The 56,049-nt window shown below is 62.3% G+C and carries 55 protein-coding genes, 1 pseudogene and 1 riboswitch (2 of these 57 running past the window's edge); of the genes and pseudogenes, 32 read left to right on the top strand and 24 right to left on the bottom strand.

Translation table 11 applies throughout. The features are described 5' to 3' along the window. Positions 1 to 193 carry the beginning of a sigma-70 family RNA polymerase sigma factor gene (locus J7557_RS10130; RefSeq protein WP_291419931.1) on the bottom strand. 359 nt of this gene lie to the left of the window's left edge, so 193 of the gene's 552 nt are visible here — the first part of the coding sequence; the start codon lies at positions 191 to 193; the stop codon falls past the left edge of the window. 188 nt (positions 194 to 381) lie between these two features. Here J7557_RS10130 and argB point away from each other — a divergent pair, with 188 nt between their 5' ends. Next, complete coding sequence (argB, locus tag J7557_RS10125; protein ID WP_291419929.1) at positions 382 to 1,284, top strand: acetylglutamate kinase; 903 nt, start codon at positions 382 to 384, stop codon at positions 1,282 to 1,284. Between the two features lie 87 nt (positions 1,285 to 1,371). Continuing rightward, positions 1,372 to 2,157, top strand: coding sequence for a sulfite exporter TauE/SafE family protein (locus J7557_RS10120; RefSeq protein WP_291419927.1), 786 nt, complete (start codon positions 1,372 to 1,374; stop codon positions 2,155 to 2,157). A 31-nt stretch (positions 2,158 to 2,188) separates the two neighbouring features. On the opposite strand, the gene J7557_RS10115 is transcribed toward J7557_RS10120, so the two are convergent. Together J7557_RS10115 and J7557_RS10110 are read right to left on the bottom strand one after the other, a co-directional pair. After that, a complete protein-coding gene (locus tag J7557_RS10115) occupies positions 2,189 to 3,676 on the bottom strand; it encodes a DHA2 family efflux MFS transporter permease subunit (RefSeq protein ID WP_291419925.1) in 1,488 nt (495 codons plus the stop codon). Between the two features lie 5 nt (positions 3,677 to 3,681). Beyond that, entirely contained in the window at positions 3,682 to 4,293 is a 612-nt protein-coding gene (locus tag J7557_RS10110; protein ID WP_291419923.1) for a TetR/AcrR family transcriptional regulator, read from the bottom strand. Between the two features lie 174 nt (positions 4,294 to 4,467). Between J7557_RS10110 and ilvA the strand changes: the two genes are divergently transcribed. From ilvA to J7557_RS10095, 3 genes are all read left to right on the top strand, one after another. Further along, entirely contained in the window at positions 4,468 to 5,985 is a 1,518-nt protein-coding gene (gene ilvA / locus J7557_RS10105) for a threonine ammonia-lyase, biosynthetic (protein ID WP_291419921.1), read from the top strand. 179 nt (positions 5,986 to 6,164) lie between these two features. Then, a complete protein-coding gene (locus J7557_RS10100) occupies positions 6,165 to 7,397 on the top strand; it encodes a hypothetical protein (protein ID WP_291419919.1) in 1,233 nt (410 codons plus the stop codon). A gap of 75 nt (positions 7,398 to 7,472) precedes the next feature. Further along, entirely contained in the window at positions 7,473 to 8,168 is a 696-nt protein-coding gene (locus J7557_RS10095) for a pyrimidine 5'-nucleotidase (RefSeq protein WP_291419917.1), read from the top strand. Positions 8,169 to 8,174: 6 nt separating this feature from the next. On the opposite strand, the gene J7557_RS10090 is transcribed toward J7557_RS10095, so the two are convergent. Next, the gene (locus tag J7557_RS10090) at positions 8,175 to 8,543 is read right to left on the bottom strand and encodes a VOC family protein (RefSeq protein ID WP_291419915.1); all 369 of its coding nucleotides are present in this window, start codon (positions 8,541 to 8,543) and stop codon (positions 8,175 to 8,177) included. Between the two features lie 112 nt (positions 8,544 to 8,655). On the opposite strand from J7557_RS10090, the gene J7557_RS10085 reads away from it, so the two are divergent. Next, complete coding sequence (locus tag J7557_RS10085) at positions 8,656 to 9,039, top strand: nucleoside triphosphate pyrophosphohydrolase family protein (RefSeq protein ID WP_291419913.1); 384 nt, start codon at positions 8,656 to 8,658, stop codon at positions 9,037 to 9,039. A gap of 61 nt (positions 9,040 to 9,100) precedes the next feature. Next, positions 9,101 to 10,978, top strand: coding sequence for an ABC transporter ATP-binding protein (locus J7557_RS10080; protein ID WP_291419911.1), 1,878 nt, complete (start codon positions 9,101 to 9,103; stop codon positions 10,976 to 10,978). On the opposite strand, the gene J7557_RS10075 is transcribed toward J7557_RS10080, so the two are convergent. Next, entirely contained in the window at positions 10,969 to 12,177 is a 1,209-nt protein-coding gene (locus tag J7557_RS10075; RefSeq protein ID WP_291419909.1) for a TIGR03862 family flavoprotein, read from the bottom strand. The two genes, J7557_RS10080 and J7557_RS10075, sit on opposite strands and share 10 nt — an antisense overlap. Before the next feature lie 149 nt (positions 12,178 to 12,326). Here J7557_RS10075 and J7557_RS10070 point away from each other — a divergent pair, with 149 nt between their 5' ends. The 10 genes from J7557_RS10070 to J7557_RS10025 all read left to right on the top strand — a co-directional run bounded on the left by J7557_RS10070 (position 12,327) and on the right by J7557_RS10025 (position 23,264). Further along, positions 12,327 to 13,241 (top strand): ROK family protein, encoded by a 915-nt coding sequence (locus tag J7557_RS10070; protein ID WP_291419907.1) that lies wholly within the window; start codon positions 12,327 to 12,329, stop codon positions 13,239 to 13,241. Then, on the top strand, positions 13,238 to 13,978 hold the full coding sequence (locus tag J7557_RS10065) for a copper homeostasis protein CutC (RefSeq protein WP_291419905.1): 741 nt from the start codon (positions 13,238 to 13,240) through the stop codon (positions 13,976 to 13,978). The genes J7557_RS10070 and J7557_RS10065 overlap by 4 nt, the downstream gene beginning before the upstream one ends. Before the next feature lie 178 nt (positions 13,979 to 14,156). Then, positions 14,157 to 16,160, top strand: a complete 2,004-nt coding sequence (locus J7557_RS10060; protein ID WP_291419903.1) for a methyl-accepting chemotaxis protein — start codon at positions 14,157 to 14,159, stop codon at positions 16,158 to 16,160. Between the two features lie 246 nt (positions 16,161 to 16,406). Next, the gene (locus tag J7557_RS10055) at positions 16,407 to 17,435 is read left to right on the top strand and encodes a GDP-L-fucose synthase (protein ID WP_291419902.1); all 1,029 of its coding nucleotides are present in this window, start codon (positions 16,407 to 16,409) and stop codon (positions 17,433 to 17,435) included. Next, positions 17,432 to 18,688, top strand: a complete 1,257-nt coding sequence (locus J7557_RS10050) for a WcaI family glycosyltransferase (protein WP_291419900.1) — start codon at positions 17,432 to 17,434, stop codon at positions 18,686 to 18,688. Before J7557_RS10055 ends, J7557_RS10050 begins: the two co-directional genes overlap by 4 nt. Continuing rightward, a complete protein-coding gene (locus tag J7557_RS10045) occupies positions 18,685 to 19,890 on the top strand; it encodes a hypothetical protein (RefSeq protein WP_291419897.1) in 1,206 nt (401 codons plus the stop codon). The genes J7557_RS10050 and J7557_RS10045 overlap by 4 nt, the downstream gene beginning before the upstream one ends. After that, positions 19,887 to 20,453, top strand: coding sequence for an acyltransferase (locus J7557_RS10040; RefSeq protein WP_291419895.1), 567 nt, complete (start codon positions 19,887 to 19,889; stop codon positions 20,451 to 20,453). Before J7557_RS10045 ends, J7557_RS10040 begins: the two co-directional genes overlap by 4 nt. Then, the gene (locus tag J7557_RS10035) at positions 20,450 to 21,586 is read left to right on the top strand and encodes a hypothetical protein (protein ID WP_291419893.1); all 1,137 of its coding nucleotides are present in this window, start codon (positions 20,450 to 20,452) and stop codon (positions 21,584 to 21,586) included. Before J7557_RS10040 ends, J7557_RS10035 begins: the two co-directional genes overlap by 4 nt. After that, positions 21,583 to 22,668 (top strand): glycosyltransferase, encoded by a 1,086-nt coding sequence (locus J7557_RS10030; protein WP_291419891.1) that lies wholly within the window; start codon positions 21,583 to 21,585, stop codon positions 22,666 to 22,668. Before J7557_RS10035 ends, J7557_RS10030 begins: the two co-directional genes overlap by 4 nt. Beyond that, positions 22,665 to 23,264, top strand: a complete 600-nt coding sequence (locus J7557_RS10025; RefSeq protein ID WP_291419889.1) for a DapH/DapD/GlmU-related protein — start codon at positions 22,665 to 22,667, stop codon at positions 23,262 to 23,264. Before J7557_RS10030 ends, J7557_RS10025 begins: the two co-directional genes overlap by 4 nt. Here J7557_RS10025 and J7557_RS10020 read toward each other — a convergent pair. Next, the gene (locus tag J7557_RS10020; RefSeq protein WP_291419887.1) at positions 23,197 to 25,119 is read right to left on the bottom strand and encodes a hypothetical protein; all 1,923 of its coding nucleotides are present in this window, start codon (positions 25,117 to 25,119) and stop codon (positions 23,197 to 23,199) included. The two genes, J7557_RS10025 and J7557_RS10020, sit on opposite strands and share 68 nt — an antisense overlap. Further along, positions 25,119 to 25,379: a hypothetical protein gene (locus J7557_RS10015; protein ID WP_291419885.1), complete on the bottom strand. Its 261-nt coding sequence runs from the start codon at positions 25,377 to 25,379 to the stop codon at positions 25,119 to 25,121. Before J7557_RS10015 ends, J7557_RS10020 begins: the two co-directional genes overlap by 1 nt. 147 nt (positions 25,380 to 25,526) lie before the next feature. On the opposite strand from J7557_RS10015, the gene J7557_RS10010 reads away from it, so the two are divergent. Further along, complete coding sequence (locus J7557_RS10010) at positions 25,527 to 26,546, top strand: NAD-dependent epimerase/dehydratase family protein (protein WP_291419883.1); 1,020 nt, start codon at positions 25,527 to 25,529, stop codon at positions 26,544 to 26,546. Here the strand turns inward: J7557_RS10010 and J7557_RS10005 are convergent. Next, positions 26,543 to 28,294, bottom strand: a complete 1,752-nt coding sequence (locus tag J7557_RS10005) for a Wzz/FepE/Etk N-terminal domain-containing protein (protein WP_291419881.1) — start codon at positions 28,292 to 28,294, stop codon at positions 26,543 to 26,545. The genes J7557_RS10010 and J7557_RS10005 overlap by 4 nt on opposite strands. Positions 28,295 to 28,459: 165 nt before the next feature. On the opposite strand from J7557_RS10005, the gene J7557_RS10000 reads away from it, so the two are divergent. From J7557_RS10000 to J7557_RS09990, 3 genes are read left to right on the top strand one after another with little or no spacing between them, the layout of a single operon-like run. Next, positions 28,460 to 29,305 (top strand): sugar transferase, encoded by an 846-nt coding sequence (locus J7557_RS10000; protein ID WP_291419879.1) that lies wholly within the window; start codon positions 28,460 to 28,462, stop codon positions 29,303 to 29,305. A 36-nt stretch (positions 29,306 to 29,341) separates the two neighbouring features. Next, positions 29,342 to 30,409 (top strand): AbrB family transcriptional regulator, encoded by a 1,068-nt coding sequence (locus tag J7557_RS09995; RefSeq protein WP_291419878.1) that lies wholly within the window; start codon positions 29,342 to 29,344, stop codon positions 30,407 to 30,409. Positions 30,410 to 30,442: 33 nt separating this feature from the next. Further along, positions 30,443 to 30,742: a hypothetical protein gene (locus J7557_RS09990; protein WP_291419876.1), complete on the top strand. Its 300-nt coding sequence runs from the start codon at positions 30,443 to 30,445 to the stop codon at positions 30,740 to 30,742. Here the strand turns inward: J7557_RS09990 and J7557_RS09985 are convergent. Both J7557_RS09985 and J7557_RS09980 read right to left on the bottom strand, forming a co-directional pair. After that, on the bottom strand, positions 30,739 to 31,203 hold the full coding sequence (locus J7557_RS09985) for an SRPBCC family protein (RefSeq protein ID WP_291419874.1): 465 nt from the start codon (positions 31,201 to 31,203) through the stop codon (positions 30,739 to 30,741). The two genes, J7557_RS09990 and J7557_RS09985, sit on opposite strands and share 4 nt — an antisense overlap. Beyond that, complete coding sequence (locus J7557_RS09980) at positions 31,200 to 31,535, bottom strand: helix-turn-helix transcriptional regulator (protein ID WP_291420078.1); 336 nt, start codon at positions 31,533 to 31,535, stop codon at positions 31,200 to 31,202. Before J7557_RS09980 ends, J7557_RS09985 begins: the two co-directional genes overlap by 4 nt. Positions 31,536 to 31,941: 406 nt before the next feature. On the opposite strand from J7557_RS09980, the gene J7557_RS09975 reads away from it, so the two are divergent. Next, a complete protein-coding gene (locus tag J7557_RS09975) occupies positions 31,942 to 33,135 on the top strand; it encodes a multidrug effflux MFS transporter (RefSeq protein WP_291420077.1) in 1,194 nt (397 codons plus the stop codon). Between the two features lie 135 nt (positions 33,136 to 33,270). Here the strand turns inward: J7557_RS09975 and J7557_RS09970 are convergent, their stop codons facing one another. After that, on the bottom strand, positions 33,271 to 33,555 hold the full coding sequence (locus tag J7557_RS09970; protein WP_291419872.1) for a hypothetical protein: 285 nt from the start codon (positions 33,553 to 33,555) through the stop codon (positions 33,271 to 33,273). A 105-nt stretch (positions 33,556 to 33,660) separates the two neighbouring features. On the opposite strand from J7557_RS09970, the gene J7557_RS09965 reads away from it, so the two are divergent. After that, positions 33,661 to 34,779, top strand: coding sequence for an MFS transporter (locus J7557_RS09965; RefSeq protein WP_291419869.1), 1,119 nt, complete (start codon positions 33,661 to 33,663; stop codon positions 34,777 to 34,779). 14 nt (positions 34,780 to 34,793) lie between these two features. Here the strand turns inward: J7557_RS09965 and xth are convergent, their stop codons facing one another. The 6 genes from xth to J7557_RS09935 form a co-directional block, all read right to left on the bottom strand. Beyond that, complete coding sequence (xth, locus tag J7557_RS09960) at positions 34,794 to 35,561, bottom strand: exodeoxyribonuclease III (protein WP_291419867.1); 768 nt, start codon at positions 35,559 to 35,561, stop codon at positions 34,794 to 34,796. After that, positions 35,558 to 36,202, bottom strand: coding sequence for an alpha/beta family hydrolase (locus J7557_RS09955; RefSeq protein ID WP_291419865.1), 645 nt, complete (start codon positions 36,200 to 36,202; stop codon positions 35,558 to 35,560). Before J7557_RS09955 ends, xth begins: the two co-directional genes overlap by 4 nt. Then, entirely contained in the window at positions 36,199 to 37,275 is a 1,077-nt protein-coding gene (locus J7557_RS09950; protein WP_291419863.1) for a tetratricopeptide repeat protein, read from the bottom strand. The genes J7557_RS09955 and J7557_RS09950 overlap by 4 nt, the downstream gene beginning before the upstream one ends. A gap of 6 nt (positions 37,276 to 37,281) precedes the next feature. Continuing rightward, positions 37,282 to 38,187, bottom strand: coding sequence for a Ku protein (locus tag J7557_RS09945; protein WP_291419861.1), 906 nt, complete (start codon positions 38,185 to 38,187; stop codon positions 37,282 to 37,284). A 33-nt stretch (positions 38,188 to 38,220) separates the two neighbouring features. Then, complete coding sequence (ligD, locus tag J7557_RS09940; protein WP_291419859.1) at positions 38,221 to 40,656, bottom strand: DNA ligase D; 2,436 nt, start codon at positions 40,654 to 40,656, stop codon at positions 38,221 to 38,223. A 112-nt stretch (positions 40,657 to 40,768) separates the two neighbouring features. Further along, entirely contained in the window at positions 40,769 to 41,686 is a 918-nt protein-coding gene (locus J7557_RS09935) for a LysR family transcriptional regulator (RefSeq protein ID WP_291419857.1), read from the bottom strand. 177 nt (positions 41,687 to 41,863) lie between these two features. Here J7557_RS09935 and J7557_RS09930 point away from each other — a divergent pair, with 177 nt between their 5' ends. Genes J7557_RS09930 through J7557_RS09910 form a run of 5 tightly spaced genes read left to right on the top strand, consistent with a single transcriptional unit; the run spans position 41,864 to position 47,008 of the window. Then, positions 41,864 to 42,832, top strand: coding sequence for a nucleoside hydrolase (locus J7557_RS09930; RefSeq protein ID WP_291420076.1), 969 nt, complete (start codon positions 41,864 to 41,866; stop codon positions 42,830 to 42,832). A 12-nt stretch (positions 42,833 to 42,844) separates the two neighbouring features. After that, positions 42,845 to 44,158, top strand: coding sequence for an ABC transporter substrate-binding protein (locus J7557_RS09925; protein ID WP_291419856.1), 1,314 nt, complete (start codon positions 42,845 to 42,847; stop codon positions 44,156 to 44,158). Between the two features lie 47 nt (positions 44,159 to 44,205). Then, positions 44,206 to 45,075, top strand: a complete 870-nt coding sequence (locus J7557_RS09920) for a carbohydrate ABC transporter permease (RefSeq protein WP_291419854.1) — start codon at positions 44,206 to 44,208, stop codon at positions 45,073 to 45,075. Next, complete coding sequence (locus tag J7557_RS09915; protein WP_291419852.1) at positions 45,072 to 45,926, top strand: carbohydrate ABC transporter permease; 855 nt, start codon at positions 45,072 to 45,074, stop codon at positions 45,924 to 45,926. Before J7557_RS09920 ends, J7557_RS09915 begins: the two co-directional genes overlap by 4 nt. An 11-nt stretch (positions 45,927 to 45,937) precedes the next feature. After that, the gene (locus J7557_RS09910) at positions 45,938 to 47,008 is read left to right on the top strand and encodes an ABC transporter ATP-binding protein (protein ID WP_291419850.1); all 1,071 of its coding nucleotides are present in this window, start codon (positions 45,938 to 45,940) and stop codon (positions 47,006 to 47,008) included. A gap of 42 nt (positions 47,009 to 47,050) precedes the next feature. Here J7557_RS09910 and J7557_RS09905 read toward each other — a convergent pair whose 3' ends face one another. The 5 genes from J7557_RS09905 to J7557_RS09885 form a co-directional block, all read right to left on the bottom strand. Beyond that, entirely contained in the window at positions 47,051 to 48,052 is a 1,002-nt protein-coding gene (locus tag J7557_RS09905; protein ID WP_291419848.1) for a bile acid:sodium symporter family protein, read from the bottom strand. A 133-nt stretch (positions 48,053 to 48,185) separates the two neighbouring features. Further along, entirely contained in the window at positions 48,186 to 49,040 is an 855-nt protein-coding gene (locus tag J7557_RS09900) for a methylenetetrahydrofolate reductase (protein ID WP_291419846.1), read from the bottom strand. Positions 49,041 to 49,058: 18 nt separating this feature from the next. Continuing rightward, positions 49,059 to 49,559, bottom strand: a complete 501-nt coding sequence (locus J7557_RS09895; RefSeq protein ID WP_291419844.1) for a flavin reductase — start codon at positions 49,557 to 49,559, stop codon at positions 49,059 to 49,061. Between the two features lie 124 nt (positions 49,560 to 49,683). Next, entirely contained in the window at positions 49,684 to 50,712 is a 1,029-nt protein-coding gene (locus J7557_RS09890; RefSeq protein WP_035078035.1) for a methionine synthase, read from the bottom strand. A 28-nt stretch (positions 50,713 to 50,740) separates the two neighbouring features. Further along, on the bottom strand, positions 50,741 to 51,724 hold the full coding sequence (locus J7557_RS09885) for a DUF1852 domain-containing protein (protein ID WP_291419841.1): 984 nt from the start codon (positions 51,722 to 51,724) through the stop codon (positions 50,741 to 50,743). A gap of 225 nt (positions 51,725 to 51,949) precedes the next feature. Then, a riboswitch (cobalamin riboswitch) is annotated at positions 51,950 to 52,168 on the bottom strand. 139 nt (positions 52,169 to 52,307) lie between these two features. Between J7557_RS09885 and J7557_RS21450 the strand changes: the two are divergent. After that, positions 52,308 to 52,460 (top strand): annotated as a pseudogene (locus J7557_RS21450) (hypothetical protein); the annotation flags it as partial. A 61-nt stretch (positions 52,461 to 52,521) separates the two neighbouring features. Beyond that, a complete protein-coding gene (locus J7557_RS21445; protein ID WP_367272885.1) occupies positions 52,522 to 52,653 on the top strand; it encodes a GMC oxidoreductase in 132 nt (43 codons plus the stop codon). Between the two features lie 73 nt (positions 52,654 to 52,726). Here the strand turns inward: J7557_RS21445 and J7557_RS09875 are convergent, their stop codons facing one another. Further along, entirely contained in the window at positions 52,727 to 53,959 is a 1,233-nt protein-coding gene (locus J7557_RS09875; protein ID WP_291419839.1) for an epoxide hydrolase family protein, read from the bottom strand. Between the two features lie 97 nt (positions 53,960 to 54,056). Next, positions 54,057 to 54,944 carry a PhzF family phenazine biosynthesis protein gene (locus tag J7557_RS09870; protein ID WP_291419837.1) on the bottom strand — a complete coding sequence of 296 codons (888 nt, stop codon included), beginning with the start codon at positions 54,942 to 54,944 and terminating at the stop codon, positions 54,057 to 54,059. Positions 54,945 to 55,041: 97 nt separating this feature from the next. On the opposite strand from J7557_RS09870, the gene J7557_RS09865 reads away from it, so the two are divergent. After that, positions 55,042 to 55,896: a LysR substrate-binding domain-containing protein gene (locus J7557_RS09865; protein WP_291420074.1), complete on the top strand. Its 855-nt coding sequence runs from the start codon at positions 55,042 to 55,044 to the stop codon at positions 55,894 to 55,896. A gap of 117 nt (positions 55,897 to 56,013) precedes the next feature. Continuing rightward, positions 56,014 to 56,049 carry the start of a hypothetical protein gene (locus J7557_RS09860; RefSeq protein ID WP_291419835.1) on the top strand. The gene runs 606 nt beyond the window's last position, so 36 of the gene's 642 nt are visible here — the first part of the coding sequence; it begins with the start codon at positions 56,014 to 56,016; its stop codon lies off the right edge, out of view.

The following is a 56,049-nucleotide window of genomic DNA, read 5'->3' as shown; positions in this document are numbered from 1 at the left end:
CCTTTTGCCAGATCTTGACGTAGATTTCCTGTATCGCTTCCTCGGTTTCGGCTCTGTCCTTCAAGATACGCAGGGCCACGCCGAAAAGTTTCGCGCTGGTGCGCTCGTAAAGCTGCCGAAATGCGGCCCTGTCTCGCAGGGCGCAACGGGCGATCAGGTCCGCAATGGCGCCGACATCAGCTTGCGTTGACATGTGTTTGGATATGCCTCCCGGCCCCCTCAGGCATGCATACTTGAACTTGCCTGCCACTCTTGCAACGCAAATCGGGGAGAAATGGATCAATGGCCATGATTTTGTCGTTCAGGATGATTTAAACCCAGTCCAAAATGCACTAGACCCTTGGCCCGTTCGCAGGTCTTCTTGAGGAAACCACACCGCCCATGTCTGACCAAGAAACGACGACCGACCGCTTCAGCCACGATGCCGGCATCCTCGCCCAGGCCCTGCCCTATATGCAGCGCTACGAAGGCAAGACCGTCGTCGTGAAATACGGCGGCCATGCCATGGGCGATCTCAAGCTCGGCCAGGCCTTTGCCCGCGATATCGCGCTTCTGAAGCAATCCAAGGTCAACCCGATCGTCGTGCATGGCGGCGGGCCACAGATTGCCTCGATGCTGAAAAACCTCGGCATCGAATCCAAGTTCGAAGGCGGCCTTCGCGTTACCGACGCGCGGACCATGGAAGTGGTCGAGATGGTCCTCGCCGGCTCGATCAACAAGGAAATCGTCGCGCTGATCAATGCCGAAGGCGAATGGGCCATCGGTCTTTGCGGCAAGGACGGCAACATGGTCTTTGCCAAGAAGGCAGAGAAGAAGGTCAAGGATCCCGGCTCGAACATCGAACGCGTGCTCGATCTCGGCTTTGTCGGCGAACCCGTCGAAGTCGACCGGACCCTCCTCGACCTCCTCGCCCGTTCGGAAATGATTCCGGTCATCGCTCCGGTCGCCCCGGGCCGCGACGGCAATACGTACAATATCAATGCCGATACCTTTGCCGGCGCCATTGCCGGCTCGCTCGGCGCCAAGCGCCTGCTGTTCCTCACCGACGTGCCGGGCGTGCTCGACAAGAACGGCAAGCTTATTCCCGAGCTGAGCGTCTCCGATGCCAAGGCACTGATTGCCGATGGCACGATTTCGGGCGGCATGATCCCCAAGGTCGAAACCTGCCTCGAAGCTCTCGACAGCGGCGTCGAAGGCGTCGTCATTCTCAACGGCAAGCAGCCGCATGTGGTGCTGGTGGAACTCTTCACCGAATTCGGTGCCGGCACACTGATCGTCCGCTGACCCCGGCGCACTACTCTGTCTCAGGGCCGGAACCCGTTCACGACGAACGGTGTTTCGGCCCTTTGTGTTCTAGACTGTGGAGGCGTCTTGGGCTCTGAGTTCTTCATTTTCCTCGTGGTGGGCTTTCTCGCCCAGATCGTCGACGGCGCCCTGGGCATGGCCTATGGCGTTGTCAGCTCGACGATGCTGCTCTCCTTCGGCGTGCCGCCGGCTGCCGCCTCGGCCAGCGTTCACGCGGCCGAAATGTTCACCACCGCAGCTTCGGCCACGAGCCATGTCCGCAACCACAACGTCAATTGGCGCCTGTTCTGGCGTCTGGCGCCGGCCGGGATCGTCGGCGGCGTGCTCGGCACCTATGTGCTGACCGCCATAGACGGCGCCATGCTCCGCCCCTTTGTCACGGTCTATCTGGGGCTTTTGGGTGTCTACATTCTCTATCGGGCGTTTCGGGCCCGCGGGCCCTATCATGAGCCCAAGACGCAGATCGTGCTGCCGCTTGGCGTCGCAGGCGGCTTTGTCGACGCGGCCGGTGGCGGCGGCTGGGGGCCGATCGTGACCTCGAGCCTCATCGGTTCGGGCGGCGCGCCGCGCTACGTGGTTGGCACGGTCAATACGGTGGAATTCTTTGTGACGACGGCCGTCTCAGTCGCCTTCATCACGGCGCTGCTGACCGGGCACTGGGCGGACGCCGAGGGGATCGACCAGCACCTGTGGTCCGTCGCCGGGCTCGTGGCCGGCGGCATATTGGCGGCGCCCCTCGCCGGTTTCGTCGTGCGCATCCTGCCGGCAAAGCGGCTGATGCTGCTGGTGGGCACCCTGGTGATTGCCCTTGCCGGCTACCAAACCTGGGAACTGCTGTTCAAGGCAGCATAAAAAAGGGCCGCGCATTGCGCGGCCCTTCCTGTTAGGCTTCCACCAGCACCGGCTGCGGTGCGCCGCCCGGCTTCTGTCCGCCCGAAGGCTTGAAGGCGAAGGCGAGGAAGAAGATAAGGCCGAAACTCACCACCTGGTACCAGAGTGCCAGCGAGGCAGACTCGGCAAAGGCTGCCGTGGCCGCGCTGCCACCGGTAAAGGCGCCGCTGAGATGGGTGAAGAAGATTTCGCCGATCAGCGCCACGCCGAGCGCGCCGCCCACCTGCTGGAAGGCCTGGAGGGCGCCCGAACCCGCACCGGCATCGCGCGGCGGCACATTGCGCAGGACGAGCTGGAAAAGCGAGGAGAACCCGGTGCCAAGGCCGATACCGGCGATCAGCAGCGGCACGAAGAAGCTCCAGCTATTGATGGTATCGCCGGCTGCGCCGATGATGAGATGCAGCGAGCCGATACCGCCGGCCAGCATCAGGCCGGCAGCGCCGAGGCGGGCCCGCAGATAGTTGGAACCGAAGCGACCGGCGATCAGCGAAGCGATCAGCACGCCCACCGAGAAGGGCGTATTGGTGAGCCCCGATTGCAGCGGCGTCATGCCGAAGCCGCTCTGCAGCAGCAACGAGATGATCATGAACATGCCCGGAATGCCCGAGGCATAGATGGTGACCACAAAGGCGCCGAACATGAAGTCGCGGTTCTTCAAGAGGTCATAGTTGAGGAGCTGCGGCAGACCCGCATCGGCGCGGCGCTTGGTCCAGAGGACGAAGAGACCGATCAGCACGAGACCCGCAGCAATGAGCCCAAAGGCCCAGAGTGGCCAGCCATAGGCGCGGCCTTCGACGATGGGGAAGACCACTGCGACAATGCCGAGGCCGAAAAGGCCGATGCCGATAAAATCGTTCTTGAGGTCCGGATGGCCCGGCAGGCGCGGAATGAGGAACCAGCCGGCGACCACGGCAGCAATGCCGACCGGCACGTTGACGAGGAAGATCGGCTCCCAATCCAAGCCGAAGATGTGGGCTTCGATGAGAAGGCCGCCAAGAATCGGGCCGCAGACCGAGGCAAGGCCGGCGGTGAGGCCGAAGAGCGAGAAGGCCTGGCCGCGCTCATGTGGCGGGAAGGTAACCGTGGCGATAGCGAGGACCTGCGGGGTCATCATGGCGCCGGCGAGACCCTGGATGATGCGGGCGACGATCAGCATTTCGATCGAAGAGGACATGCCGCAAAGCGCCGAGGCGGCGGTGAAGGCAGCAACGCCCCAGAGAAAGAGGCGGGTGCGGCCCAAAATGTCTCCGAGGCGGCCGAAGGGCAGCAAACCAAGTGCGAAGGCAAGGACATAGGCGGCGACGACCCATTCGATCTGGTTGTCGGTGGCGCCGAGGTTTTCGCGCATGGAAGGGAGAGCGACGTTGACGATGGTGACGTCGATCAGATTCATGAAATTGGCGATCAGCAGCACGAAAAGGCCGATCCAGCGGCGCGGATCGGGTGGTGCGTCAGCCGCATGGGCGTGAGGAGAAGACATGGGTTCTAGCCTTGATTGGAAACGGGGAGGAAAAAGGCGCGCTCGAGCTCGGCAATGACCGGTTCGAGCGAAGGGCGGCGATGGGGACGCCAGCAATCGGATAGAGCGGCGGTGACGATGATAGCAGCGCCGGCCGGATCGATGTCGGGCCGGAAGGAGCCATCCTCGATGCCGGTGCGGAAGATTTTGGTGAACTGGCCGGTCCAATATGCCTGCATGGGCAGGATGATTTCGGCGATGGTGGGATCGCGGCGGGAGAGATCGACCAGTTCGCTGAGAACCCCGATCAGCTCCGGCATTTCAGCGACGATTTCGCGGAATTCGTTGAACTCCTGGCGGAGCTGTGCGCCGGCATCAAGGCCTTCCTTGGGATGGCGCAGGGCCTGAGCCTTGAAATCGTCGCGGAGGGACGCGGCGACGAGCGCCACCAGCGCTTCCTTGCTCGGCACATGATAGTGGAGCGTGGCGATATTGATGCCGACGCGCTCGGCAATATCGCGCGTGCGCAGCCCTTCAAGGCCCTTTTCAATGATGAGGGCACGGGCGGCATGCGCAATGGCAATGCGCCGCTCATCACCGCTTTCGCGCCTAGGTATATGGGCCTGTTCGGGACACATGGGAGGTTCGGGATTTGATTGGACGGCGCTTCAATACACCCGGCAAAATCATCAATCAATCATTTGATTGAGAAAATGTGCCATGCCGGAAATGCATGCAGCATTGCTATGACCGGCCGTTGACATTTGCTGTCAGCAGGCGTCCATCACCCCCATATTCTGGAAGGCCGTGCCATGACCGACTATGTGCGAAAAATCCTGACTTCAGCGGTTTACGAGGTTGCAGAGGAGACCGCGCTCGATCCGATGCGCCTGCTCTCGACCAAGTTGGGCCAGGAGATTTTGCTCAAGCGCGAGGACCTGCAGCCGGTCTTTTCATTCAAGATCCGCGGCGCGCATAATCGCATGAGCCAGCTGACGGCGGAAGAGCGGGCGCGCGGCGTGATCTGTGCCTCGGCCGGCAATCACGCACAGGGCGTGGCGCTGTCAGCAACGCGGCTCGGGGTACGCTCGATCATCGTCATGCCGACGACGACACCGGGGATCAAGGTCGATGCGGTGCGCCGTCTCGGTGGCGAGGTCGTGCTGTTCGGCGATGGTTTTGACGCGGCGCGGGCCCATGCTTCGGGTCTGGCGGAGCGGCATGGCTATGTGTTCGTGCATCCCTTCGATGATCCCGATGTCATTGCCGGCCAGGGCACGATCGGCATGGAACTGCTGCGCCAGCATCCGGGCGAAATCGGCGCCATCTATGTGCCCATCGGCGGAGGTGGCCTCGCGGCGGGTATTGCCGCCTTCGTCAAATTCCTGCGGCCCGAGATCAAGGTGATCGGCGTCGAGCCCGAAGAAGCGGCCAGCATGAAGGCGGCGATCGCGGCTGGTGGGCCGGTGACGCTCAACGAAGTCGGACTCTTTGCCGATGGCGTCGCCGTGCGTCAGGTGGGCGACGAGACGTTCCGGCTCTGCCGCGACCTGCTCGATGATATCATCACCGTCAGCAATGACGAGATCTGCGCTGCCATCAAGGATATCTTCGACGACATGCGCGCCATTGCCGAACCGGCCGGCGCATTGGCCCTCGCGGGCCTCCGCCGTCATATCGAGATGGGTGCGGCACCCAAGGGCGCGCTGATCGCCATCAATTCCGGCGCCAATGTCAATTTTGACCGGCTGCGCTATGTCTCCGAACGCGCCGAAATCGGCGAACGGGCTGAGGCACTGTTGGCAGTGACCATCCCCGAAGCGCCGGGCAGCTATCGCGCCTTCATGCGCCTCCTCGGCCGCCGCGCCATCACCGAATTCAACTATCGCTATGCCCATGCCAGCGCCGCCCACATCTTTGTCGGCGTCAAACTCTCGCAGGGCGACAAGGAAAAGCGCGAGATCATCGATCTCCTCACCGCCAATGGTCTCGGCGTCACCGACATGACCGACAACGAGGTCGCAAAGCTGCATGTGCGCTACATGGTGGGTGGGCGCGTCGCGGGCCTAACTGATGAAATGTTGTTCCGCTTCCAGTTCCCCGAACGGCCCGGCGCTCTCCTGACCTTCCTCGAAGGGCTCAATGACGCCTGGAATATTTCCCTTTTCCACTACCGCAATCATGGTTCGGATTATGGCAGGGTGCTCGTTGGTGTAGAGGTGCCCATCGACACGCGCGCTGACTTTTACGCCCATATCGACGCCATCGGCTTTCCCTATTGGAACGAAACGGAAAATCCGGCCTATCGGCAATTTCTTGAAACAAATTGAACCGTTTTCCTTAGGCTGAGTTCGACATGCAGGCGAAATAAAGCGTCACTATAAGCGTTGACGCAATTCTGCCGCACATCGACTGCAATTCACTGCCCAAGGGGCAATCAAACCGGGGGACAGCGCGGGGGTTGGACAGTACAACCGCGCCCTTCACAACATCGAGGAAGACGCAGACCATGATGAGAATCAACAAGATCCAGGGCCTGATGCTGGCATCTGGCATGGCCACGCTCGCGCTGATGCAGCCGGCCATGGCGCTCGACGCACAGACGTTCGTCGATCGTATCGCTGCGGTCTACAAGATTGGCGGCTATGACATACAGTTTGGCGCTGCGACGCTTGATGGCGACACCATCACCGTCGATGGTGCGACCGTTGGTGTGACCGGTGTTGAAGAACCCTGGACCGTGGACACCACGCTGACCTTTACCGGCGTTGCCGAAGGCGATGATGGCAGCTTCACTGCCGACGCCCTGACCATTCCTGATATCGACACCGAATTCGCCCAGGATCCGGTCGGCCACGTCTCGCTGATCGATATTTCGGCGACCAACATCTACCTGCCGCCCGAAGACAAGGTGAATGTCACCGCGCTCCTCGAATCCGTCGGTAGCCTGACCACCGGCCCGCTGTCGGTGACCCGCGATGGCACCGAGGTGATTTCCTACGAGTCCATCGAGGCCGTGAACGAATTTTCCTATGACGATGCCAATGCGCTGACCGACATTGCCTCGACCTTCTCCGTCAACGGCATCTGGGCAGACCTCTCCACCGTCTCCGAAGAAGATGCGGAAGCCGGTGCGGTCATCCAGGCCCTCGGCCTGACCGAGATCAACGGCAATATCAGCCAGACCATGACCTGGGGCATGACCGATGGCCATCTGGTGATCGAAGACTTCCTCTTCGATTTCGCCGATATCGGCGCCATCAACTTCAAGGCCGACATTTCCGGCCTGACCCCGGCCGTGCTCGAAAAGATCTATGCCATGGACGCCGCCTCGACCGGTTCGACGCCGGAAGAGCAGCAGGCCCAGCAGATGATGGTGGGTATGGAACTGCTTCAGGCTCTGACCCTGACCGGTTCGAGCCTGCGCTATGACGATGCCGGCCTTGCGCCAAAACTGCTCGACATGTTCGCCGCCCAGTCGGGTGCCGACCGCGCCACCTTCGTTGAAGGTCTCAAGGCCATGGTGCCCGCGCTCGTCGGCCAGGCCGGCATTCCGGCCCTGACGGATCTCGTCACTCCGGCTGCCAATGCCTTCCTCGACGATCCCAAGAGCATCGAAGTCGCCGTGCGTCCGGCAACCCCGACCACGCTCCTCGTGCTCAGCGCCGCTGCCGCCAACCCGGCCGGCCTGATCTCGGCCCTGGGCCTGGCTGTGACGGCCAACCAGCCTTCTGCCGAATAACACTTCCTGCGAGCCTCCCACGGGAGGCTCGCATCCCCGGATGCAGTTTCAATCTCTCTGTGGCACACTGCAGCTATGACCACTGCTGCCCCAAAAAGCCTCAACCACATCACCGACTGGGTCTTTGACCTCGACAACACACTCTATCCGCGCGAGTGCAATCTCTTCGCGCAGATCGATGTGCGCATTACCCATTATGTGATGGACGTCACCCAGCTCGATTTCGACGCGGCCCGCACGCTGCAGAAGAGCTATTATCGCGATTTCGGCACGACGCTGAACGGACTGATGAACCGCCACGCGATCGACCCCGACCACTTTCTCAATACCGTCCATGCCATCGACTATACGCCGGTCGATCCGCATCCGCTGCTGATTGAAGCCATTCGCGCCCTGCCCGGCCGAAAATTCATCCTGACCAATGGCGATACCGGCCACGCCAGATCGGTGCTCGGCCGGCTTGGTGATCCCGACCTTTTCGAAGATGTCTATGACATCCGGGCCATGACCTATGTGCCAAAGCCGCATCGCGAGGCCTATGACGGGTTTCTCAATCGCCACGGGATCGATCCCGCCAAGGCGGCGATGTTCGACGATCTCGAAAAGAACCTCGTCGTGCCGCACGAGATCGGCATGTCGACGGTGCAGGTCGTTGCCGGAGAAGGCTTCGCCCATGAACAGGTGGAAGCCTGGGAACTGGGGCAATCGACGGGACCGCATGTGCATCACGTCACTGGCGACCTGGCCGGATTCCTCCGCAGTCTGCGCTAGAGCCTGTCACATATTGTTCAGGTGCAGGATATTGCCGTCGGGGTCCTTGAACCAGACCATGGCGTATTCGCCGTCGCGGTGAATGCCGTTGGCATAGTCCATGCCTTCGTATTGCTCGAAGCTGACACCTTTCTCGGCCAATCTGGCCGTTATCGCTTCGATCTCCGTGCCGACGCCCCAGACCACCGCATTGGCCTTGTTGGTGCCGGCAAAGTCGGAGAGATAAACGATGAGCGAGGTCGTGCCGGTCCGGAATTCAAGAACCTGCTCGTTTTCCTGAGTCAGTTCGAGTTCGAGCACATCCTCGTAAAACGCCCGCGCCCGTTGCAGATCCGCGACCGCGACGATGGCCGAACTGTCCTTATTCTTGAGCATCGCTCTCTCCCTTTCCCGATGGACGGAAACGCCGCACCGCTCACTCGGTTGCGAGCAATTTCCTTGTCGCTGAGAACGCACTAGAAGAGCGGAACATTCTTGGAGAACCGCCTTGAAGACCCTTTTGGACGACGTCGCCGGCTTCCACCGCGCCTGTGATCTTCCCGTGCTCGCAAAACCGCAATTCGTGCGCGAGCGCGCGGCGCTACGGTCGGCGCTGCTTGCCGAAGAATGCCAGGAAACCGTGGAAGCGCTTGAGCGAGGCGACATGGAGAAAATCGCGGATGGCCTCGCCGACGTGATCTATGTCGCTATAGGCGCGGCGCTCGAATTCGGCATTCCGCTCGACCGCGTCTGGGCCGAGGTGCATCGCTCGAACATGGCCAAGGTCGATCCGGCAACGGGCAAGGTGATCAAGCGGGCTGACGGCAAGGTGCTGAAACCCGAGGGCTGGACGCCGCCCGATGTGGCAGGCGTGCTCGCCCGCGAGGCTTGAGAGCCAAAACATTACCAAGTCTTATATTTGCGCGGCGCTTTGGCGGCGCTATCATCACACCATGACCGACCTTCCCGGGCGGCGGCCCCCGCCCATCTCCGAACAGACCCCGACCCTAAAACAGCGCCTCGACAATCTCCGCCATCTCGGACGGCTGATTGCGCAGATCTGGCGCACCAGCCGTCCCATGACCGCGGCCAGCATTGGCCTCAGGCTCATCGCGGCACTGCAGCCGATTGCCGTGCTTTATGCCGCAAAGCTGATCGTCGACGAGGTTGTCCACCTCACCTCCGTCGCCTCGCCGGGCCCGAGCCCCCTCGACTGGTGGAATGCGGGCCTGTTGACGCCGGTTCTGACCTATCTGGCGCTGGAAATGGCGCTGGTGCTGGCCAATGACGCGATCGGCCGCGCCACCGGTCTTGTCGATTCCATCCTGTCCGAGCTGCACTCTAATCAGGTCAGCACCGAACTGATGGCGCATGCCGCCCGGCTGGACCTGATGCATTTTGAATCGGCCGAATATCAGGATCGGTTGGAGCGCGCCCGGCGCCAGGCGGCGGGGCGCAATGCGCTCTTAAGCCAGCTTTTTGGCCAGGCGCAGGACATCATTACAGTGCTGACGTTGGCTGCAGGCCTCTTCGTCTTTGCTCCCTGGCTGATCCTGCTGCTGCCGCTCAGTTTCATCCCCTCGATCTGGGGCGAAACGCGCTTCAACACCATGGCCTATATGGTGAGCCGCTGGCGCACGCCGGAGCGGCGGGAGCTGGAATATCTGCGCTATGTCGGGGCCAGCGCCGAGACGGCCAAGGAGATCAAACTTTTTGGGCTCGGCGGCTTTCTGATCGAGCGGTTCAAGCTGCTGGCGCACGGCATTTTCCTCGAGAACCGCCGCATTTCGATCCTGCGGGCGGGCTGGGGCACGGTTTTTGCCACCATCTCAACCCTCGCCTACTATGCCGCCTATGCCTTCATCGTCTGGCGCACCATTACCGGCGAATTCTCTATCGGCGATCTCGCCTTTCTCTCGGGCTCGTTCCTGCGGCTCAATGGCCTGTTCCAGAAAATTCTGCTCGGCTTTACGCAGATCGCCGGGCAGTCCATGTTCCTCGACGATCTCTTTTCCTTCTTCGAGATCGAGCCGACCGTGCTGCCGCCGGCCCATCCAAAAGCCTTTCCGGTGCCGATCAGGGAAGGCATTCGCTTCGAGAATGTCGGCTTCCGCTATCCCGAAACCGAGAACTGGGTAATCCGGAACCTGTCGTTCACGCTACGGGCTGGCGAAACGCTGGCGTTGGTCGGCGAGAACGGGGCGGGCAAGACCACCATCGTCAAGCTTTTAGCGCGGCTTTATGACCCGAGCGAAGGCCGCATCAGCGTCGATGGCGTCGACCTCAAGGACATGGCGCCGGCTGAAATCCACGCGCATCTCGGGGTCATTTTCCAGGATTTCATCCGCTACAGTTTTACGGCGCGCGACAATATCGGGGTTGGCCGCGTGGAGGAGAAGAGCAACCAGCTCCGCATCGATCAGGCGGCCGAACAGAGCCTGGCCGATGCCGTCATTGCGAAACTTCCCAAAGGGTATGACCAGCAGCTTGGGCGGCTGTTCAAGCAGGGGCGCGACCTGTCGGGGGGCGAATGGCAGAAAGTCGCCATTGCGCGTTCCTATATGCGCGATGCCGAGCTGATCATTCTCGACGAACCGACCGCGGCGCTCGACGCCAAGGCGGAGGCCGAGGTGTTTGCGCGCTTCAAGGGGCTTGCGAGCGGCAAGACGGCGGTCATCATCTCGCACCGCTTTTCCACCGTACGCATGGCCGACCGCATTCTGGTGCTCGAGCACGGCGCCATTCTCGAAGCCGGCGCGCATGAGGAATTGCTGGCCAAGGGCGGGCGCTATGCCGAACTCTTTGAGCTGCAGGCTGCCGGCTATCGCTGAACTTTGAGGTAGTCCAGCAGCCCCTCGGCAGCGGCGCGACCGGTGGCGAAACAGGCCGTGAGCAGATAGCCGCCGGTGGGTGCTTCCCAATCGAGCATTTCGCCGGCGACGAAGACGCTCGGCAGGGTTTTGAGCATGAAGTTTTCGTCCATGCCGGAAAAGGCGATGCCGCCGGCCGAGGAGATGGCTTCGGCAATGGGCCGGGGGCGCTGCGGGCGGATCGGCACGGATTTGATGGCGGCTGCCAGCGCGTCGGGATCGAGCGTATTTGCATCGGGGCGACATTCGCGCAGCAGCGCGGCTTTGACCGGATCGAGCCCCGCGCCCTTTCGGAGGCGATTGGAAAGGCTCAATTTTGCGGGCTGGCGCGCGAGGTCTTTGGCAAGGCGTTCGCGCGAGCGGCCTGGCATCAGGTCCACCTCCAGCACGGCGGGCTCTCCGGCGAGGAGCGCATCGCGCAGGGCAGCGGAATGGGCATAGACGAGGCTGCCTTCGATACCCCAGCGGTTGACGACGAACTCGCCGGGAATTGTGCCCGCGGCGCTGGTGGCCGTCACCGATTTCAAAGGCGTTCCGGCAAAGCGTTCGACAAAACTCTCGCTCCAGTCGATCTCAAAACCGCAATTGGCAGGTTGGAATTGTTCGACGGCGACACTCTTCTCAACCAGCCAAGGGATCCACGCCGCGTCCGAGCCAAGCTTGGGCCAACTGGCCCCACCAAGGGCCAGGAGGACAGCGTCGAAAGCCAAGACCTTTTCGCCATCGAGGGTTTCGAAGCGCAGTTTTGTGCCGTCGAAACCAGTCCAGCGATGGCGGGTGTGGATGAGAACACCCTTCTCGTTGAGCCGGCCGAGCCAGGCGCGGAGCAGAGGCGAGGCCTTCATGGCTTTGGGAAAGACGCGGCCGGAGGAGCCGACGAAGGTTTCGATGCCGAGGCCGGCGCACCAGTTGCGCAGGTCTTCAGCCGCAAAGGCATCGAGCGCCTTTTGCAGGCGCGGGCGCGCCGCGCCATAGCGCGTGAGGAGCGCAGCGTGGTCTTCGGAATGGGTGATGTTGAGACCGGATTTGCCGGCCATAAGAAACTTCCGGCCTACCGTTGGCATGGCTTCGAACAGCGTCACGGCAAGACCGGCATCGGCCAGCACTTCTGCTGCCATGAGGCCAGCCGGGCCGCCGCCAATGATCGCCACCTGGCTCACGCTTTGTCCTTCCATACGGGGAAGGCGATCCTTAGCCAGTTTCCCTGCGGCCGCGCAAGGTGAGCGCATGTGGGAAAGCCGCCGCCCACCGCTGGCCCCGCCTGCGGCTAGCCGCTAGTGTCGAACCAATAGAGAGAACAAGACTTTCCATGATCACCTGCTTCGATATTGGCGGCACAACGATCAAGGGCGCCACCGCCACGGCCCCCGACAACCTGATTGCCCTCGGCCGCGTGCCGACGCCGCGCGATGATTTTCCCGCCTTCGTCGCCGCCGTTTCCGGCCTCATCGCGCAAGGCGCGGCGCCGGCCGGTGCGCCCATCGCCATTTCGGTGACGGGCGTGGTCGATCCGGCGAGCGGCCATGTCACCTGCGCCAATATTCCCTGCATCGATGGACGGCATCTGGCGCAGGAACTGGAAGGGCTGCTGGGCCGAAAGGTTTTCGTCGCCAATGATGCCGACTGCTTCGTGCTGGCCGAAGCGACGGCCGGCGCCGGGCGCGAGCACCGCGTAGTCTTTGGGGCCATCATGGGCACGGGCGTCGGTGGCGGTATCGTGGTGGACAAGCGCCTCCATCCCGGCGCTGCCGGCCTCGGCGGCGAATGGGGCCATGGCACCATCGTTGCGACCAAGGTCAGCGTGCCGCCCTACGATCTCCCGCATTTCCCCTGCGGCTGCGGGCTTTCGGGCTGCCTCGACACGGTTGGCGGCGCACGCGGAATTGAAAGGTTGCACCGGCATCTGCACGGTACAGATCTGGCGAGCACCGCAATCGTCTCCGAATGGCTGGCCGGTGATACCAAGGCGGCAGGCACCGTGGAACTCTTCATCGAGCTCGTGGCCCAGCCCCTGGCGCTGGTGGTCAATATCGTCGGCCCCGATATCATCGCCGTGGGCGGCGGCCTCGGAAACAGTCACGAACTGATCGCCCGGCTCGATGCAGCGGTGCGCCCGCGTATTCTCAGAAAACTCGACCGTCCGCTCGTGGTGCCGGCGCAATTGACGGCCGACGCCGGACTGATCGGCGCGGCGGCGCTCGGCCTGGCCGGAGGCGCGGCATGACTCTCCTCGAAATCTGCGTCGATACCGCTGCCGGATTGCGCGCCGCTCATGCGGGCGGGGCCGACCGCATCGAGCTTTGCGCAGCCCTGGAACTGGGTGGAACCACGCCGACTTCCGGCCTGATGGCGCTGGCGGCCGAGATGGGCGTCACCGCCCGCGTCATGATCCGCCCGCGCGCCGGCGATTTCGTTTTCACCTCGGACGATCTCGACATGATGCGCGCCGACATCGCAGCGGTGCGCCGCCTTGGGCTTGAGGGCGTCGTGCTCGGTGCCAATCGTCCCGATGGTAGCCTCGATGTCGAGATGCTCAAAACCCTGGTTGCCGAAAGCCAGGGGCTCCGGAAAACCCTGCACCGCGCCTTCGATCTCGTGCCCGATATTGCCCAGGCCGTCGAAGAGGCCGTGGCGCTGGGCTTTGACACGATCCTGACCTCGGGCCGCGCCACTTCGGCGCCGGCGGGTCTCGATGACCTGATCCTGGCCCAGCGCATTGCGGCGGGCCGCATCACCATCATGGCCGGCGCGGGGATCAGCGCAGACAATGTCGGCGCCATCCTTGCCGCGGCGCCGCTGGGCGCCATCCACGGCTCCTGCTCGGCCCCGATCGAGGGCGACAGCGCCCCCGCGCAACGCCTCGGCTTTGTCAGCCCCGGCCGACGCCGGACCGACGGCACGCGCGTTGCTGCTCTCAAAACTGCCATTGGCCAAGCAAAGGCCGCTTCTGCAAGTGTTTGACCTGCCTATGATTTAGGCAAGTTCATAAGTGCTTCACCATACATTAAGAGGAAAACAGCTACATTACTTGGACAGGCCGCCCACTTCGAGATCAGAACGTGCATTGTCACACAACTGAAATAAAGCGGCAGCACATCCAGGCCGTGCGCGCACGGCGTAGACTGAAAGGTATTGTCGCATGCGCATTCGCGGCAAGGTATTGTCTATCGTCGGCATCATGGGCGTGGTCGCCGCGCTGATCACCGGCATCGGCCTCTATGTCGTGGCCGAATATGATCATCAGATTCAGCGGCTCGACAATTCGTCTAAACGCGCGCTCTACGGTGAAACCATGAACCGGCTCGTCACGGCCGTTGTCATGGAATCGCGCGGCATCTATGCCGCGGCGAACACCGAAAAGGCAGCTCCCTTCGCGGAGGGCATCATCACCCAGCTCGGCCGCATCGACGAGGTCATCGCCACCTGGCGTCCGCTCGTCGAGCAGAGCGAGATCGCAACATTCGAGAACATGATCGCCCGCTCCGCCGAGTTCAAAGAATTCCGCACGGAAATCGCCCGCCTTGGTCGCGATGTCGATCCCGCCGAAGCCAACGTGCAGGGCAATAACGAAACCAACCGCGCCAACCGCAAAGCCTTCCAAGCCGAAATCGACACCATCGTCGCGGCAGACCTTGAGACCTACAAGGTCATCCAGGGCGAAATCGCCGGCTTCCAGGGCACCATGCGCACGCTGCTGCTGGTCACCGCCGGCCTCGGCATTCTCGCTGGCACCGCCGCGGCGCTCTACCTCGGCACCGCCCAGCTCGGCCGCCCCATCGGCAACCTGACTCTTGCCATGCGCGACCTCTCCGCAGGCAAGTTCGAGACCGAAGTTCCGGGCCTCAATCGCGCCGACGAAATCGGCGAAATGGCCGAAGCCGTACAGGTCTTCAAGGACAACGGCATCAAGATGGCGTCCATGACGGCCGAGGAACAGGCCGCTGCCCTGCGCGCCGCGGCCCGCACCAAGACCATGGAGACCTTCCAGGGCGAATTCGACGACGTGGTGGAAGCCGCCATGGCCGGCGACTTCAGCCGCGCGATCACAACCAAGTTTGATGACGACGACATCACCCGTATCGCCCATAATTTCAACGCCATGGTGTCGAGCGTCCGCGTTGGCCTTGCTGATGCCGGTTCCGTGCTGGCCGCCCTTGCCGATACCGACCTGACGCAGCGCATGACCGGCTCGCACCAGGGCGCATTCCTTGAACTGCAGACCGACATGAACCGGGTGGCCGATACGCTGACCGACGTCGTTACCCGTCTCCGCACCACCTCGCGCGGCGTAAAGGTCGCGACCGGCGAAATTCTTGCCGGCGCCAATGACCTCAGCGAACGCACGACGCGCCAGGCCGCAACCATCGAGGAAACCTCCGCGACGATGGAGCAGCTCGCCGCCGCCGTAAGCGAAAATGCCAAGCGCGCCCAGCGTGGCAGCACCGCGGCGGAAGCTGTAACGCAATCGGCAGTGCAGAGCGGCCAGGTAATGGACCAGGCGACCGCGGCCATGGGCCGCATCACCACGGCCTCGGAAAAGATCTCCAACATCATCGGCATGATCGACGACATCGCCTTCCAGACCAACTTGCTTGCCCTCAACGCCTCGGTGGAAGCAGCGCGGGCCGGTGAAGCTGGCAAGGGCTTTGCCGTGGTCGCCGTGGAAGTGCGCCGCCTCGCCCAGTCCGCCGCCGAAGCCTCCTCGGACGTCAAGGCACTGATCGAGGAAAGCGCGCGGGAAGTCGACGGCGGCGCCAAGCTGGTGTCCGATGCCGCCGGCAAGCTCGGCTCCATGCTGGACGCCATGCGCGGCAATAGCGCCATGATGGCGGAAATCGCCCGCGAGAGCAGCCAGCAGGCCCAGGCCATCGACGAGATCAACGTCGCCGTGCGCCAGATGGACGAAATGACCCAGCACAATGCGGCGCTGGTGGAAGAGACCAATGCCGCCATCGAGCAGACCGAAGCCCGCGCCAACGAACTCGACACCATTGTCGATGTCTTCCATATCGCCCCCGGCACCCAGATCGTCGAGAAGCCCCAGCCGCGGCGTGCCGCGCCTGCCGCCAAGGCGAAGCCGGCCCAGAGCCAATATCTGAGCCAGGGCAATGCGGCCGTGGCGAACGACTGGGACGAGTTCTGATCGCTCGGATCAGCACTGCAAAGACAGAACGGCGCCCTCACCCGAGCGGCGCCGTTTTCTTTTGCTGAGAGATATTTGGGAGCCTGACGAGAGCACAATTGTGCGTTGCAACCCTACGCCTCCAAACCCGGTGGGCCTATCGTAAAAAATCCGTAAATACCCCTATGGCACGTCAATTAATCCGCATTGACCCGAGCCCGGTTCAGCCGAAGACTTGAGCTCTCTTCAGGCTGCGGGGACACGAAAATGTCGGAAGAGCATAAGGGCGAAGCCTTGCCTTTGGCGGGGGCGAACCCGGACCATCACACGGCTGGAACGGCAAAACCGGGCTTTTCGCTCACGGGCAAAACCATCTGGATCGCCGGCCATACTGGCATGGTCGGACAGGCGCTGCTGCGGCGCCTCGGGGGTGAGGCCTGCACGCTGCTGACCGCCGGGCGGCGCGAGCTGGACTTGACGCGCCAGACAGAGGTTGAGGGTTTTGTCGGGGAAACACGACCCGATGCCATCATCATCGCGGCGGCAAGGGTTGGTGGCATTCTGGCCAATAGCCGGGATCCGGTCGGGTTTCTGACCGACAACCTCGCCATCAATCTCAATATCGCCAAGGCGGCGCATGGGGCGGATATCGATCGCGTCCTGTTTTTGGGTTCAAGCTGCATCTATCCCAAATTCGCGCCGCAGCCGATCAGCGAGGAGGCGCTTCTTACCGGGCCCCTCGAGCCGACCAACCAATGGTATGCGCTTGCCAAGATCGCTGCGCTCAAGCTGGCGGAAGCCTATCGCACCCAGTTCGGCCGCAACTATATTGCCGCCATGCCGACCAATCTTTATGGACCTGGCGACAATTTCGATCTCGAGCGCGGCCATGTACTGCCCGCTTTGCTGCGCAAGGCGCACGACGCCAAGAGCCGCGGCGCCAAACAATTCGAACTCTGGGGCACCGGCACGGCAAGGCGGGAATTTCTGCATGTGGATGATTGCGCCGATGCGCTGGTCCTGCTGCTCAAGACCTATTCCGGGGCTGACCCGGTCAATATCGGCTCTGGCGAGGACATCGCGCTTATCGATCTGGCGCATCTCATCTGCCGCACGGTGGGCTACGAGGGCGCTATTGCCCTCGACCCCGCCAAGCCCGATGGCACGCCCAAGAAGCTGCTCGATACCAGCCGCCTGCGGCAGATGGGGTGGCGACCGAAGATAGCGCTCGAGGATGGGTTGGCAGAGACCTATGCCTGGTATCAGGCGCAATTGGCGCGCGGGGCGGCGGCATGAAAATCCTGCTGCTGGGCCTCAATTATGCACCCGAACTCATCGGCACGGGGCCCTATACGACGGGGCTGGTCGAGGCACTGGCTCAGCGGGGTCACGAGGTTCGCGCGGTCGTTGGCCAGCCCTACTATCCCGGATGGCGCCCACGCCCGGGACATCGGGGCTGGAGCCGGGAAGATCTGGGCCGGGCCCGCATCTATCGCGTGCCGCATTTTATTCCCTCTCGCCCCAGCGGCGTGCTGCGCCTGGTGCATCAGGCCAGTTTTGCGCTGGCCGCCACGCCGATCATGCTGGCCGAGGCGCTTCTCTGGCGCCCCGAGCGGGTCATCACCATTGCCCCGAGCCTCCTCGCGGCGCCTCTGGGATTGCTGGCCTCCCGGCTTTCGGGCGCAGGCTCCTGGCTGCACTTGCAGGATTTTGAACTTGAAGCGGCCCTCGCAACCGGCCTCGTCTCGACCAATCACACAATCATAAAACTGCTCGCTGCGGCAGAGCGGCGGATTTTGCGCAGATTTGACCGGGTCAGCAGCATCTCGCCCGCCATGTGCCGCCGACTTGTCGAGAAAGGTGTTTCGCGCGAGCGCGTGGCCGAACACCGGAACTGGGGCGATCTTACCCAAGTCATGCCCCTCGGCCGCCCCTCCGCCTTTCGACAAAAATGGAACATCACGACGCCGCATATCGCGCTCTATTCGGGGGCTTTGGGACGCAAGCAGGGGCTCGATCTCGTCATCGCGGCGGCACGTAGCCTCTCTGATTGTGACGACATCACCTTCGTGATCTGCGGCAATGGTCCCTATCGCGCCGAACTCGAAGCCATGGCGGGGGATCTCGGCAATATGAGGTTCTTCGACCTGCAACCGCGGGAGCAATTAAGCGAGCTTTTGGGACTCGCCACCATGCACCTGTTGCCGCAGATCGCCGGGGCCGCCGATCTCGTTTTGCCCAGCAAGCTTGCCAATATGCTGGCCTCCGGCCGTCCTGTCATTGCGACGGCGGCATCGGGCACCGGAATTTTCGAGGAGATCGAGGGCTGCGGCCTTGCCGTCGAGCCGGGTGATGCGGCGGCGCTTTCGGCGGCGATCGAGCGGCTTTGCGATGATCCCGCTTTGGCTGAAAACCTTGGCGCCACAGCGCGGCGCCGAGCAGAGCGGCGCTGGCATCGCGAAACCATTCTGGCCCATTTTGTCGGCGCCATCGAGGCCGCGGATAGAAACCCGAGCTTGGCCCCAGTCGCGGAAAGCCAGCACCGATGATCCTCGCACTGATTGCTGCAAGCCTTTTGGGTCTGCTGTTCGCCCTGCGTCACGGTCGCCCCGGCCTGTTCCTCCTCGGCATCGCCATCCTGCTCTTTCATGCCCTGCCACTGGCCCTGCTCGATCCAGACGCCATGTCCGCGACCCTGCAAGCGCAGATCGGCACTGCGACTACCATTGCCGGGCTTTCGAGCCTTGCCTGGTACGCTGGCTACTGGCTGTTTTCGCGGTCCTCGGCAGAGAGCGCTCCGCTGGAAGGAGGCGTCTCCGCCGGGCCAAAACTGTTTCATGCCTTGGTGTTGTTCACCTTGCTTGGCCTGATCGCCGCCGCGCCCGGGGGCCTCTTCGGCTTTGCCCAGACCGGTTTTCTACGTCTGCCCGTGGACAGTTTCCTCTTTTCGCTGACCTATGCCTGTGCCTGCCTCGCCGCTTTCACCGCCGCGCTTCTCTGCGCCCACGCAGCATCGGCCCGAACGGCACAGCCGTGGCTGTCGATGGCTCTGGTCCTGCTGGTCTTCTGGCTGCTCGGTGGCCGAACCCAATTTGCCATTACGGGCATCGCCTTCGGCCTTATCCTCCTAGCCCATCGTCGCATCGGCCTGAGTGGCCTCGTCCTGCCCGCTATTGTAGCGGCAGTTCTTCTTGCGCTGACACTGAGCTTCCGGCTCACCTTGCAGGGCGAAGCGACCGATTTTTTCGAAGCCGCGCGGCTGACCCTGTCCCAGCTGTCGCTGCTCGAAAGCTACGCCCTTGCCGCCCGCCTCGTCGAAGAGGCTGGTTATCAGGCCGGGCACTATTGGCAGGTGCTGCAACAGCTTTTCCCACGGGCGCTTTTCCCTGAAAAGCCGCTGCAATTGAGCCGGGCACTGCGCCTGATGGAAGCGCGGGACGGCCTGGGCGGCCTGACGCCGGGTCTTGCCGGCGAGGCCTTTGCGGCAGGCGGCTTCATCGGCGTCGTGGCAATTGGCATCGCTTTCGGTGGCACGCTGGCGCTGCTCGACAATGCCTATCGCGCCTTTGTCCGCTGGCAACCGCTCATGCAGGCACTCGTCGTCAGCCTGATCCCGCTTCTCGCCATTTTCACCCTGCGCGGCGGCTTTGACACCACCATCTTCCGCCTGACCATTATCCTCCTCGCCGCGGCTATCGGCAGCCTTTGGCGCACCATCCACGCGCCCCGCATGCCCAAGGTGCTGTCATGAGCAGGCGTAGTTTTTCGCGCTATGCCACCAGGGCCATCGACCTCGTGGCACGCGTGGCGCGCGGGGTCTGGTATCGCCATGTCTATCTCTCCTGGATCCGTTTTGGCCGGCATGTCACCTTTGCCGGGCCGATCCGCTGCGCCGGCGTCACCGGCACGATCGAGGTGGGCGATCGAACCTTCCTTGGCCCGAATATCAGCCTCGCCGTCGCCGAGGGTGGTCACCTGCGGCTCGGCCACGACGTGTCGGTCAATCAAGGCACGATCCTCTCCGCGCGCCAGTCGGTTGCGATCGGCCAAGGCACACGCATCGGTGAAAACTGTTCCATCCGCGACAGCGACCACAGGCTCGACGCCGAACGACCCATCCTCGAAAGCGGTTTTCTGGTCGGGCCAGTGACCATTGGCAACAATGTCTGGATCGGCCGTCACGTCACCATCCTGCCGGGCGTCACCATCGGCGATAGCGCGGTCATCGGTGCGCATAGCCTCGTCAATCGCGATATTCCCGCCCACGCCGTAGCCTTCGGCACACCGGCCCGTGTCCAAAGGGTGCTGGCATGAGGGTTGCGGGACATATTGCCGGGCTTGCCCTGGCTGCGACGCCGCCAGGAGCCTTGTTCCTCGCTCAAAGCTGGCTCGTGGCCACCGGACAAACCGATGCTGTTCTCTCGCTCGCCAAATATGCTGGCCTTCTAGGCCTGATCTTTTTTGCCTTCGACGGCAGTTCCGGACTGATCCCGGCCATGCTCAGGCTGCGGCACAGCGATGCCGTTATGCGGTCCGCCTATCTCGTCTATCGGGCGGGCATTGCCGCACTCGGCCTTGCGATGATTCCAATCGCCTTGCATTTCGCACCAGCCGATACCGCGACCTTGCTGCCTTTCCTCACCACGGCATTGCTGCTGCGGTTTCCCCTTCTCGACGCCGAGCTTGACCGCCGCGGTTTCCAGCACTGGGCTATGTTGCTACAGAATGGTTGGATGCTGCCGCTCTGTTTCGGCGCGGTTCTCAACCCCGAAATCTCGGCCGAAACGGCGGGGCATGCGGCATTTTGGAGCACCGTCGTGCTCGCAACGGCGCATGTGTTTCTCGCGGGCCCTTACCAAAGATCGACAAAGGCGAACTTTGGTGCCGCCCTCATCGAGATCGTCACCGTCATGGGCGCGCAGGGGATCGGCCAGCTCTATGGTCGCGCCGTGCTCTTCGTGCTTGGCGCAAGTTTTTCCGGCCCCCTGCCGGCGCTGATCATCTATGCCAAGCAGGCTTTCAACGCCGCCGGTCTGCTCGTCACCTATCTCAGACGGGTCGAGCTGGCGCGGCGCCGGCCGAGCATGGGCCTCAGCCTCACCGGCCAGGCGGCCATCGCGCTGGTATCGTCCATCCTGGTCGCCTTGGCAGCGCCGATGCTGGGCCTGCCCCATGGCTTCGTTCTCGTGCTCATTGCCTGGCAAAGCCTCGAAAAACTCTCCGCCACCGCCGTCTACGACTTCCAGCTCCAAAATCGGCACCGCCTTGCCCTGGCGGGTCTATGCAACACCTGTGTTCTAGGCCTCGCAGGGCTGGCGCTCGCCTTGGGGAAAACCGCGCCGATCCTCTTCGTTACGCTGGAAACGCTCGGCTATTGCGTCGTGCTATTGCTTTGGTTCGCGACGAACAGGAGCCGTCGCGCGGCCGAGAGAGCAGCCCGGCCATGAGAATCGTCCACTATTCCACCCGCCTCGGGCGCTCGGCCGGTGGGCTCTATCATTCGGTTTCGGGCCTCGCGCGCGCCATGGCAGGTCTTGGCGCCGAGGTGATCGTGGCGGGCGGTTACGAAAATGGCTTTGCGGATGAAAAACAAGTCTGGGGCAAACTGCCGCTATTGACCCATCCCCTCGGCCGCAGCCGCTATGGCTTTTCCCTCGCCATGCAGGCCGAGATGGCGCGGCTGAAGCCCGATATTCTCCATATTCATGGCATCTGGTCGGCCGGCTCCATCCATGGCCGCTTCGCTCCGAAAGAGACAAGGGTGATCGTATCGCCCCGCGGCATGCTCGATCCCTGGATATTGGCCCGAAAACCCTGGCTCAAGCGCCCACATGCGAGCCTGTTCGAGCGGCCCATGCTCGCCCGCGCCCACCTTCACGCGCTCTCCGAGCACGAAGCAGCTACGGCCCTCGACTACATGCCCGCGCTCGCAGGCCGCGTCTTTACCGTGCCGAATGGCGTAGAACCGGCAGCGGAAACCAAAACCCCAGAGCGTAACGGCGCGCTTTATCTCGGCCGGCTACATGAGAAAAAACAGGTTCTGCCGCTCATCGACGCCTGGGAACATCAAGCAAAACGCATGGTGCTGACCATAGCGGGCTGGGGCGACCCCGCCTATGAAGCGGCTGTCGCGGCGCGCTGCAAAAACAAAAGGCGCGTCCGCTTCGTCGGTGCGCTGGGCGGCGATGCCAAGGCGCAAGCCTTGTCGGCAGCCGGCTTTTTCATTCTCCCTTCGCTGAGCGAAGGCCTGCCCATGGCAGCGCTGGAAGCCCTGAGCCATGGCTGCATTCCCATCCTGACCGAGGCTTGCCATCTGCCACAACTCTTTTCCGATGACGTGGCGTTGCGAATGGAGCCGGATTTTTCGGACTTTTCCGTCGTTCTCTCCCGGGTGGACGCCATGAGTGCAGAAGAAAAGGCCATGCGCTCGGCCCGCGCCCGAGGAGCGGCCCGGCCGTTCTTCTGGCCCGATATTGCCCGTTCGATGCTGGACCACTATGCGCGCATTCTGGCGGAGCCACGGCGATGACCCGCCTCGCCGATCGGCATTTTTCGTGGGACCATCGGATGTACCGCGCTTGGTGGACGATCTGCTGGGCCCTTTTTGCCGCCTGGACGCCACCGCCTCTGCATGGCTGGCGTTGCGCCATTCTGCGCCTTTTCGGCGCCAGAGTGGGGCGCGACGTGCGTGTCTATGCCAGCGCCAAGATCTGGTATCCGCCCTTTCTCACGCTTGAGGACGGTGCGGTGATCGGTTGGCAGACGGTAATTTATTGTCAGGCCCCGATCCATATCGGCCGGAATGCCATCGTCTCTCAATATGCCCATCTGATTGCCGGCAGCCACGATATCGATGCGCCGGATTTTCCGCTCGTGGCGCGGCCCATAGCGATAGGGGCCGATGCCTGGGTCGCCGCCCGGGCCATTGTCGGTCCGGGCGTGACGCTGGGCGCGGGCGCCGTGCTGGGAGCGGGCGGAGTTGCCTTTTCGGACATTCGCGACGGGGCTATCCATGTCGGCAATCCCGCCCGCTTCCTCCGGATGCGTGGGTCCGGTGCTAAAACCCCTTTGCCATATGCGCCGCATAAAATGCCTGTGCCACGAGGGCATAGCCGGCATCGTTGAGATGCAGATGATCAGAGCGCAGCGAACGCGGCACAAAGCCGGCCGCCACATCGCTGCTGTCTTCACCGGAGCCATTGGCAGCAGCGGCAAGGACGGCCAACAGGTTCACGAAGCGATCGCCATAGGCGGCGGCTAGCTGTCCGTTGAGCGTGGTCAATTGCGCCAGTCCGGCGCCGCTATCGGCCGTGCTCGGCAGGATGCCGCCGATGAGATAGCGACCGTGGCCAAGCGAGGCGACCGCGGCCGCAATATCGCCAAGCACACTGCGCCCCGCCTGAGCGCCATTGCGCCCCAACCACAACCACGCCGCATATCCCCGCAGATATTGCCCCCAAGCGCAGATGAAGCGCGTGTCTACGGACACCGGGACGCTCGCGCCTGCGACGCTGCGCACAAAACTCCAATTGCCCGAGCCGTCCGTCGACATCGTGCCTGCGACCCCGGCCAGCCAACCCTTCAGGCTCCCCGTAAAGCCGCCCGAGCCGGTCAGCACATTGACCGACTTGTCGGTGATGGCTACCGGGCCGGAAGCCGGAATGGCGCCGCCCGCCACGGTGACGAGAATGGGCACGGCGTTCATCCGCGCCGCGATCTGGGTCGAAGTCTGTCCGCCCACGCCCTGCCGCACGACGGCCCGGCGTGGAGAAAAGAGGGTCTGCGCCACGGCCGGATAGGTAGCGTTACCAGTGCTGCCGCCGGTCGCGCCTGCGCTGGCCGTCAGGCTATCGCCCCAAGCGACGACGCCCGAACCAGCCACGAGGGCGGCAAACTGCTCTTCGCTCATGGGTTCGGAGAAAAGCCGCAGCCGCTTGATGCTGCCGCTCCAGAGGCCGGAAACGTTCGACCGCCCGCGGCCAAGCCGCAGCGCCGCCAGCCCGGGAAAAGTGCCCGAAAGCGCCTGTTGCACCGGCTGGCCCATCAGGGCCGCGCGATATTCGCCATCCTTGGCCGTAAATCCGACCGCAAAGGCGCTACCCGCCGCGACGACCCCGAGGTCGAGATTGACCTGTTCGACCTGCGTGCCGCTGCCGCCGAAGGACACGACGAAACGCAGGTGCTGGCTTGCATCCCAGATGAGGCGGATGAAATTGCGCTCGAACCAGTTGGCATTGAATTCGGCATTGTCATCGGCCTGAAACACCACGCCTCCGGTTCCGCCGCTGGCAGGCGTCGTCGCCTCGACCACCCCGCACAGGGCCCCTGCCCGAAACCCGACGCAGGGCAAGGCCTCGCGTAGCGAGAGATTGTCGGCCCAATAGATACCCGTTGAAGGATTGGTCAGGTTGCGCAGCGCAATCGAGGCTGTCGTGGGATTGAACCCGCCGCAATAGAGCGCGGCCTGGATCGGTGTCGTGACGGTCAGATTGGCCGTCTGCGCATAGTTTGCCGTGCCACCGCCACCGGCGCCAAAGCCCAGCGTCACATTGGACGAGGTCTCGCGCCACACATCGCCCGTGAGGCGATAGGCCCGGCCGGAGGCCTGGACCAAGCTGGCAATGGTGCGATAGGCGCCCGAACCATTGCCGCCGCTGCCCGTCACGCGCAGGGCACCGGACGCGACGGCGATCGAACTGCCAACGCTGCTCCAATCCCCGGCGCTACCACTGGCAAAATTGCCGTCGGACAACAGTTCCGGCGCCGCTTCGGCGACATAGGGCCCGATGATCAGATGGCCGCTGGCCGGCGCAGTTCCGCCCACTGCCAGACGGAATTGGCTTTCATTGGCCAGCACCCTGCCGGCGAAGCGATAGCGGCCGCGGGCAAAATCCGCATCGAGCCATGCCCCGCCCGCGTCCACCGGCATGGAACCGGGGAAATAGCCAAGCCCGAGCGCGGGCCCCGCAGTGCCGCTCATCAGTAAAGCCCGACGATAAAGCCAGCGGTTGTGCCGCTCAGCACGCGACGCACGCGGACCGGCAGTATGGAGCCGCCAGGCACGCCCTCGAAGGTGACGGTGCCGCCCCAGAGCATTTCGGCCTGGATGGTGCCCGCGGCGCCGACATAAAGCGCGCGTGTCGGCTGGTCGAAAATAGTGCCATCGCTAGGCGTGATGGCAAAGGCGCCGGCGGCGGGTGCCGCCACGTCGATATTATGCGAAGAGAATATGTCGGCCATGATCGGCTCCGCTGACAAAGGAGCCTCAAGTCTAGGCGCGACCCAAAGGGCGGGGACAAATCGGCCGGCGAAAGCGGCCAGGGCAGATAAATAACGGCATTTTCAGGAGTTTTGCGCTATCGGATGGCAAGTATGCGCGGGGATAGAATGAAGATCTTCATAACCGGCTCAGCCGGGTTCATCGGCTATCACCTGGCCCGGCGCCTGCTCGACGACGGTCATCGCGTCCATGGCTATGATGGCATGACCGCCTATTACGATGTCTCGCTCAAGCGGGCCCGCCTCGCGCTGCTGACACCGTCGAACAGCTTTTCTTTCACCGAAGCCCTGCTCGAAGATCACGCCGCCCTCGAAACGGCAGTTGCAGAATTTGCGCCCGACATCGTCATTCACCTCGCCGCCCAGGCAGGGGTTCGCTACAGCATCGAGGCGCCGCGGACCTATCACGACGCCAATCTCACGGGCACCTTCAACCTGCTCGAAGTACTGCGCGGCACCGGCACCAGGCACCTGCTCCTCGCCTCGACGTCCTCGGTCTATGGTGGCAACGAAGCCATGCCATTCCGCGAAACCGACCGCACCGACTTCCCGATATCGCTCTATGCCGCGACCAAGAAGGCTGGGGAGGCGATGAGCCATGCCTATGCCCATCTCTACGGCCTGCCGACCACCTGCTTCCGCTTCTTTACCGTCTATGGCCCCTGGGGCCGACCGGACATGGCACTGTTCAAATTCGTCTCGGCGATCGAGCGTGACGAGCCAATTGAAGTCTACGGCGAAGGCCATATGCGGCGCGACTTTACCTATATCGCAGATCTCGTCGAGGTGCTCACCCGGCTGATCCTGCTGCCGCCAGTGAAAGGCCAGGCCATAGATGTGCCGGGCAGCGCGGATTCCCTCTCGCCGGTCGCGCCCTGGCGCAGCGTCAATATCGGCGGCGGGCAGCCTGTAGGCCTCCTGTCCTTCATCGACACCGTCGAAATGGCGCTGGGCAAGAAGGCGCTCCGAAATCTGCTGCCCATGCAACAGGGCGATGTCGAGCAAACCCATGCCGCACCGGCCTTGCTGAAGGCCCTGACCGGCTTTTCACCGGAGACGAATGTCGAGACCGGCGTCGCTGCCTTCGTCGAGTGGTATTTTAGCTATTACGGCAGGCCGGCAGGCTAACGCGACGAATAGCCCGGTTCGTAGCGCGGTGCCGGCCAGCGGAGGACATTGGGCTGCAGCGCCAAAACCGGCACCAGCGGCACCGGCAGGGGATGGGCCTGCCTGATGGCCACCAACGCCTCGCGCAGCTTGGCCCGCTCGGTCTTGCCCCAGCTCGCCACAAGCACCACGGCATCGGCATGGGGCAGGATATAGGCCGCTTCCGCCGACCAATGGAGCGAGGGCATGTCGACAATGGTAATGTCATAGCTGGCCCTTACGCCCCTCAGCACATTGGCAAAGGTCGGGCCGCCAAAAAGCACTTCCGCGGGAACCACGCTGCGGTCGGAATTGACCAGCACCGAGAGGTTTGAGAGCGGGTCCTTGCGCACCATGCTCGCGAGCTGGCGAATGTCGACATCGCCAGCCAGAACCTGTTCAAAGCCGCCCGCCAGGGGCACATCGACATGCCGATGCAGTGCCGCCGAGCGCACATCGGCATCGAGCAGCAGAACGCTGCGCCCCGCCGCATCGAAGGCACGCGCCAGACCCAGTGCCGTCGTCGTCTTGCCCTCCCCATCGCCCGCCGAAAGCACGAAGACGACCTGCCCGCCCGGTTCCGATACCAGGCTCCGCTGCAAATTGACCTGCAAGGTCCGCATGCCTTCCGAAAAAGGCGAGAGCGGCGCGGTGATGACGTTATCGGCATGGCTGGTGCCATCGAAGCGGCTGGCACTGAGCCGCGGCATGGCGACGGCCGCGGGCACGCCGATGGCCTCGGCCAGTTCGTCCGTGCTGCGCACCCCGCTCGCGAGGCCATCGAAGGTGAAGGCCAGCGCCAGGGCCACCACGACCCCCAGCAGGGCCGCGACAGTCAGCGTCGTCTTCATGTCCGGAAAACCGGCATCGGATGGCGGCGAGGCTGGCGCCACAAGGCGCGCATCGGGCAATTGCAGCTCCGCCTGTTCCTCAAGCTCGCCCGATCGCTGCAGGAGCCGCTGATACTGGTTTCGCGCCAGTTCGAGACTCTGCGCGGTCGCGACGATCTGCGACTGAAAGTCCACCGATATCCCGCTCGGCGCCGTGGCGCTTGCGCCCTTGAGACTCCCCAGCGCCGCGCTCAGCGCCAGCACGTGACCGCGCGCCGTTTCGACCTGCCCCTCGATCAGATCGCGCGCCTTCCTCAGATTTTCAGATTTAGCCGCAACCTCAAGCGCGATATGGGCTTCGCCCAGGGCATTGGCGAGGCGGGCGGCAAATTCCGGCGAGGTCGCATTGGCGCGGATGGCGATAATGGGGGTCAGGCCACGGCGGTTGATCGAAACGGAATTGCGCATGAGCCCGAGCACCTGCGCCCGCCCCGCCTCTCCCTCCGCAAGGGGTTCGGCGGCGATGCGGAAAAAGCCCAGGAACATCGGCTGCAGATCAAAGCCCGACGAAAAATCGGCTAGTTCGAAGGGAGAGGCCAGTTCCATGGCCCGCAGCATCACCGGATCGGACCGCATGATCTCGACCATGCCGTCTACGGCGCCACTATTGGGCGTCTCCCCCAGCGGCCCGCTGCCGGAGGCGAGCAGGTTATTGGGGGCCGGTTCAACCACGAGCAGCGCCGTCGCGGTATAGATTGGCCGCAATGCGCTCGTCGCAAACAATGCGCCCAGTATGGCGACCAAGGTGATGAAAACGATCAGCCGGCCATGGCGCACCAATACACCAAGAAAGGCCTCGGCCTCGGCGCGCGGAATGATCAGAACAACCTCCCCAGCCACCGCAAAATAGAATTACATTTATCTATTTTTGGCAACCGCCATTCGAGCGCAGCGGTCTGTCAAATCCATGCGCATAACCAGTGTTCGGCGCTGGACACCACGCCCTCGACCTGTTGATTATGGCTAATGAAACGTTAAACGAACCTAGAGCACTGGGCGGCTTCAATGAAGCGGACGTTTACTCGTGTTGATCGCAAGACCAGCGGTTCGACGGCGGCGCATTTTTCTCGCAGCCCAGCCGAGCATGACTTTCCCGCAACAACCTACATACCGCGCGCCTTGACCCGCGCGCAGAGCGGCCTCGCTGTGCACTGGCGGCAGGGCCGTCCCATCGGCCCGGCGGCGACCCGGACCCGGTCGATCTCGCTGGCGGTCAAACGCGCTACCGATATTTTATGCGCGGCACTCGGTCTTCTCCTACTCTCGCCGCTCTTCTTGCTCATTGCCATCCGGATCAGGCAGGCAGACGGGGGGCCGGCCCTTTTCCGGCAATGGCGCCTCGGCCGCGACGGCAGGCTCTTCGCCCTGCTCAAATTCCGCTCCATGTATACCAATCGCTGCGATGCGGCGGGCATCAGCCAGGCGACCGCCAACGACAATCGCGTCACCCGCATTGGTGCCTTCCTCCGCCGCACGAGCCTTGATGAGTTGCCCCAGTTGATCAATGTACTGCGCGGCGACATGTCCCTGGTTGGTCCGCGACCGCATGTGCCGGGCATGCAGGCGGCAGGCATGGACTATGAAGAACTGGTGCCGCACTACGCCTTTCGCCAGTCCATGCGGCCCGGCCTGACGGGCTGGGCCCAGTGCCAGGGCCTACGCGGCCCGACCACGGATCAGATCAAGGCCTTGCGACGCGTCGGGCACGATTTTGCCTATGTGCAGAATTTTTCGCTCTGGCTGGACCTCAAAATCATCTTGAAGACCTTCGGAGAGCTCAGACGGTCTTCGGGCCGTGATGTGAACGCCGGAGGCACTGGGGCGGGTGACAAAGCGGCGCGGAACCTGTAGGCCGATAGGACCCTTCCCGCCTGCCAGCCTTCCGCTATGCCCCTGCCCCAGCCGAAGAATTTTCTCGTCCTGCTTTTGACGCTGGCGATTTCCGCCACGGGTGGCGGCATCGCGAGCCTGCTTGGACTTCCGGCCGGCTGGCTGATGGGTGGCGCCCTCGCCGTCACTGTGGCCGCCATGGCCGGCGTGCCGGTCGCCTTGCCCGATTGGCTGCGTACGGTGGTTTTCGTTCTCATCGGCATGTCGATGGGCGCGAGTGTAGCGCCGGACAGTCTTTCGCTGATCGCCAGTTGGCCGATCAGCCTCGCCGCCCTCGCCATCGAACTGGTCATCATCGTGGCGACCACGGGCTGGATGCTGAGCCGGGTTTTCGGACTTGATGCCGGCACGGCCTATCTCAGCTCCTTTCCCGGCCACCTCTCCTTCGTCATGGGCATAGCCGCAACCGGGGTCGGCAATTCCCGGCAGATCGTCATCATCCAGGTCATCCGCATCCTGATGCTGACCATCGCCGTGCCGATCGGCGCGACCTTTCTGCCCATCGATCATTTCGAGGTGGCCACAGCCAGCGCCTTCCTCTCGCCGCTGCAATTGATCCTGCTGGCACTCGCCTGCGTCATAGGCGGCTGGATTTTCGAGCGGCTCAGAATTCCCGCCGGCATGGTGCTCGGCGCCATGGCAGCCGCCACCGCCGCCAAGCTCGGTGGGCTCTATTCCGAAGCCATGCCCACGCCGCTCGTCATTCTCACCTTCATCCTGACCGGCGCCATGATCGGCGCCCGCTTCGTGGGCATTACGCGGCAGGAATTCATGGCGGCCGCCAAGGGCGGGCTGATCGCCACCGCCATGACCGTCGGCATCGTCACCCTGATGACGCTGGGCGTCGCACAACTGGTCGACATGCCTTTTGGCCAGCTCTGGCTCGGCCTTTCGCCCGGCGCCCTCGAAGGCATGGGCGCCCTCGGCATTGCGCTCGGCTATGACACGGCCTTTATCGCCGCCCACCACGTTATCCGACTGCTCATGCTCAGCTTTGCCATCCCCGCCGTCGTCGTTATTATTCGCTGGCAGGAGCGCCGATCGGCGCAGCAGCGCCACAATTGACGTTCAAACAGCTTCTGACTCAGGAGATTTGAGATGATCCGCCCCTTCGTTACCGCACTCGGCTTTGTCGTCCTGCTGACCGGAAGCACCATGGCAGCGCCCTTCTGCGACGGCGCATTCGAGAGCGGCATTGTAGAGTTCGGTTTTTCGATCGGCGGCAAAATGTCGGCGGAAGACCGCGACAATTTTGACCTGATGCATCTGCGCCAGCGTGGCGTCGACGCGACCCGCGTCGAGCGCTGGAATGGCTGCATCCGGGCTTTCGTTCGCAAGCTTGGAGGTGGGGAAGAAATGCAGTTCTTCGAACCCGGCACCTACCGGCCCGTCTATTAACGCTCCACCAGCGCCGCCAATTGCGCGGCGACGGTGCCCCAGCCGTCAAAGAAGCCCATTTCCTCATGCCAGGCGCGCGTTTCCGCGTCCTTGTGGAGGACATGGGCCCGATAGGCCGTGCCCTGGTCGTGATCGTCGAGCGTGATGATTGCAGTCATGAAGGGGCTCGCTGCCGGACGCCAGCCAGCGCTCAGCGCATTGGTCAGAACGATTTTTCTGCCCTCCTCGACGGCAAGATAGCAGGCATCCATATGCGGCCCGAAGGCGCCGCCGTCCTCACTCATCTCCGTGAGCAGCGCGCCACCCGGCCGCACATCCATCTCAACGACACGGCAGAGGGCCGGCGCCGGAATCCACCACTGCGCAAACTCATCGGGATTGGTCCAGGCCTGCCATACCGCATTGCGCGGCGCCTTGATAAGGCGGGTGATTTCGAGATCCGTCTCGGGGCGAAAATTCATCTTTCCTGCTCCTTCTGCTTTTCGACAACAAACCGCTCGAGCCGATCGGTGCGGCTTTCCCAGATGGCGCGCTGTTCTTCGAGCCACGAACCAACGGCAGCCAGCCGCGCCTCGTCGATCTCGCAATAGCGCACCCGCCCTTCCTTGCGCGTATGGATCAATCCTGCCGCCTCAAGCACATGCACGTGCTTCATGAACGAAGGCAGCGCCATATCGAACGGCGCCGCCAGATCGCCCACACTCGCCGCGCCTCTTCCCAACCGACCAATGACCGCCCGGCGAGTCGGGTCGGCAAGAGCCTGAAAGAGTGTATCGAGCGAATACTGATCCATAAGGCTAAGTATCATGATGCAAAACTTAGTGCAATGGCTAAGTTTTTTTGTCGGATAAGACGCTGCGCTGATTGTGGGCACAGTTTCGTCCGGCGGGCCAAGCGTCTTGTACGCGGGCGTGAACTACAGCTTTCAACGCAGGCGGTAGCACTGCGGGGTGGTTTCCAGACGGACGACCTATGGCAGCAATAATCTGATTGTTGCCGCACAGACGTCGAGTTGACGGACTTTCCTCAGCGCCGTAACAATTGACGCATGATGATCGAAAACGGCATGGTCGTGGTAGGCGCGCGCATGGGCACGGCAGCATAGCTGCCCGGCGAAATGCACCCATGCGCGGATAAATCGGCCCCTCACAGGGGCTTTTTTATTGCCTCGTTTCCCACACAAGCAATTGGCTTTGATCATGCCAGGTTCATCGGCTTCTCCTCGCCTGTCTACGTTGGTTCTTCTGTCGGCACTTGCCATCCTGCCGATCAATTTTTTCCTTCCGTCTCTCCCCCGAATGGCTGCCGAATTTGGCGTGGATTATGGGATAGTCGGGCTTTCGCTGGCGGCCTATGCAATTGTGTCAGCATGCCTTCAACTGGTTCTGGGCCCGCTCTCGGACCGTTTTGGTCGCCGGCCTGTCATCCTCTGGGCCCTGGCGATCTTTATCGTTGCAACACTCGGTTGTGCCGTAGCGCCTGATACCTGGACTTTCTTGGCCTGCCGAATGGCGCAGGCCGTGATCGCGCCAACCTACGGGGTGTCGCTCGCGGTGATCCGTGACACGACCGATAGAGAACAGGCGGCAGGTCGGTTCGGCTACCTGGCCATGGCGTGGGCTATTGCACCCATGCTCGGCCCCACCGCAGGCGGGCTGCTTGACCAGGCATTTGGCTGGAGGGCCAGCTTCTACGTTTTGGCCCTTCTTGGCATCGCGGTCCTGGCGTTGTGTCGAACCGACCTGTGCGAAACGAACACTTCGCGATCCAAGACGATGCTGGAGCAATACAAAGCCTATCCCGAACTGCTCGGCTCCAAGCGCTTTTGGGCCTATTGCCTATGCATGGCCTTCTCGGTCGGCGCCTTCTATGCCTTCCTGGCTGGCGCCCCACTGGCCGCGTCAGCCTTCGATCTATCGCCAACAGTTCTGGGTCTCTATATGGGCTCGATCACCGGCGGCTTCATGCTTGGCAGTTTTCTGGCCGGGCGGCTCGCCGGCAATCTCCCGCAGGCTACCCTGCTGATTGCAGGAAGGATTGTTGCCTGCGCGGGTCTCTTGTTCGGCATCGTCCTCTACTTTGCCGGCGTCAATCATGTGGTGGCATTGTTCGGGCCGTGCCTTTTCGTCGGAGTATCGAACGGTCTGACACAGCCGAGCGCCAATGCCGCGGCAATTTCGGTTCGTGCAACGCAGACGGGAAGCGCCGCCGGTCTCGCCGGCGCAATCACTGTTGCGGGTGCTTCCATTATGGCCGCGATCGCAGGTGCCGTTTTGACGGAAGAGAATGCCCGGTCTGGCCTACTGATGGTGATGCTGGCTTCCGCGATCATCGCCCTGAGTGCAGCCCTGTTCGCTCGTCGGCTCGAAATTAATGCGCCTCAAACGACATGATCAACGGAGAACGCGCGACGTCCGCTTTCGGCGAGGCGAAACGTTGCCCTTAATTCCGCGATGGCTCGGATGGACCAAGCCAATGCAGCGGTGTCGGATGCAATCTAAGTGGCATCTGCGCCTCAGCAACGCCGTTCAGTTTGGTTTGCGCCCTGGCCAGGCTGCCAGAGCCAAGTCGGCAAGCTGCGTGAGTGTTGCTGCACAGAGCCCGTTACAGGCCTGCGCCGACATGCCCTGCACCACCGCCACATAGAAATGCGCCAGGGCCCAGGTGTCGGTGCCGTCGGGCAATTCGCCGTCGCTGATCGCCCGGTCGAGGCGGATCTTGATGATCCTGGTCGTTGCCGTGCGGCGCGCGACGACCGACTCGGCGATCCCGTCGTTTTCCCTGGCGTGCTGCAGCACGGCGTTGGAGACCATGCAGCCGCGTGGCTTGGCCGGATTGGTGAACTCGCGCGCCACATCGTGGAGGTAGAAAGACAGCGCCTCATAGGCCGGGACATCGCTGTTGAGAAGGTCGAGCCGATGCTTGTTTTCGCGCTCGGCATTGTATTCGAGCGCTTGCTGGTAGAGCTGCAGGGTGCACCGCTGCCGCTGGCGGGGCTTTATTATCTGACCAGCCTTGCCGGTCCCCTCGTCGGATACCTGATCGGCCGGTACTCGGACCGCACCGGCAATCGACTCAATCTCTTCCGACTCTGTGCGCTGGCTGGCTTCGTTGGCTGGGCGACCATGGCTCTCGCCAGCGAGGTCTGGGTGCGCTTTGTGATGGGCGCCGTCATGCTGGCCTTTTCCAGCGCCACTTTTTCCCAACTCTTCGCCGCCATTCACGATGAGCAGAGCGCCAACCCGGCAGAAAAGAACGACAGCGTCGTCGCCATCATCCGCATGGCCAATACGGCTGGCTGGATCATCGGCCCGGTGATCCGTGCCTGGGTCGCGGCCACCTATGGCCTGCGCCCGATGATCTGGCTCACCGCGATCTGCTTTCTGGCCCAGATCCTTGCGCTGGGCTGCCTCCGCGATCGGGGCCAGGTGCGCGTCGACGGCGCCGAACCACGAGCGGCTGCCAGCGCTGCCACGCTCAGGGAAATGCTCCCGCTTCTCGCCTTCACGGGGCTTTTTGTCCTCGTCTATGCAGGGGAAGCCATCAAATACGGCTTCCTCCTGATCTACATGGAAGAGCAACTGGGAATCGATCCCACCCTGCGCGGTGCGGTCATTGGCATTCAACCCCTGATCGAGCTGATCATCATGCCGTTCAGCGTCGTACTCGGCCGCCGCATCGGCATTCTCTGGCTTATGTGCATCGGCGCTGCGCTCGGTCTTGGCGCCAACCTGTGCTTTGCGCTCTGGGGCGATGCCGTGGGCATGTTCGTCGGCCAGATCTTGATGGGCGGCGTCTGGGGATTCTTCATGGTCCTCGGCATCATCATTGCCCAGCGGCTCCTGCCCAGTGCGGTCGCGACCGCCTCCGCCATCTTCATGTCCGCTTCGGCACTGAGCATGGCGCTGGGTGGCGTGGCCGGCGGTCTCGGCGTAGCCGCATTCGGCCTGCCAAATGTTTTCTTCATTCCCGCGCTCTGCTCACTGGCCGCGGTGATTGGCCTTGCAGCCATGGCCCGTCTCTACGATTTTAGGTGAGCAGGGTCACTGGGCTAGATTACGATCCAGACCGGGGCATGGTCGCTGGCGCCTTCTTCCCCGCGCACTTCTTTGTCGACCCCGGCCCGCTTGAGTTTGGGGACCAGGGAGCGGCTCAGGAGAAAATGGTCCAGGCGCAGCCCGGCGTCCCGCTGCCAGCGGTTCCGCATGTAGTCCCAAAACGTGTAGATCGTCGCGTCGGGATATTTTCGGCGGATCGCGTCCGTCCAGCCTTGCGCCAGCAATTGCTGGAACAGCGCGCGGCTCTCGGGCTGGACGAGCGCGTTGTCCTTGTAGGATGTGGTCTCGTAGATGTCCCGTGGCTCGGGGACGATGTTGAAATCACCCGCCAGAACGACGGGCAAATCGCTCGACCAAAGCTCTTGGGCGTGGTTGATCAAGCGTTGCGTCCAGGCGAGCTTGTAGTCGAATTTCGGACCGGGCCTGGGATTGCCGTTGGGCGCATAGAGGCAGCCGATGATGACGCCGTTGCAGGCCGCCTCGATATAGCGGGCCTGATGGTCGTCGGGAGCACCGGGCAGGCTGTCGCGGGTCAATATTGGAGGATTGCCGCGGGTGAGGATCGCAACGCCGTTCCAGCCCGGCTCACCTTTCCAGACTGCGTGATACCCCGCATCGGCAAGGGCAGTCGCCGGAAATTGCCGGTCCGCGGCCTTGAGCTCCTGCAGGCAGATAGTGTCGGGTGCAGCTTCGGCAAGCCAAGCCATCAGGTTGGGCAGGCGCCTGTTGATGCCGTTGATATTGAAGGTCGCAATCTTCACGGCGCGATGCGCTGTACCCAGCCTGAAACATGCTCGGCCACGCTTTGGAGGTGACCCGCAGTGGTGAAGCCCGAGATCGCCTTGCGCGGTTTCAGATCGTGGTCGCCATCTTCGAGCCAGAACAACTCGATCTCATCGGAGAGGCCGAATTCTCCCACTTCGTGTCGATCGCCAAACTCGTCGCGGGTGCCCTGACAGATCAGTGCAGGCGTCTTGAGGTCGATGAGGTGGGCAGTGCGCAATTGTTGAGGCCGGCCGGGCGGATGAAACGGATAGCCGAGGCACAAGAGGCCTGCGATGCGGTTGGCGTCGAACAGGGCATCTGCCACCATGCTGGCAACGCGCCCGCCCATGGATTTGCCGCCAATGATCAGCGGGCCATTGGTTGGGCCAAGATCATCAACGGCGGCGAGGTATTCCGGCATGACGGTTTCCGCCTTGGGCGGAGGCTTCTTCCCTGCCGACGTTCTTCGGCTCGCCATGTAGCCAAACTCGAAGCGCGCCACGCGAAAACCTTCTGCGGCCAAGACCTTGGTGGTCGCGTTCATCGAGGCGGAGTCCATCGGGGCGCCGGCGCCATGCGCCAGCAATAGCGTGACACGGGCGTCCTCGGGTCCGTCGAACAGAAACTGCGTCGTCATCCAGCCTGGCTCCGGGTCGTCTGGGACACAAGGGTAATACCGGCACGGGCCCGGCGGGCCCAATCCGAGTTTTCGTCGAGTTCAAGATAGCGACGCCAGCCGGCAACCGCCTCTTCGAGATTACCCATCTCATAGTCGAGGGCCGCCAGGTTGTAGACGGCATCGGCATAGAGTGGATCGATGGCGATGGCGCGTTGCAAATGCGCGCGGGCGGCCTCAAGGCGCCCCAACTGACGCAGCACGTCAGCGCAGTTGAACCAGGATTCGACGAAGGCCGGATCTCGTTTCAGGCTTGCGGCATAGGCAAGCTGCGCGGCATCGAGGTCGCCCGCCTCGCGCAGGCAATTGCCCTGATTGAAGGGGGCTGTCGCGTCACTCGGGTCGACCGCGGCGCAATGGCCATAGAGCACCGCCGCCTCGGCAAAGAGGCCGGCCTGCTCGGCCGTCTCGGCATGGGTAAAATAGTCTTCGGCGGCATCTGCCTGCTCGTCGAGCGGCAGCAGACGCTGGCCATCGAGTTCGGCCAGAGAAAATGCGTCTTCCGCAACGATCCTGTCGCCGCTCGCCTGCAGCGTCAGCGCTGTCAGGGAGCCGACGGGCCCCACGCCGTGCAGGGATTTGGCGATGTCGTGCCAGGCGGCGCCGGATTTTTCCAGCCCAGCATATTTCTTGGCAAGGATCAGGTCGCGAAAGGAAAAGGGCTCGGTGTCGTGTTCGAAGGCGTCGAACAAAATGAGCAGATCGAGGGTCTTGGTGCCAAGGCCCGACTGATCCAGAAGCGACTGACGCGGCATGCCCCCGGCGGCTGGCTTGGGAAGAAGGCCCATCAGGCGCATCAAGCCATTTTCGCTGCGCACGCTGCCCACATCGGCGCGAGCCTGCTCAACACGGCTTTCGATCGTCGGAGCATCAAGACGGGAAAGCAACGAGCGGCTGAACACGGCCATGGTGGTACCACGCGGTAGTCCACGATGGAGGCGTCCACCGCCTTGCGATATCCGCCGCGCCGCGGACCTCAGCGGGAAAGCCCTGAGCGCCCCGACGACGCCAATACTGGCCCCGCTGAACTCCATGCCGGACTACGCCTTCTTTCGTGGAGCCGCCTTCGGCTTAGCCGTTTTGCTGGCCTCGAGGGCTTCCTTGAGCGAAACCTTGGTGGCACTTTCCTTGACCGGAGCGGCCGGCGCCTTGGCTCGGCTCTTGGCGGCGGGCTTGGCTTCGCCAAGGCTCGCCTTGAGCGCATCCATCAGATTGATGACATTGCCGCGGTCCGGTGCAGAAGCCACGATCGGCTTGTGGCCCTTGAGCTTTTCCTTGATCATGCCCATCAGGGCGATCTCATAGCGATCCTCATAGGCCTTGGGATCGAAGCTCGTCACCTTCTGCTCGATGAGCTTTTCCGCGAGGTCGAGCATTTCCGCGTCCGGATTGCCGACGGGAATATTGTCGAAATATTCGGCCGTGCCGCGCACTTCGTTGGGGTTGCGCAGGGTGGTGATGAACATGCCATTTTCGCGCGCGCCGATGGTCACGATGCGCTCGCGGCTCGAGAGGACAAGCCTGGCAATGGCCACCTTGCCGCTACGCCGCATGGCCTCGCGCAAAACGACGAAGGTTTCCTCGGCCATGGCGCCATCGGGGGCCAGATAATAGGGCGCATCCTGATAGAGGACGTCGATCTCGTCCTCATCGACGAAGGCTTCGATATTGAGCGTGTGGCTGGATTCGATACGCACGGCCTCAAGATCGGCGTCGTCGATGATCACATATTGCTTGGGCTCATATTCGTAGCCCTTCACCAGATCCGCGCGCTCGACGAGCCCCAGTTCGGGATCGACCGGCTTCATGTTGATCCGGTTGTGCGTGTCCTTGTGGAGTTGGTTGAAGCTGATGCGCTCCGACGTGCTGGTCGCGGGATACATCTTGACCGCACATGACACCAGGCTCAGCCGCAGATGTCCCTTCCAACTGGCCCGTGGAGCCATAGTCGCCTCCTACTCAAACACAATCACCAATAACTATGCCGGGAGGTCTCGCGAAGACTCGTTAATATCTGCCCACGGGTCGCCGGACATCGTTAATAATCTCGGAAGGGTAGAGTAATTGAGGTCCTGAGGAGAGTCGATAGACTCAAGGTCCCGCCACTCTATTGGCGTCGATGCAGGCAGATGGGTGCGCGCCCGAAGCGAGTAGGCAGCGACCGCTGTCGCGCTGCGCGCATTTCGAAAATAGTCGATGAAGATGCGGCGCTTACGGTTCTCTGCGCCCATCACGGTGACGAAGGTGTCGGGGCCGGTGGCAGCGAGCTTCTCGGCGAGACGGCCACTGGCGGCGTGCGAGGCTTTCCAGTCGAGTTTTCGCGATGTCGGCACGACGATATGGACGCCCTTGCCTCCGGAGGTTTTGACGAAGGGCACGAGGCCCATCCCCTGCAGTTCGTCGCGCAGATGCACCGCGGCATTGACGACATCGCGCCAGGCGACCCCCTCGCCCGGGTCGAGATCGAAGATGATGCGGTCGGGCTTGTCGAGATGGTCGATATGAGTGCCCCAGGAGTGGAACTCGACGGCCCCGAACTGGGCCAGCGCCAGATAGGCCTTGGTGTCGGTGACGGCGATGAAGGTTTTCTTCTCGCCCTCGGAATTGGCAGTCTCGATCCGGGCGATGCTCTCGGGCATGCCGGTAAAGGGGTGGCGCTGGAAGAAGCAGTCCGCCGACTTGCCGGTAGGGCAGCGGAACAGTGACACGGGCCGGTTGAGGAGGTGCGGCAGCATGAAATCGCCGACGCTTGCGTAATAGACGGCGATATCGAGCTTGGTGGGACCGTTGGAGCAGAAGAGTCGACGGGTCGGATTGGTGACCCAGATGCTGGCGAGGTCGGCGTCGGTCACCAGCCTTTTGCGTGATCGCTGGCTGCCGCCCGAAAGGCTCGCTTCGCGCAAGCCCCTGAAAACAGCATGGCGCAACATGCCGTCGCTGGTGATGGCGGCATAGCGAATGCGGGCGGTCAGTTGGGGTTTGACGGCGATGACCTCTTTGGGAAAGCCGGCTAGCCGATCGCCACCTTCGAGAGCCTCGAGACGTTCGAGAAGACTTGCCATATCGGCGGCATCAAAGCCGGTGCCGACCTTGCCGCGATAGATGAGATCGTCCCCCACCCATTCTGCAACGGCGATGGCGCCGATGCCGCCGGCTTCGGGCGATGCCGTATATCCGGCGATGACGAAATAGCCGGTTTTCGGCGCCTTGATCTTGAGCCAGGTGCCCGACCGGCTGCCGCTATAGATGCTGTCCGCGCGCTTGGAAACGAGCCCCTCAAGGCCACGATCGATGGCTTGATCGAAGAGGGCCTCGCCCTGCCCTTCCACATGATCGCTAAACTGAATTGCCGATGGCACATCCGCAAGAAGAGCCTTGAGCAGCGCCTTCCTGTCGCGCAATCCGACCCCGCGCAGGTCCCACCCATCGAGGTATAGAAGGTCGAAGGCGAAAAACAGCAGGTTGCGTGGGCGACCTTCCGAAAGCTCCTCCTGCAAGCGCCCAAAATTGCTGACGCCCTGTGCGTCGAGCACCACGATTTCGCCATCGATCACCGCCTGCCGGCACGGCAGGGTCGCGAGTACATCAGGCAGATCGCCATAGCGGCGCGTCCAATCGAGACCGCCCCGGGTGATGAGACGGGCCGTTTTGTTATCGAGGCGGGCAAGGGTGCGATAGCCGTCGAACTTGATCTCGTGCAACCAGGTGATGGTCTTGCTGTCCGCAGGCAGCGCGGCGGCCGCGGTTGCGAGCTGGAGAGATGACTTGGCCGGCATGGCCGACGCCACGGCACCCTTGAGCTTGTCCGGCTTCAACGACGCGCGGCGCTTGCGCGGCGGGCGAACCGCCGGCGCCAGCAATTCCTCGATACGCCGGCCGGTCTTGACGCTTTCCGGGCGGGTTTGCAGGATATCGTTCGCCGTATCCATAGCCTGGTCGTGTTCCTTGAACAGCAGCCAGTTGACCTTCCCCTTGTCCTCGGGTCGGTTCTTGAGTTGGGTCAGCATCCAGCCGCCATTGAGCTTTTCGCCGGCCAGCCGGAACTTGAAGGCACCCTTGGCGATATCGGCCTCTGGGTCTCCCATTGGCGCCCAGGTGCCGGTATCCCAAACGATCATCGGCCCGCCGCCATACTCCCCGGCCGGGATGACGCCCTCGAAATCCAGATAGTCCACTGGATGATCCTCGGTAGCCACTGCGAGCCGCTTGTCAGCCGGATTAAGCGAAGGACCTTTGGGCACGGCCCAACTCTTGAGGACGCCGCCCAGTTCAAGCCGGAGATCATAGTGATCGGCGGTGGCATGATGTTTGTGGACGACAAAACGAAATGAATCCGCGCCATCCGTCCCGAACGGCTCCGCCGTGCGCGCGAAGTCACGCTTGTCGCGATAGAGCTTTAGGCGGTTTTCACTCATACCGCGATGTTAGGCACACAAAGTGAAACGGGGAACCATTTTTCTGGTTGAAGTGTGGCTCGCCAGGAGCCCCTAGGCACCTCAGCCCAGATGGCCCGAGCCGACCTATACCCTATGGTCGCGCCTGGGAGGACGAACTACCGCCACCCGTTTCGAACTTCAGCCCTCGCGCCATTTCCATCTCGAACCATCGCCGCACCGTTTGCATCATGCGGTTGGGGCGATCTTCTCTCCAGGCGAGGAACCAGTAGCCCGAACGCGTCACCATGCCGAGCGGAGCAATCAGCCGATTCTGCTCCAGCGCGTCCCAGATTGCGGGGCCCGGGCCGATGGCGACGCCCTGGCCGGCTTCGGCTGCCTGTACGCTGAAAGAGAGGCTATCATACCAGACGCTTTCGCGTTGCGGCAGGACAATGCCAGCTTCGCGGGCCCAGTTGGTCCACATGTCCGGAGGCCAGCGAATGTCGAGCCGCGGCATTTGCCAGATGGCTGCGGCATCGATTGTCCGGCCCCGCACGATCATGGGGCTGATCACCGGCCCGAAGGTTTCGGGCGCGACTGGGCTGACGATCATGCCCGGAATGTCGAGCGGTTTGCCGACGCCCACATAAATATCGATAGACCGATCGGCCGGATTGATCTCGCGCGTCCAGGTGGTGATGCGGACGGACACGCCGCCCAGCGCCTTTTCAAGGCCCTGCAGGCGCGGCACGAGCCAGCGCAGGAGGAATGTGTCAGGCGCGGTCAGCATGATGGTGGACTGGTCGTGGAGGGCCCTCAGATGTTCGGTGCCACGGTTGATCGAAGCCAGGGCCTCGGTGAGCGTGGCGGCAAAGGTCGCGGCCGCCGGGGTCAGTTTGAGGGAGCGATTGCCGCGCTCGAAAAGCGGCACCCCAAGCTCGTCCTCGAGGTTCTTGATATGGCGGCTGACAGCCCCGTCCGAGACGCGCAACTCCTCGGCCGCGCGCCGGATGCTGCCGAGACGGGCCGCGACCTCGAAGGCACGCATGGCATTGAGCAGGTGCAGCACGATTTGCCTCAGTAAAAGTCAATCGAAGCGCAAAATAGTCTGCTGTCGTCCTTCTGTCATCTGCCCTAGCGTCAGCAGAACTTTTAAAGGCAAAACCTGGCCAATCCATCGTGATCGGGGTGGCCAAAAAAGCCTCAGCAAAACTGCGTTATGAAAGAGTCTGCCGTTTTGATTGACATGCACCGTATCATCATCGACTGCGATCCCGGCCATGACGACATGGCGGCCATCCTCCTCGCCGCCTGGCATCCCTCGATCCGGCTTGAAGCCATAACCGCCGTCTGCGGGAATGCGCCGCTCCACCATACCACCAACAATGCCCTGCGCATCGTCGACGCCTTTGGGCTCGATGTTCCGGTCTATGCCGGGGCCGAATTGCCGCTGCTGCATCGCTATGCCTTTCCCGCCGAGTTTCATGGGCCGAGCGGCCTCGACAGCGCGGGCGAAGAGCTGCCCCCGGCGCGCAGCAAGGCGCAGCCGCAACATGCCGTCGACGCCATCATCGAGCGGGTCGAGGCAGCGCCGGGCGAAATCACCCTCGTGGTGGTCGGCCCCATGACCAATATCGCACTGGCCCTGGCACTGCGGCCTGGCCTCGCGCAAAAGATCAAGCAGGTCGTCTTCATGGGCGGCTCGGCCGGCGAAGGCAATGTCACTCCGGCGGCGGAATTCAATATCTGGGCCGATGCCGAAGCGGCGCGCATGGTGTTCCGGTCCGGCGTAAAACTGGTGATGTTCGGTCTCAATGTGACCCATCAGACGCTGATGCGCCGCGAGGATGTCGCCCAGATCCGTGCAGCCCGCGCCGGCAGCAATCCGGTGGCCGATATCATGGATTTCTACTGCGGCACCTATTACAGCTTCGCCGGGGCCGACAAGCCGGGCGCCCCGATGCACGACCCGTGCGCCGTGGCCTATCTCATCGATCCTTCCATCTTCGAGCTCACCGCCTATCCCGGCGAGGTTCTGGTGGGTGCCGATGGCGGCTATGGCCAGACCCTGATCGACCTGCGGCCGCAGGATGCTGCCCATGACCAGAGGGTCAAGAATGTCACCGTCGCCATGAAGGCTGATCCGCAACGTTTTGCCGCGCTGGTTACCCAGGCCCTGAGCTGGGCGGCCGGCCGAATTTCCTCAACCAAGTAAAGGGTGCCCAGGATGAAGACCATCACGTTTGCCATCGCCGGCCTTGCTGCCAGCCTTCTCGCCGGCACCGCGCTGGCCCAGGACAAGACGCTCAACATGATCGTCATCGAGGGCGGCGACACCGCGGCCATGCAGGCCGTGGTCGATGCCTACAAGGCCGACCATCCGGGCATCGCCATCAATCTCCAACCCTATCCCTTTGCCCAATTCTTCCAGGTCGCCGAACTGCGCCTGCGTTCGGCCGATGCCGGCATCGACCTCGTCTATGTCGATGCGCCGCTCCTTGCGAGCTACGCGTCCCGCGGCTTCCTCTCGCCCATCGATGCGGGGATCGACACCAGCGCGCTGGTGCCGGCCGCTGTCGAAGCCGGTCAGTATGAAGGCACCCAATATGCCCTGCCGATCAACAATTCGGCGCAGGTGCTCTATGTCAACAATGCGCTCTTCGAGGCTGCCGGCATTACCCCGCCGGCTGGACTGACCAAGGGCGAAACCGCAACGCAGGCCGATATCGACACGCTGGCTTCGAGCGAACGCTGGACATGGGAACAGGTCGCCGATGCGGCCCGCAAGCTGACCGTGACCGACAATGGTCGCACCACGACCTACGGCTTTACCGTCGAGCAGTTCGGCGAACTCTATCAGCTCCAGCCCTTCGGCGAATCCCTCGGAAGCCCCGTCATCGGCCCGGATGGCTATACCGCCAAGGGCTATCTCGACAGCGAGGCTTGGACCAAGGGGGCTACCTATTGGAGCGACCTCTACAACGCCTGGGCGGTGAGCCCGAAGAGTCTTGGCTATGGCGAGGCCGCTTCGCTCTTCGGCAATGGCCAGCTTGCCATGTTCGCCGGCGGCACCTGGAACCTGCCGATCCTTTCGGCCACCGATATCGACTTCAGCGTCGCGCCTTATCCCTATTTCGAGGGTGGCTCGGTGGTGACGCCCACCGGCTCCTGGTATGTCGGGGTCAATGCCGCCTCCGCCAACCAGGCCGAAGCCATGGATTTTGCCGGCTACCTGACCACCAGCGATGCCGGCACCAAGGTCTGGTTCGACAGCCTCCAGCAATTGCCCACCTATAAGCCCCTGCTCGACACCATCAGCACCGCGCCGGAATACGACGCCTTCCCGCAAAACGTCTTCCGTCTCGGGGTCTATGACTCGCTGAACACGGCCAAGGCCCGCCCGGTAACGGCCGCCTATGGCCAATTGCAGGATGCCTTCCGCACGGCCTTTGTCGACATCGCCAATGGCGTGCCGGTTGCCGATGCCCTGGCCAGCGCCGTACAAAAATTCGAGTCCGCCGCGTCTCGCGTCGCGCAGTAAACGTCAAAGGGCGCCCGACCTCCCGCGGGCGCCCGAGGGAAACGACAATGTTCCGATCGCGCACTCCGGTTTTGCTGATTGCAGCCCTTCTGGCTCCGGCGCTGATCGGGCTTGTCGTTTTCCGCCTTTATCCGGTGGCCCTCGCGGTCAGCGATAGCTTCTTCAACATGGTGCGCGGGCAGCAACTCTTTGTCGGCTTCGACAATTACCTCTCGCTGCTTTCCGACCGCACCTTCTGGAAATCCATGCAGGTGACCTTCTGGTTCAACCTGCTGATCAACCCCATCCAGATCGCCCTCGCGCTGGGCCTCGCTCTACTCTATGTCCAGCAGTTTCGGGGCGTCACGCTCTACCGCGTGCTCTTTCTCATCCCTATTGGCGTGTCACTGCCCACGGCCGTGATCATCTGGCGCATCATGCTCACACAGGATGGTCTGGTGAACGGGCTGATCGGCATTGCCGGCGTGCCCGCCCAGCCCTGGCTGACCTCGGAGAGCCTCGCGCTCTATTCGATCATCGCCATCGCCACCTGGAAGGGCATTTCCTATTGGATGATCTTCATCATCGGCGGTTTGCAGACCATCTCGCCCGAAATCTACGACGCCGCGCGCCTCGATGGCGTCAAACCTTGGCAGCGCCTGATCTTCATAACCATACCGCTCTTGCGGCCCACCCTGCTTTTCGTGCTGGTCGCCGATGTCTCGATCAATTTCCTGCTCTTTGCACCGATCTTCATGCTGACCCAGGGCGGTCCGGCCGACAGCACCAATGTGCTGATGTACGAGGCCTATAAATCGGGCTTCATCTTCGGCGACATGGGCCGGGCCATGGCCATCATCGTCGTCGTGGTCGCCATTCTGCTCATCATCGTTGCTGCGCAGTTCAAATTGCTTTCGGGCCGGGAGGCACGCCAATGAGTGCTCGCAGTGGCCAGCCGGGCAAGGCTCTGAGCCTTGGCCTCAAGCATCTTGCCTATCTCATCATCGCCTTTATCTTCGTGCTGCCTTTGTGGTGGGCGATCGTGTCGTCGCTGCGCCCCAATAGCGCGATCTTTGCCGATATTTTTCCGTTCACGCCCAAGGCGCTTTTGCCGGCGCCCTTCACCCTCGAAGCCTATACCGGCATTTTCGAGCGCGGCTTCGGGCTCATCATCGCCAACACCATGCTGGTGGCCCTGGTGACCATGGCGGCGGGGCTGATCGTCAACGGCGCGGCGGGATTTGCCTTTGCCATGTTCGACTTCAAGGGCAAGAAGTTCATCCTCTCGGCCATCATCATCAGCTTCATGCTGCCCTTTGAAGCCATCGCCCTGCCGCTCTATACGGTCACCCAGCAATTGGGGTGGCTCGACAATATTGCGGCTCTGATCGTGCCCAGCGTCGCCAATGGCCTTGCCGTCTTCCTCTTCTATCAGTTCTTCAGCCAGGTGCCGAAGGACTATGCCGAAGCGGCCCGGCTCGATGGGGTGAGCTGGATCGACATCCTGCTGCGCATCTATGTGCCGTTGTCGCTTCCCACCTGCATCAGCGCGGCACTTCTGCTGTTCATCTTCCAGTGGGAGGCTTTTCTCTGGCCGCTGCTGGCCATGCCCAGCCAGCAGTTCAAGGTCATCCAGGTCGGCATGGCCGCCTTCCAGCAACAATATCAAACCATCTGGAACCAGCTTTTTGCGGTTTCGGTCATCACCGCTTTGATCCCCATCGCCCTGCTTTTGCCTCTGCAGCGTTACTACGTGCAGGGCCTGGCCGGGGCCGGCATCAAGGGCTGAAGGAGTTTTCCGTGGCAAGCCTGTCGCTTTCCAAAGTCCGCAAGTCTTTCGGCGAAACCCATATCATCCATGGCGTCGACCTCGAGATTGGGAACGGCGAATTCGTCGTCTTTGTCGGCCCGTCCGGCTGTGGCAAGTCGACCCTGTTGCGCATGATTGCCGGGCTCGAAAGCGTCAGCGACGGCACCATCACTATTGGCGGGCGCGATGTGACAACACTCGACCCGTCCGAGCGGGGCGTCGCCATGGTCTTTCAGTCCTATGCGCTCTACCCGCATATGAGCGTCCGCGACAATATCGGCTTTGGCCTCAGGATGAACGGCATGCCGCGCGCCGAAGTCGAGCGCAAGGTTGCCGAAGCGGCGAGCGCACTGCACCTGACCGAATTGCTCGACCGCAAGCCAAAACAACTTTCCGGCGGCCAGCGCCAGCGCGTAGCCATCGGCCGGGCCATCGTCCGTCAGCCGGATGTCTTTCTCTTCGACGAGCCGCTGAGCAATCTCGACGCCGAATTGCGCGTGCAGATGCGGCTCGAAATTGCCCGGCTGCACGCCGAACTGGCGGCGACCATGATCTATGTCACCCACGACCAGGTCGAAGCCATGACGCTGGCCGACAAGATCGTGGTGCTGCGCGCCGGCCGCGTCGAACAGTCCGGGACGCCCCTTTCTCTCTACGATGATCCCGCCAATCTTTTCGTCGCCGGCTTTATCGGCTCTCCGCGCATGAATTTTATGCGCGCCCGGCAGGACGAAAACGGGGTGATCCGACTGACCGATTACGGCAATGCGGAAGTTTCGCTATCGCTGGGCTCAAGCCCGCAGCTGGGCCGAGACCTGCTACTCGGCATTCGGCCCGAGCATTTCGGTCCCAACCTGCCGGTACGCCTGAGCGTCATGGTCGATCTCGTCGAGCATCTGGGCGGCGCGTCCTACGCCTATGCCGGCTCGGGTAGCCCCCACCCCCTGACGCTCGAAATGCGCGAGGGCAGGAACGTTGCGCGCGGTACGGTTCTTGAAACCGGCTTCGATCCAGCGCGCGCCTTTCTCTTCGACGCTACGAGCGGGGAAAGGATACGGTAAGACCCTCCGTCGGGAAGACGAGGCGCAGCATGGCCCCGTCCGCTACGCCGTTGCCGCCTGTCGTACTCTTTCGTCGGCCAGATGACCCGCGCGTTGTGCGATAACAGCGCAGACAAAAAGCTGAATCTGATGGAAGAGCATCAGGGGCAAGATGATCATGCTGACGGCCTGCCCTGCGAACAGGATATTGGCCATGGGCAGGCCGCTGGCGAGGCTCTTCTTTGAGCCGCAGAACAGCAGCGTCAGCCGATCGGCGTGGTCAAGCCCGGCGACGCGTCCCACCCACCACGTGCTCACCATGACAAAGGCAAGCAGCAGCACGTCGGCGGCGATGATGATCGAGAGGCTGCCGAGGCCGACTTCCTCCCAGATACCGGCGATCACGCCGGCGCTGAAGGCCGAGTAGACGATGATGAGAATGGAGCCGCGATCGACCACCTGCGTCAGGAGCGTGTGCCGGCTGATGAAGCCGCCGACGAGCGGCCGAAGCAACTGGCCAAGGATGAAAGGTGCCAGGATCTGCAGCCCGATATCCATAATGGATTGAAGCGATATCCCTTCGCCCGAGGAGTGGAGAAGCAGGGCAACCAGGGCCGGGGTGAGGAAAACACCGAGAATATTGGACGTCGAGGCGGCGCAGACCGCGGCAGGAACATTACCGCGCGCTATCGAGGTGAAGGCGATGGACGATTGCACGGTAGACGGCAGGACGGAAAGATAGACGATACCGATCGCCAGCTCTTCCTCAATCCACGGCGACAGCGCGGCCGCCAGTGCAAGGCCGCAGAGCGGAAACAGCAGGTAGGTGAATCCGAAGACCAGTCCTTGCAGCCGCCAGTTGGTGATCCCCGCCACGATGGCGCTGGTATTGAGCTTGGCGCCGTAAAGGAAGAACAGCAAGGCGACGGCGAAATAGGCGACCTGATCGACGATCTCCGCCCCGATACCGGACGCAGGCAAGAACGTAGCCAGCGCCACGGTACCGAGCAGCAGAAACAGGTAATAATCGAGACCGAAGCGTTTCAGGCGTTTAGCGAGTGACATTGTGCTGTGCCGGATCAATCAGAGAGAGGTTGCAGAATAGAGGAATGGGGCAATGCTCATTGTCACCATTCGCGATTGGAATTTGTTGGCGAGCGCTTGGCCGCTCATAGGGACCCGACAACCATTTTCGGAACTACCATGATCCCCGCTGGCGCAGCCAGCTCGTTGACCGTTCGAGCCCCCCGAATGGAAATACGTGCATCTGCACGATTGCCGGTCGCGCCGAAATGGATAATTGCTCCTCGATTGTCGTGACAAAGGCTTCCGGCACATAGCCGGTCGTGAGCGACAAAAGACTGACCCCGCTTCTCCTGAACATCGAGAGTGAGTTTCCGACACCGCAAAGCCTTGCATATTTGAGCAGCGTGGAGACGGTTGCTGGACCCGCGACGCCGATATGCACCGGAGTATCGATACCAATTTTTGCAAGGGCCTCCGCCCATGTCACGGCACGCATGGGGTCAAAGCCGAATTGGGTGACGATACGCAAGCGCGCGCCGCTTCGGTCGGCAAAATCCTTCTTCTGCCGAAGAGCGTCGATTGCAAATGTCTCGGCAAAATCTAGACTGCCTTCGGGATGACCTGCGACGGCTATGTCCTTGATACCGAACCGATCGAAAATGCCGGTATCCAGGATATCCATGGCACTGGCATAGGGGCCCATGGGCGTAGCGACGCCGCCGCCAACCACAAGAACATCATCGACGCCGGCATGCTCGGCAAGTTGCCCCAAGCGTCTCTCCAAGGCCCGTTGGTTTGCGATACGCCGCGCCGCCAGATGCGGCACGGGGATGCAGCCGATATCCTTCACACGTCGAGCCGCCTGAAGCATTTCCACTTCAGAGTTGGGGCCACCGATGTCGGCCATGTAGACCCGCGTTCCCGCAGGCAGCAATACCGCGAGGTGATCATTTGCCGGGACCTGTCTGGGCAGGATTTCGATTGAAGCGGGGAGCGGACGGCCAATGACTGGTTCCGGGGCGAACATGTGAAAACTCTGGAAAGCCTAGCCGCGGAGATAACGGCGCATGCAATAGAGCAGTGTTGCCCGCTCCTCATTCTCTCGAATGTCGATCACGCGCCCGAAAAGGACACGGTGCGTTGCTTCGTCGACCGCATTGGTCAGCTCGCATTCAAAACTCACCGAAGCATTCGCCAGCACGGGGACACCCGTAAGGCCGTCGCCCCATTCGCCATGCGCAAACCGGTCACTACTCGGCATTCTCCCACCAAAGACGTCCGATATCTCTTCCTGACCCGGCATCAGCGTGTTGACGCAGAAATAGCGCGAACCCTCAAAAGCCGGAAAAGATGAACTCCCGCGATTGATGCAGACAAGCAGTGTTGCGGGCGTATCGCTGACGCTGCAGACGGCCGACGCGGTAAAGCCGTAGCGCTTGCCGCCAGACAGGGTGGTGACGACGCTGACTGAGGTGCCGAGGCGCGACATGCCGTTGCGATACGTGGCTTGGTCCACAATGTCGAAACGGTGATCCACCATGTTCATGTTGGTCTCTCTGATGCGCTGAGATGAACAAAAGCGAGGCGCACGGTGCGCGCCCTGCTCGTATTGGGTCGGCCGATCATGCCGAAGACGTCGGCACGGTCGACTGGATGGAGCCCCGCAGGCACTAGGCCGAGAGTTCCTTGCGGAGGATTTCAGCGCCTGCGCTCAAGGCATTGAGCTTGCCCGTCGCCACCGCGCGAGACAGCGGAGCCATGCCGCAATTGGTGCTGGGGTAAAGCTTGTCCGCATCGACAAACTTCAAGGCCTTTCGCAGCGTATCGGCGACTTCTTCCGGCGTCTCGATGGTGTTCGATGCCACGTCGATAGCCCCGACCATGACCTTCTTGCCGCGAATGAGCTCGATCAGATCCATCGGAACGTGCGAGTTGTGGCACTCGAGCGAAATCAGGTCGATATTGGACTTTTGGAGCTTCGGGAACGTCCGCTCATACTGGCGCCATTCATCCCCGAGCGTCTTCTTCCAGTCCGTATTGGCCTTGATGCCATAGCCATAGCAGATATGGACCGCAGTCTCGCACTTGAGACCTTCGATGGCCCTTTCAAGCGTCGCCACGCCCCAGTCGTTCACCTCATCGAAGAAGACGTTGAACGCCGGCTCGTCGAACTGGATGATATCGACACCCGCCGCTTCCAGTTCCCTGGCTTCCTCGTTGACGATCTTGGCGAACTCCCAGGCCAGTTTCTCGCGGCTCTTGTAGTGGGCGTCATAGAGCGTATCGATCATGGTCATCGGACCCGGCAGGGCCCATTTGATCGGTTGGCTGGTCTGTTGACGCAGGAATTTGGCGTCTTCCACGAAAACCGATTTGGGGCGCGAGACGGCGCCAACGACCGTCGGCACGCTCGCATCGTAGCGATCGCGAATTCTGACGGTCTCGCGCTTTTCGAAATCGACGCCGTCGAGATGCTCGATGAACGTGGTGACGAAATGCTGGCGCGTCTGTTCGCCGTCGCTGACGATATCAATACCTGCCTGCCGTTGATCGGCGAGGGTGACGCGCAGGGCATCCTGCTTACCCTCGATCAATTCCTCGCCCTGCAATTTCCAGGGCGACCAGAGTTTTTCGGGCTGAGCAAGCCAGGAGGGCTTGGGAAGGCTGCCGGCAGTGGAGGTTGGCAAAAGTCTTTTCATGATAGGCGACCTTGTCGTCTTGGTTATCTTAGGCGGCGTAATTGGCGGACCACTGATCAAGCACGGACTTGTAGGGCTTGATGAAATGTTCCTCGGCGAACTTGCCCTGCTCGACGGCCAACCGGCTTCGTTCTTCCCGGTCATAGACGACGCGAGTGAGCGAATAATCCTGGTGCTTCAGATCCGGCTGATAGATCGCCCCTGCCGCCGAATTGGCATTGTAGATTTCTGGCCGGTAGATCTTCTGGAACGTCTCCATCGTGCTGATGGTGCTGATCAGCTCGAGATTGGTGTAGTCGCCCAGCAGGTCACCGATGAAGTAAAAGGCCAATGGGGCCACGCTGTTCGGCGGCATGAAGTAGCGAACCTGCATCCCCATTTTCGCAAAATACTGATCGGTCGATGAAAAATCGTCCTGCCTGTATTCAATGCCCATGACGGGGTGCTGATTTTCAGTCCGCTGATACGTCTTGCTGCTCGACGCGCTGATGCAAATAACAGGCAGCTTGCTGAAGTTCGCCTTGTAGGCATCCGACTTCAGGAAAGCCTTGAACAGGTTTCCATGCAGATTGCCAAAATGATCCGGGATGCTGAATTTGGGCTGGTTCTTGTTGTACTCGGGAAGCACCACGCTGAAATCATAGTCGCGCACATAAGACGAGAAATTGTTGCCAACGATGCCTTCGAAGCGCTCGTTCGTCTTCTTGTCGACGATGTTGGTCTTCAGGATTTCAATCAGCGGAAAGGCGTCGCCAGTGCCCTCGGCGCCAAAACTCAGTTCGACCGAGATGATATCCAGTTCAACCGAGTAGCGATCGCCCTTGGGGTTGTCCCAATGCGCCAGGGCATTGAAGCGATTGTCGATCATCCTCAAGGCATTGCGCAGATTTTCCTGCCGACTCTCCCCCCTCGCGAGGTTGGCAAAATTGGTCGTGATCCGCGTGCCGTCCGAGGGCTGATAGTTCTCGTCGAAGGAAACGCTCTTGATTGCGAATTTCAGGTCTTTGGTCATCGTGATCTCGCGTCTCTGTTGGTCGTTCCTGGCGTCTCGGCCAGCGGTCGTGGCATTGCAGCGGCTGAGCAGCGCATGCTCATCGCCCCGGCACCCCAGGTGCCGTCCTGAATTTTGTTTTGAGACATGTTTGCCCCAATGTGTTGGGGGCAAGAGTCGGTGAACGCATAGCAGGCCAGGCCGCAAAGCAGCCTATGCTACCGCACACCAGGACACCCCGCCCGTGGACGTTATTTCGCCTAAGGCAGGTCTCCTGGCTCACGGGTCGTCGCCTCTGTCCGTCTTCCCAGGGCTTTCACCCCAGTGACATGCTGGACATCAGCTCGCCGCTTACAGTTGCGGGGGCAGCGCCGGCTTTCCCGAACGAGACGGGGCACCGACTTCCCTCTTAGCCCCAGCACGTTGCAACGCAACGACCGGGGAACCTAGGCAGACATACTTTCCCGCACCTGCCACACGGAGTCAATAGCACATAAAGATATCTTTATATCTTTACATCGCTGGGGACGGCGCCGGTCTTCTGAAGGCTTCTGTTGCTCGCGGTGGTGATGCCGTCGGTGACCGCACCGACCTGCTATTCGGCATGCATGGCCCGATGGCCAGCCATCTGGTGCGGCGCATCATGGCCGCGCCGGCCCTCAGGGCCATCACCGAAACCGAAATGCCTCCTTCGGCGGAAGCGCAAAGCGACGGTGAGCTATTGGATTATTTCCGCGCCAATAGCGGGTCGATCTATCACCTATGCGGTACGGCAAGGATGGGGCCCGGCGCGGGCGACAGCGTTGTAGACCCCGCTACTGCGCGTCCATGGCATTGTTGGCCTGCGCGTCATCGACGCGTCGGTCTTCCCCAGTATCACCGCCGGAAACATCCACGCCCCGACGATGATGGTCGCAGAACGTGGCGCCGAGCTTGTTCGTCGACGTTGAAGCTGACCATTGCTGTCTCCGGCTCCGGCCCACGTCCATCCCCCGCGTTGCGAGTATCTTACCAAAAACCCATCTAGCCACCCAGGCCGGCAAAGAATTTGCGGATGTCTTCGACGAGTAGCTCCGGGCTTTCCGATGCTGCAAAGTGCCCGCCGCTCGGCATCTCGGTCCAGTGGACGATATTGTTCGAGCGCTCTGCAAAGCTGCGGACAGATCGGAAATCCTCGGGGAAAACGGCGACCCCGGTGGGCGTGGGGTTGGGGATTTCCCGATAGCCGCTGCCCGTCTGGGTGTCTTCATAGTAGACATTGGCGGCCGATCCGCTGGTGGCGGTGAACCAATAGATGGCATTGGTGGTGAGATAGAGGTCGCGATCGACATGCGCCGCGCCGCCGCCTTCAAAACCGAACCAGAGTTCGGCATTCCAGGCGAGCTGGCCGACCGGCGAGTCGACAAGCCCGTAGGCGAGCGTGCCTGGACGCTTGGATTGAATAGCCTGATAACCGCCATATTTCTCGAAATTGGCAAGGTTGGCCATGCCTTCCATCTCGAAGGGCGAAAGCTTTTCCATTTCGTCGGGCTGACCGGATGGGAAGGCGAAAATCTGCAGCAGATGGGTGCCAACCAGACCCTCGGGCGCCAGAATGCCAAGCTCGCGCCCCACCAATGCCCCGGCATCGCCGCCATGGGCACCATAACGTTCATAGCCCAGCCCCTTCATCAGCGTGTCCCATGCCTTGGCGGTACGGGCACTGTCCCATCCGGTTGCGGCCAGGGGACTCGAAAACCCAAATCCCGGCAGCGAGGGGATGACGACGTCGAAGGCGATGGAGCCATCGAGCCCATGCGCCGTGGGATCGGTCAAAGGTCCGACAAGACCGAGATATTCGACAAAACTGCCCGGCCAGCCATGCGTAAGGATCAGCGGCAAGGCGTTCGGTTCCGGCGATCTGACATGCACGAAATGAATGGGCTGGCCGTCGATCTCGGTGATGAACTGGGGATAGCGATTGAGCTCCTGCTCCTGCTCGCGCCAGTCATAATTGTTGAGCCACTGATCCGTCAGTTCCTTGACGAGGCTCAGAGGCTGGCCGCGCGACCAGTCTTGGGTGATGGCGGCGGGGAACCGGGCGCGACCGAGACGCTCCCGGAGATCGGCTAGGTCAGCATCGGAAATGTCGATCTTGAATGGGGTAATGGTAAGCATGTCTTCTTTCTCCCTGGTTTGTGCAAAGGCGGAAGGCGTGGCGAGGACGGCCGCAAACGAGAGCATGGCCGTGTTGAAGCTGCGGCGACTGAGGGTCATGATAGGGTCCTTGGTTGAGACGAGCGGGCTCACGCCCGACCGGGTGGTCGTTCGAGGTTGGATGCGAAATCACGAGTGATGACGTGGCGAGACGGGGCTAGAGCGAGATGGCGCCCCGCATGACCACGACGCCGGCGCCCGAAATTTCCGGCACCGGACCGGAATGGACATGGATGATGCTGCGCCGTCCCATCCGCGTCCCCTGCTCGACCACGAGGCTATCGGCGATCAGGCCTCGACTGGCGAGATAGCCAGCCAGCGGGCCGGCGGCAGTGCCGGTTGCCGCGTCTTCCCAGAGGCCGACAGTGGGATTGAAAAAGCGCGCATAGGCGTGGCCCGGCCTTTCGGGGTCGAGCGCATAGACGTAGCACCCTTCGGCGGCAGCCCCGGCCAAGACCTTGAGGAGCCCCTTGGCCGATGGTTCTGCCCGATCCACCGTCGATGCATCGCCAAGGCATACCAGCAGGTGGGCGACGCCCGTGTCGGCGACCCGCGGCGCCAGGTCGTCGTCGAGATCATCGGGAGAGAGCCCCAGGGCCGCCGCCAGCGGCACGACATCGTGCAGCACCGGCCCCAGTGTCAGGACGGACTGACTCATGTGGCCGAAAATCCGCCCCTTGGTCGCACGCAGCTCGACGCCAAGCACTTCGTTGCCAATTTCCTGGCGAAACCGATGCGTACCGAGGAGTTGCCCGAGCCGTCCACTCTCGGCCAGCCACAACCAGGCGCCCAGGGCATTGTGGCCAGCGCCGGCCACTTCCGCGCCCGCGGCAGTAAACGAGCGCAGCTTGAAGTCGGCCCGATCGCTTTTCATGATGAAGGTGGTTTCAGCCTGATTGAACTCCCGGGCTATGCCGCGCATCTGCGCCTCGGAGAGATTGTCGGCATCTTCCACCACGGCCAGCGGATTGCCGCTCAATGAGGTTTCGGCGAAGACATCGATGAGGCCGACCGTCAAAACCGGATTGGTCGATTGCGATGTCATTGCGGAGCTCCTATCGTTCTGATGGAAGCGAGTGTGCACCGGCGCGATGGCACGGCAAAACGCGCATTCTTTGTCCATATGACAAGGAGAACTTACCATTCGGCCGTCGCTTGAATCGCTGCGCATTTTCGAAGTGTGCGTCAGTGCGGGCAGCTTTGCCGCCGCAGCCGACCGGCTGGCACTGACCCCAGCGGCCGTCAGTCTTCGTATCCGGACGCTCGAAACGGAGCTGGGTCAGCAACTCTTTACCCGCGTCGGCCGACGCGTAGTGCCGACGCCCGGGGCCGCAACGCTGGCAAGCCGGATTCGCCAGGCGCTTGAAGGCATCACCGAAGCCATTGGCGAGTTTCAGGCAGCGGCCGCGCCATTGCGGGTGACCGTGCCACCCACTTTCGCCGGTCGCTGGCTGGCACCGCGACTGTCGAATTTCGAAGCGCCTGGCGACGCCGCTATCGAACTCGACATCTCCTCGGACCTCCGCGATCCCGTCGCCTTCGATGTCGCCATCCGCACCGGCCGCGGCGGGTGGGACGGTCTTGAGGAATTTCCCCTCATGCCGGTGGATGTGACGCCGATGATCGCGCCTGCACTTCTGGGCGCGCGTCGTCTGGCTACGCCGGAAGATCTCGCCGGCTTCGATCTTCTGCCCCACCCCGATTGGGGCAAGTGGTTTGCACGCGCGGGTCTCAATATGCCCGCCAATCTGCGCTTTGCTGGCGTCGACTATTCGATCTTCGAGCTGATCGCCAATGCGGCCGTGGCCGAGCTGGGCGTTGCGCTGCTATCGCCCACGCTATTCCACCCACTCCTCAAGAGCGGCCAATTGGTGGCGCCGCTCGAAACCGTCCTCAAGGGGCCGGACTGGTATTTTGCGCTCATTCGGGAAGACGACAACCGCCCTGCCACGCGTGGCTTTTGCGAGTGGCTGCAAAAGCAGGTAAGCATGAAATAGATTACCCGACGCGTAGACTGTCGGCCAGGCGGCTAGCAACCAGCGAAAGACACAATCGCGGGGTTTTGCGCCGCGGGCGTCTGCGCTACAAGCTTTCGATCATATCAGGCTCCCACTTTGGCTCGCCCCACGACCCCACCCCCCGGCCTCTTC

Source organism: Devosia sp. (assembly GCF_017744655.1).
Taxonomy (GTDB): domain Bacteria; phylum Pseudomonadota; class Alphaproteobacteria; order Rhizobiales; family Devosiaceae; genus Devosia.
The sequence above is the reverse complement of the archived record's forward strand: the minus strand, read 5'-3'. Positions and strand labels throughout refer to the sequence as shown.

Bases quoted from the DNA above. Each gene is read 5' to 3' on its own strand.
- J7557_RS10015 (WP_291419885.1), bottom strand. From the start codon at position 25,379: ATGGCCGACATATTCTCTTCGCATAATATCGACGTGGCGGCACCCGCC.
- ligD (WP_291419859.1), bottom strand. From the start codon at position 40,656: ATGAGTGAAAACCGCCTAAAGCTCTATCGCGACAAGCGTGACTTCGCG.
- J7557_RS10060 (WP_291419903.1), top strand. From the start codon at position 14,157: ATGCGCATTCGCGGCAAGGTATTGTCTATCGTCGGCATCATGGGCGTG.
- J7557_RS09930 (WP_291420076.1), top strand. From the start codon at position 41,864: ATGCACCGTATCATCATCGACTGCGATCCCGGCCATGACGACATGGCG.
- J7557_RS09975 (WP_291420077.1), top strand. From the start codon at position 31,942: ATGCCAGGTTCATCGGCTTCTCCTCGCCTGTCTACGTTGGTTCTTCTG.
- J7557_RS09915 (WP_291419852.1), top strand. From the start codon at position 45,072: ATGAGTGCTCGCAGTGGCCAGCCGGGCAAGGCTCTGAGCCTTGGCCTC.
- J7557_RS09980 (WP_291420078.1), bottom strand. From the start codon at position 31,535: ATGGATCAGTATTCGCTCGATACACTCTTTCAGGCTCTTGCCGACCCG.
- ilvA (WP_291419921.1), top strand. From the start codon at position 4,468: ATGACCGACTATGTGCGAAAAATCCTGACTTCAGCGGTTTACGAGGTT.
- J7557_RS10080 (WP_291419911.1), top strand. From the start codon at position 9,101: ATGACCGACCTTCCCGGGCGGCGGCCCCCGCCCATCTCCGAACAGACC.
- J7557_RS10055 (WP_291419902.1), top strand. From the start codon at position 16,407: ATGTCGGAAGAGCATAAGGGCGAAGCCTTGCCTTTGGCGGGGGCGAAC.
- J7557_RS10090 (WP_291419915.1), bottom strand. From the start codon at position 8,543: ATGCTCAAGAATAAGGACAGTTCGGCCATCGTCGCGGTCGCGGATCTG.
- J7557_RS09885 (WP_291419841.1), bottom strand. From the start codon at position 51,724: ATGACCAAAGACCTGAAATTCGCAATCAAGAGCGTTTCCTTCGACGAG.
- J7557_RS10040 (WP_291419895.1), top strand. From the start codon at position 19,887: ATGAGCAGGCGTAGTTTTTCGCGCTATGCCACCAGGGCCATCGACCTC.
- J7557_RS10070 (WP_291419907.1), top strand. From the start codon at position 12,327: ATGATCACCTGCTTCGATATTGGCGGCACAACGATCAAGGGCGCCACC.
- J7557_RS09895 (WP_291419844.1), bottom strand. From the start codon at position 49,559: ATGAACATGGTGGATCACCGTTTCGACATTGTGGACCAAGCCACGTAT.
- J7557_RS10065 (WP_291419905.1), top strand. From the start codon at position 13,238: ATGACTCTCCTCGAAATCTGCGTCGATACCGCTGCCGGATTGCGCGCC.
- J7557_RS09890 (WP_035078035.1), bottom strand. From the start codon at position 50,712: ATGAAAAGACTTTTGCCAACCTCCACTGCCGGCAGCCTTCCCAAGCCC.
- J7557_RS10025 (WP_291419889.1), top strand. From the start codon at position 22,665: ATGACCCGCCTCGCCGATCGGCATTTTTCGTGGGACCATCGGATGTAC.
- J7557_RS09905 (WP_291419848.1), bottom strand. From the start codon at position 48,052: ATGTCACTCGCTAAACGCCTGAAACGCTTCGGTCTCGATTATTACCTG.
- J7557_RS10030 (WP_291419891.1), top strand. From the start codon at position 21,583: ATGAGAATCGTCCACTATTCCACCCGCCTCGGGCGCTCGGCCGGTGGG.
- J7557_RS10020 (WP_291419887.1), bottom strand. From the start codon at position 25,119: ATGAGCGGCACTGCGGGGCCCGCGCTCGGGCTTGGCTATTTCCCCGGT.
- J7557_RS10050 (WP_291419900.1), top strand. From the start codon at position 17,432: ATGAAAATCCTGCTGCTGGGCCTCAATTATGCACCCGAACTCATCGGC.
- J7557_RS09870 (WP_291419837.1), bottom strand. From the start codon at position 54,944: ATGACATCGCAATCGACCAATCCGGTTTTGACGGTCGGCCTCATCGAT.
- J7557_RS09950 (WP_291419863.1), bottom strand. From the start codon at position 37,275: ATGGAGTTCAGCGGGGCCAGTATTGGCGTCGTCGGGGCGCTCAGGGCT.
- J7557_RS10010 (WP_291419883.1), top strand. From the start codon at position 25,527: ATGAAGATCTTCATAACCGGCTCAGCCGGGTTCATCGGCTATCACCTG.
- J7557_RS10000 (WP_291419879.1), top strand. From the start codon at position 28,460: ATGAAGCGGACGTTTACTCGTGTTGATCGCAAGACCAGCGGTTCGACG.
- J7557_RS09985 (WP_291419874.1), bottom strand. From the start codon at position 31,203: ATGAATTTTCGCCCCGAGACGGATCTCGAAATCACCCGCCTTATCAAG.
- J7557_RS10035 (WP_291419893.1), top strand. From the start codon at position 20,450: ATGAGGGTTGCGGGACATATTGCCGGGCTTGCCCTGGCTGCGACGCCG.
- J7557_RS09990 (WP_291419876.1), top strand. From the start codon at position 30,443: ATGATCCGCCCCTTCGTTACCGCACTCGGCTTTGTCGTCCTGCTGACC.
- J7557_RS10115 (WP_291419925.1), bottom strand. From the start codon at position 3,676: ATGTCTTCTCCTCACGCCCATGCGGCTGACGCACCACCCGATCCGCGC.
- J7557_RS09995 (WP_291419878.1), top strand. From the start codon at position 29,342: ATGCCCCTGCCCCAGCCGAAGAATTTTCTCGTCCTGCTTTTGACGCTG.
- J7557_RS10110 (WP_291419923.1), bottom strand. From the start codon at position 4,293: ATGTGTCCCGAACAGGCCCATATACCTAGGCGCGAAAGCGGTGATGAG.
- J7557_RS09900 (WP_291419846.1), bottom strand. From the start codon at position 49,040: ATGTTCGCCCCGGAACCAGTCATTGGCCGTCCGCTCCCCGCTTCAATC.
- J7557_RS09965 (WP_291419869.1), top strand. From the start codon at position 33,661: ATGCTTGTTTTCGCGCTCGGCATTGTATTCGAGCGCTTGCTGGTAGAG.
- J7557_RS09920 (WP_291419854.1), top strand. From the start codon at position 44,206: ATGTTCCGATCGCGCACTCCGGTTTTGCTGATTGCAGCCCTTCTGGCT.
- J7557_RS09970 (WP_291419872.1), bottom strand. From the start codon at position 33,555: ATGGTCTCCAACGCCGTGCTGCAGCACGCCAGGGAAAACGACGGGATC.
- J7557_RS09945 (WP_291419861.1), bottom strand. From the start codon at position 38,187: ATGGCTCCACGGGCCAGTTGGAAGGGACATCTGCGGCTGAGCCTGGTG.
- J7557_RS09875 (WP_291419839.1), bottom strand. From the start codon at position 53,959: ATGACCCTCAGTCGCCGCAGCTTCAACACGGCCATGCTCTCGTTTGCG.
- J7557_RS09925 (WP_291419856.1), top strand. From the start codon at position 42,845: ATGAAGACCATCACGTTTGCCATCGCCGGCCTTGCTGCCAGCCTTCTC.
- J7557_RS10100 (WP_291419919.1), top strand. From the start codon at position 6,165: ATGATGAGAATCAACAAGATCCAGGGCCTGATGCTGGCATCTGGCATG.
- J7557_RS10095 (WP_291419917.1), top strand. From the start codon at position 7,473: ATGACCACTGCTGCCCCAAAAAGCCTCAACCACATCACCGACTGGGTC.
- J7557_RS10045 (WP_291419897.1), top strand. From the start codon at position 18,685: ATGATCCTCGCACTGATTGCTGCAAGCCTTTTGGGTCTGCTGTTCGCC.
- J7557_RS09955 (WP_291419865.1), bottom strand. From the start codon at position 36,202: ATGACGACGCAGTTTCTGTTCGACGGACCCGAGGACGCCCGTGTCACG.
- argB (WP_291419929.1), top strand. From the start codon at position 382: ATGTCTGACCAAGAAACGACGACCGACCGCTTCAGCCACGATGCCGGC.